54 protein-coding genes, 1 tRNA gene and 1 pseudogene (2 of these 56 running past the window's edge) are annotated in these 57,671 nt (G+C 34.4%); 18 read left to right on the forward strand and 38 right to left on the reverse strand.

Going from position 1 to position 57,671, the window contains the following annotated elements; all coding sequences use genetic code 11:
• From EL158_RS04725 to EL158_RS04740, 4 genes are all read left to right on the forward strand, one after another.
• On the forward strand, positions 1-494 hold the 3' portion of the coding sequence (locus EL158_RS04725; RefSeq protein WP_027303727.1) for a TetR/AcrR family transcriptional regulator. Its footprint begins 136 nt before the window's first position; only the last 494 of its 630 coding nucleotides appear in the window; its start codon lies beyond the left edge, outside the window; the stop codon is at positions 492-494.
• 95 nt (positions 495-589) lie between these two features.
• Complete coding sequence (locus tag EL158_RS04730; protein WP_027303728.1) at positions 590-1,693, forward strand: efflux RND transporter periplasmic adaptor subunit; 1,104 nt, start codon at positions 590-592, stop codon at positions 1,691-1,693.
• Positions 1,693-4,818, forward strand: a complete 3,126-nt coding sequence (locus EL158_RS04735; protein WP_027303729.1) for an efflux RND transporter permease subunit — start codon at positions 1,693-1,695, stop codon at positions 4,816-4,818. The genes EL158_RS04730 and EL158_RS04735 overlap by 1 nt, the downstream gene beginning before the upstream one ends.
• Positions 4,811-6,247, forward strand: a complete 1,437-nt coding sequence (locus EL158_RS04740) for an efflux transporter outer membrane subunit (RefSeq protein WP_027303730.1) — start codon at positions 4,811-4,813, stop codon at positions 6,245-6,247. Before EL158_RS04735 ends, EL158_RS04740 begins: the two co-directional genes overlap by 8 nt.
• A 12-nt stretch (positions 6,248-6,259) precedes the next feature.
• Here EL158_RS04740 and cmeU read toward each other — a convergent pair whose 3' ends face one another.
• Positions 6,260-6,508, reverse strand: coding sequence for a CmeU family protein (gene cmeU, locus EL158_RS04745; protein WP_004277393.1), 249 nt, complete (start codon positions 6,506-6,508; stop codon positions 6,260-6,262).
• 130 nt (positions 6,509-6,638) lie between these two features.
• On the opposite strand from cmeU, the gene EL158_RS04750 reads away from it, so the two are divergent.
• A complete protein-coding gene (locus EL158_RS04750) occupies positions 6,639-7,973 on the forward strand; it encodes a coproporphyrinogen III oxidase family protein (protein WP_027303731.1) in 1,335 nt (444 codons plus the stop codon).
• Between the two features lie 6 nt (positions 7,974-7,979).
• Here the strand turns inward: EL158_RS04750 and hemJ are convergent, their stop codons facing one another.
• From hemJ to EL158_RS04775, 5 genes are all read right to left on the reverse strand, one after another.
• Complete coding sequence (gene hemJ, locus EL158_RS04755) at positions 7,980-8,432, reverse strand: protoporphyrinogen oxidase HemJ (RefSeq protein ID WP_027303732.1); 453 nt, start codon at positions 8,430-8,432, stop codon at positions 7,980-7,982.
• A complete protein-coding gene (gene lspA, locus EL158_RS04760) occupies positions 8,416-8,877 on the reverse strand; it encodes a signal peptidase II (RefSeq protein WP_027303733.1) in 462 nt (153 codons plus the stop codon). Before lspA ends, hemJ begins: the two co-directional genes overlap by 17 nt.
• Complete coding sequence (glmM, locus tag EL158_RS04765; protein ID WP_027303734.1) at positions 8,870-10,207, reverse strand: phosphoglucosamine mutase; 1,338 nt, start codon at positions 10,205-10,207, stop codon at positions 8,870-8,872. Before glmM ends, lspA begins: the two co-directional genes overlap by 8 nt.
• Before the next feature lie 248 nt (positions 10,208-10,455).
• Positions 10,456-11,757 (reverse strand): PTS sugar transporter subunit IIC, encoded by a 1,302-nt coding sequence (locus EL158_RS04770; RefSeq protein WP_027303735.1) that lies wholly within the window; start codon positions 11,755-11,757, stop codon positions 10,456-10,458.
• Positions 11,744-14,062, reverse strand: coding sequence for a glycosyl hydrolase family 95 catalytic domain-containing protein (locus EL158_RS04775; protein ID WP_027303736.1), 2,319 nt, complete (start codon positions 14,060-14,062; stop codon positions 11,744-11,746). The genes EL158_RS04770 and EL158_RS04775 overlap by 14 nt, the downstream gene beginning before the upstream one ends.
• A gap of 783 nt (positions 14,063-14,845) precedes the next feature.
• Between EL158_RS04775 and plsY the strand changes: the two genes are divergently transcribed.
• The 3 genes from plsY to EL158_RS04790 are packed head-to-tail and all read left to right on the forward strand — an operon-like array spanning position 14,846 to position 15,979.
• Positions 14,846-15,457: a glycerol-3-phosphate 1-O-acyltransferase PlsY gene (plsY, locus tag EL158_RS04780; RefSeq protein ID WP_027303737.1), complete on the forward strand. Its 612-nt coding sequence runs from the start codon at positions 14,846-14,848 to the stop codon at positions 15,455-15,457.
• Positions 15,442-15,783, forward strand: coding sequence for a dihydroneopterin aldolase (locus EL158_RS04785; RefSeq protein ID WP_027303738.1), 342 nt, complete (start codon positions 15,442-15,444; stop codon positions 15,781-15,783). Before plsY ends, EL158_RS04785 begins: the two co-directional genes overlap by 16 nt.
• On the forward strand, positions 15,776-15,979 hold the full coding sequence (locus tag EL158_RS04790; RefSeq protein ID WP_027303739.1) for a hypothetical protein: 204 nt from the start codon (positions 15,776-15,778) through the stop codon (positions 15,977-15,979). The genes EL158_RS04785 and EL158_RS04790 overlap by 8 nt, the downstream gene beginning before the upstream one ends.
• On the opposite strand, the gene EL158_RS04795 is transcribed toward EL158_RS04790, so the two are convergent.
• Together EL158_RS04795 and dccR are read right to left on the reverse strand one after the other, a co-directional pair.
• Entirely contained in the window at positions 15,968-17,170 is a 1,203-nt protein-coding gene (locus EL158_RS04795) for a sensor histidine kinase (RefSeq protein WP_027303740.1), read from the reverse strand. The genes EL158_RS04790 and EL158_RS04795 overlap by 12 nt on opposite strands.
• Positions 17,163-17,828 (reverse strand): two-component system response regulator DccR, encoded by a 666-nt coding sequence (gene dccR, locus EL158_RS04800; protein WP_027303741.1) that lies wholly within the window; start codon positions 17,826-17,828, stop codon positions 17,163-17,165. Before dccR ends, EL158_RS04795 begins: the two co-directional genes overlap by 8 nt.
• Before the next feature lie 107 nt (positions 17,829-17,935).
• Between dccR and EL158_RS04805 the strand changes: the two genes are divergently transcribed.
• The 3 genes and pseudogenes from EL158_RS04805 (at position 17,936) to EL158_RS04815 (ending at position 23,893) form a co-directional block, all read left to right on the forward strand.
• Complete coding sequence (locus EL158_RS04805; RefSeq protein ID WP_004275521.1) at positions 17,936-18,535, forward strand: bacteriohemerythrin; 600 nt, start codon at positions 17,936-17,938, stop codon at positions 18,533-18,535.
• Between the two features lie 12 nt (positions 18,536-18,547).
• Positions 18,548-18,793 (forward strand): annotated as a pseudogene (locus EL158_RS04810) (ribbon-helix-helix protein, CopG family); the annotation flags it as partial.
• A gap of 177 nt (positions 18,794-18,970) precedes the next feature.
• Positions 18,971-23,893 (forward strand): restriction endonuclease subunit S, encoded by a 4,923-nt coding sequence (locus EL158_RS04815; protein ID WP_051529114.1) that lies wholly within the window; start codon positions 18,971-18,973, stop codon positions 23,891-23,893.
• Between the two features lie 39 nt (positions 23,894-23,932).
• On the opposite strand, the gene glpQ is transcribed toward EL158_RS04815, so the two are convergent.
• Together glpQ and EL158_RS04825 are read right to left on the reverse strand one after the other, a co-directional pair.
• Complete coding sequence (glpQ, locus tag EL158_RS04820; RefSeq protein WP_027303742.1) at positions 23,933-24,976, reverse strand: glycerophosphodiester phosphodiesterase; 1,044 nt, start codon at positions 24,974-24,976, stop codon at positions 23,933-23,935.
• Positions 24,977-25,019: 43 nt separating this feature from the next.
• Positions 25,020-26,342 (reverse strand): esterase-like activity of phytase family protein, encoded by a 1,323-nt coding sequence (locus tag EL158_RS04825; RefSeq protein WP_027303743.1) that lies wholly within the window; start codon positions 26,340-26,342, stop codon positions 25,020-25,022.
• 268 nt (positions 26,343-26,610) lie between these two features.
• Between EL158_RS04825 and EL158_RS04830 the strand changes: the two genes are divergently transcribed.
• Positions 26,611-26,685: transfer RNA gene (locus EL158_RS04830), tRNA-Asn, on the forward strand.
• Between the two features lie 85 nt (positions 26,686-26,770).
• On the opposite strand, the gene EL158_RS04835 is transcribed toward EL158_RS04830, so the two are convergent.
• The 17 genes from EL158_RS04835 to EL158_RS04915 form a co-directional block, all read right to left on the reverse strand.
• Positions 26,771-27,103 carry an arsenate reductase family protein gene (locus EL158_RS04835; protein WP_027303744.1) on the reverse strand — a complete coding sequence of 111 codons (333 nt, stop codon included), beginning with the start codon at positions 27,101-27,103 and terminating at the stop codon, positions 26,771-26,773.
• Positions 27,100-28,443, reverse strand: a complete 1,344-nt coding sequence (locus EL158_RS04840; protein ID WP_027303745.1) for a class II 3-deoxy-7-phosphoheptulonate synthase — start codon at positions 28,441-28,443, stop codon at positions 27,100-27,102. The genes EL158_RS04835 and EL158_RS04840 overlap by 4 nt, the downstream gene beginning before the upstream one ends.
• A 53-nt stretch (positions 28,444-28,496) precedes the next feature.
• Positions 28,497-28,853 carry a 50S ribosomal protein L19 gene (rplS, locus tag EL158_RS04845; RefSeq protein WP_004277412.1) on the reverse strand — a complete coding sequence of 119 codons (357 nt, stop codon included), beginning with the start codon at positions 28,851-28,853 and terminating at the stop codon, positions 28,497-28,499.
• 9 nt (positions 28,854-28,862) lie between these two features.
• The gene (gene trmD, locus EL158_RS04850) at positions 28,863-29,567 is read right to left on the reverse strand and encodes a tRNA (guanosine(37)-N1)-methyltransferase TrmD (protein WP_004277413.1); all 705 of its coding nucleotides are present in this window, start codon (positions 29,565-29,567) and stop codon (positions 28,863-28,865) included.
• On the reverse strand, positions 29,564-30,094 hold the full coding sequence (rimM, locus tag EL158_RS04855; protein WP_027303746.1) for a ribosome maturation factor RimM: 531 nt from the start codon (positions 30,092-30,094) through the stop codon (positions 29,564-29,566). The genes trmD and rimM overlap by 4 nt, the downstream gene beginning before the upstream one ends.
• Positions 30,087-30,329: a KH domain-containing protein gene (locus EL158_RS04860; RefSeq protein ID WP_027303747.1), complete on the reverse strand. Its 243-nt coding sequence runs from the start codon at positions 30,327-30,329 to the stop codon at positions 30,087-30,089. The genes rimM and EL158_RS04860 overlap by 8 nt, the downstream gene beginning before the upstream one ends.
• A 2-nt stretch (positions 30,330-30,331) precedes the next feature.
• Positions 30,332-30,559: a 30S ribosomal protein S16 gene (rpsP, locus tag EL158_RS04865; protein ID WP_004277416.1), complete on the reverse strand. Its 228-nt coding sequence runs from the start codon at positions 30,557-30,559 to the stop codon at positions 30,332-30,334.
• Positions 30,560-30,621: 62 nt separating this feature from the next.
• A complete protein-coding gene (ffh, locus tag EL158_RS04870) occupies positions 30,622-31,959 on the reverse strand; it encodes a signal recognition particle protein (protein ID WP_027303748.1) in 1,338 nt (445 codons plus the stop codon).
• A 62-nt stretch (positions 31,960-32,021) separates the two neighbouring features.
• Positions 32,022-32,774, reverse strand: coding sequence for a pseudouridine synthase family protein (locus EL158_RS04875; RefSeq protein WP_027303749.1), 753 nt, complete (start codon positions 32,772-32,774; stop codon positions 32,022-32,024).
• Positions 32,755-33,900 (reverse strand): lipid IV(A) 3-deoxy-D-manno-octulosonic acid transferase, encoded by a 1,146-nt coding sequence (waaA, locus tag EL158_RS04880; protein WP_027303750.1) that lies wholly within the window; start codon positions 33,898-33,900, stop codon positions 32,755-32,757. The genes EL158_RS04875 and waaA overlap by 20 nt, the downstream gene beginning before the upstream one ends.
• The gene (locus EL158_RS04885; protein WP_027303751.1) at positions 33,897-34,619 is read right to left on the reverse strand and encodes a zinc ribbon domain-containing protein; all 723 of its coding nucleotides are present in this window, start codon (positions 34,617-34,619) and stop codon (positions 33,897-33,899) included. The genes waaA and EL158_RS04885 overlap by 4 nt, the downstream gene beginning before the upstream one ends.
• A 10-nt stretch (positions 34,620-34,629) precedes the next feature.
• Complete coding sequence (locus tag EL158_RS04890; protein WP_027303752.1) at positions 34,630-35,355, reverse strand: Nif3-like dinuclear metal center hexameric protein; 726 nt, start codon at positions 35,353-35,355, stop codon at positions 34,630-34,632.
• Positions 35,342-36,205 carry a glycine--tRNA ligase subunit alpha gene (gene glyQ, locus EL158_RS04895; protein WP_004275484.1) on the reverse strand — a complete coding sequence of 288 codons (864 nt, stop codon included), beginning with the start codon at positions 36,203-36,205 and terminating at the stop codon, positions 35,342-35,344. The genes EL158_RS04890 and glyQ overlap by 14 nt, the downstream gene beginning before the upstream one ends.
• Positions 36,202-36,699: a DUF3972 domain-containing protein gene (locus tag EL158_RS04900; RefSeq protein WP_027303753.1), complete on the reverse strand. Its 498-nt coding sequence runs from the start codon at positions 36,697-36,699 to the stop codon at positions 36,202-36,204. Before EL158_RS04900 ends, glyQ begins: the two co-directional genes overlap by 4 nt.
• Positions 36,700-37,194, reverse strand: a complete 495-nt coding sequence (gene purE, locus EL158_RS04905) for a 5-(carboxyamino)imidazole ribonucleotide mutase (protein ID WP_027303754.1) — start codon at positions 37,192-37,194, stop codon at positions 36,700-36,702.
• The gene (locus tag EL158_RS04910; protein ID WP_027303755.1) at positions 37,191-38,447 is read right to left on the reverse strand and encodes a peptidase U32 family protein; all 1,257 of its coding nucleotides are present in this window, start codon (positions 38,445-38,447) and stop codon (positions 37,191-37,193) included. Before EL158_RS04910 ends, purE begins: the two co-directional genes overlap by 4 nt.
• Entirely contained in the window at positions 38,444-39,145 is a 702-nt protein-coding gene (locus EL158_RS04915; protein WP_027303756.1) for a hypothetical protein, read from the reverse strand. The genes EL158_RS04910 and EL158_RS04915 overlap by 4 nt, the downstream gene beginning before the upstream one ends.
• A gap of 185 nt (positions 39,146-39,330) precedes the next feature.
• On the opposite strand from EL158_RS04915, the gene glnA reads away from it, so the two are divergent.
• The gene (gene glnA / locus EL158_RS04920) at positions 39,331-40,761 is read left to right on the forward strand and encodes a type I glutamate--ammonia ligase (protein ID WP_004277425.1); all 1,431 of its coding nucleotides are present in this window, start codon (positions 39,331-39,333) and stop codon (positions 40,759-40,761) included.
• Positions 40,762-40,826: 65 nt separating this feature from the next.
• Here glnA and EL158_RS04925 read toward each other — a convergent pair whose 3' ends face one another.
• The 4 genes from EL158_RS04925 to groES form a co-directional block, all read right to left on the reverse strand.
• Positions 40,827-41,432: a thiamine phosphate synthase gene (locus tag EL158_RS04925; RefSeq protein WP_004277426.1), complete on the reverse strand. Its 606-nt coding sequence runs from the start codon at positions 41,430-41,432 to the stop codon at positions 40,827-40,829.
• Positions 41,422-42,558: a 2-iminoacetate synthase ThiH gene (thiH, locus tag EL158_RS04930; protein ID WP_034955719.1), complete on the reverse strand. Its 1,137-nt coding sequence runs from the start codon at positions 42,556-42,558 to the stop codon at positions 41,422-41,424. Before thiH ends, EL158_RS04925 begins: the two co-directional genes overlap by 11 nt.
• A 97-nt stretch (positions 42,559-42,655) precedes the next feature.
• Positions 42,656-44,293 carry a chaperonin GroEL gene (gene groL, locus EL158_RS04935; RefSeq protein ID WP_027303758.1) on the reverse strand — a complete coding sequence of 546 codons (1,638 nt, stop codon included), beginning with the start codon at positions 44,291-44,293 and terminating at the stop codon, positions 42,656-42,658.
• Between the two features lie 10 nt (positions 44,294-44,303).
• The gene (gene groES / locus EL158_RS04940; protein WP_027303759.1) at positions 44,304-44,564 is read right to left on the reverse strand and encodes a co-chaperone GroES; all 261 of its coding nucleotides are present in this window, start codon (positions 44,562-44,564) and stop codon (positions 44,304-44,306) included.
• Between the two features lie 161 nt (positions 44,565-44,725).
• Here groES and EL158_RS04945 point away from each other — a divergent pair, with 161 nt between their 5' ends.
• From EL158_RS04945 to EL158_RS04960, 4 genes are read left to right on the forward strand one after another with little or no spacing between them, the layout of a single operon-like run.
• On the forward strand, positions 44,726-47,266 hold the full coding sequence (locus EL158_RS04945; protein ID WP_027303760.1) for a hypothetical protein: 2,541 nt from the start codon (positions 44,726-44,728) through the stop codon (positions 47,264-47,266).
• Complete coding sequence (gene ribE, locus EL158_RS04950) at positions 47,266-47,874, forward strand: riboflavin synthase (RefSeq protein ID WP_004277431.1); 609 nt, start codon at positions 47,266-47,268, stop codon at positions 47,872-47,874. The genes EL158_RS04945 and ribE overlap by 1 nt, the downstream gene beginning before the upstream one ends.
• A complete protein-coding gene (locus EL158_RS04955; protein ID WP_027303761.1) occupies positions 47,838-48,518 on the forward strand; it encodes a purine nucleoside phosphorylase YfiH/LACC1 family protein in 681 nt (226 codons plus the stop codon). Before ribE ends, EL158_RS04955 begins: the two co-directional genes overlap by 37 nt.
• A gap of 2 nt (positions 48,519-48,520) precedes the next feature.
• On the forward strand, positions 48,521-49,687 hold the full coding sequence (locus EL158_RS04960; RefSeq protein ID WP_027303762.1) for a glutathionylspermidine synthase family protein: 1,167 nt from the start codon (positions 48,521-48,523) through the stop codon (positions 49,685-49,687).
• Positions 49,688-49,703: 16 nt separating this feature from the next.
• Here the strand turns inward: EL158_RS04960 and EL158_RS04965 are convergent, their stop codons facing one another.
• Genes EL158_RS04965 through acpP form a run of 3 tightly spaced genes read right to left on the reverse strand, consistent with a single transcriptional unit; the run spans position 49,704 to position 52,118 of the window.
• A complete protein-coding gene (locus EL158_RS04965) occupies positions 49,704-50,645 on the reverse strand; it encodes an acetyl-CoA carboxylase carboxyltransferase subunit alpha (protein WP_027303763.1) in 942 nt (313 codons plus the stop codon).
• Between the two features lies 1 nt (position 50,646).
• On the reverse strand, positions 50,647-51,861 hold the full coding sequence (locus tag EL158_RS04970) for a beta-ketoacyl-ACP synthase II (RefSeq protein WP_027303764.1): 1,215 nt from the start codon (positions 51,859-51,861) through the stop codon (positions 50,647-50,649).
• 23 nt (positions 51,862-51,884) lie between these two features.
• Positions 51,885-52,118 carry an acyl carrier protein gene (gene acpP, locus EL158_RS04975; protein ID WP_004275459.1) on the reverse strand — a complete coding sequence of 78 codons (234 nt, stop codon included), beginning with the start codon at positions 52,116-52,118 and terminating at the stop codon, positions 51,885-51,887.
• 110 nt (positions 52,119-52,228) lie between these two features.
• On the opposite strand from acpP, the gene tenA reads away from it, so the two are divergent.
• Complete coding sequence (gene tenA, locus EL158_RS04980; RefSeq protein WP_027303765.1) at positions 52,229-52,894, forward strand: thiaminase II; 666 nt, start codon at positions 52,229-52,231, stop codon at positions 52,892-52,894.
• Between the two features lie 19 nt (positions 52,895-52,913).
• Here the strand turns inward: tenA and EL158_RS04985 are convergent, their stop codons facing one another.
• From EL158_RS04985 to hypF, 4 genes are all read right to left on the reverse strand, one after another.
• Positions 52,914-53,348: an META domain-containing protein gene (locus EL158_RS04985; protein WP_027303766.1), complete on the reverse strand. Its 435-nt coding sequence runs from the start codon at positions 53,346-53,348 to the stop codon at positions 52,914-52,916.
• 10 nt (positions 53,349-53,358) lie between these two features.
• Complete coding sequence (locus EL158_RS04990; RefSeq protein ID WP_027303767.1) at positions 53,359-54,951, reverse strand: methyl-accepting chemotaxis protein; 1,593 nt, start codon at positions 54,949-54,951, stop codon at positions 53,359-53,361.
• Between the two features lie 84 nt (positions 54,952-55,035).
• A complete protein-coding gene (purH, locus tag EL158_RS04995; RefSeq protein ID WP_027303768.1) occupies positions 55,036-56,568 on the reverse strand; it encodes a bifunctional phosphoribosylaminoimidazolecarboxamide formyltransferase/IMP cyclohydrolase in 1,533 nt (510 codons plus the stop codon).
• 44 nt (positions 56,569-56,612) lie between these two features.
• Positions 56,613-57,671: the 3' portion of a carbamoyltransferase HypF gene (hypF, locus tag EL158_RS05000; protein ID WP_027303769.1), read on the reverse strand. 1,125 nt of this gene lie beyond the right edge of the window; only the last 1,059 of its 2,184 coding nucleotides appear in the window; the start codon falls outside the window, past its right edge; its stop codon occupies positions 56,613-56,615.

A 57,671-nucleotide genomic window follows, 5' to 3' on the forward strand; every position in this document is an offset into this window, starting at 1 on the left:
GCGGGTCATATTCTAATATTTACACCGCTTATAAAAATAAAGAAGGCTTATTTTTTGAAATCTTAAATGATGTTTGCAAAAGACATTTTGAGCTTTTAAATTCTAAAATTAAAGAAAGTGAAAGCGAAAGACTTGAAGATATTCTTTATCATTTTGGCTTAACTTATGTGGAAATTTTTAATCAAAAACAAACCACAACTTTTGGCAAAATTATCTATTCCCAAGTTTATAATGAAGATAAAAATTTGGAAGAGTGGATTAAAAATAATGAGAGAAATTTCGCTCACAATATCCTTGTTTCTTGTTTTCAAAATCAAAAAGAAGACTATTTTAAAGCAAATGCGGAAAAGCTTGCAACTTTATTTTGCACAATGTTAAGAGAGCCATACCACACTCTAAACATACTCATTGACACTAAGGTTATGAGTAAAAAAGAACAAAAAGAACATGTGAATTTTGTAGTTGAGCTTTTTTTAAATGGGGTTAAAAGATAATTTTTCTCTTTTATTAACCAATTTTATATAAAATGGGGCTTTTGTAAAAAAGAGTAATATAAATTACTAAAAATAAATAATTTAAGGCGAATAAAATGAATCAATTTGGCAAAAAAACTCTCATATTTTTAAGCGTTGCTGTGCTTTTTAATGCTTGCTCTAAAGAGGAGGAGCAAAAAAGACAAATGCCCCCTCAACCCGTTAGCACCATAATAGCACAAAGTGAAAATATCCCTTTACATTTTAGTTACCCAGCACAACTTGTAAGCGATTATGATGCCTTTATCAAACCACAAGTTAGTGGGGTGATAATAGAAAAATTTTTCGAAGCTGGTCAAAAAGTAAAAAAGGGCGATAAGCTTTTTTTAATCGAGCCTGATAAATTTGAGGCAAATGTAAATATGGCTTATGGTAAAGCCTTAAATGCAAGAGCTAATTATGAAAATGCGAGCAAGGAATTTAAAAGAAATAAAATCTTAATCGAAAAAAAAGCCATTTCACAAAAAGAGTATGATACAAGTCTTGCAAATTATAATAGCTCTAAAGCAAATCTTACAAGTGCAAGAGCCGAGCTTCAAAACGCAAGGATAGATTTAGCCCATACCGAAGTTAAAGCTCCTTTTGATGGTATGGTAGGCGATGCTTTGATTAATATAGGCACTTATGTAAATGCTAGCTCCACAGAGCTTGTAAGGATCACAAATTTAAATCCTATCTATGCGGATTTTTACATTTCGGATACTGACAAATTAAAACTAAAACGCAATGTTGATAGCGGTAAATGGGAACTTGATAATCTAAAAGCTAGCTTCAAACTTAATGAAATTGATGTTGAGGGGAATTTAACCTTTATAGATTCTGTAATTGATGCAAAAAGCGGAAGTGTTAAGGCTAAAGCAGTATTTGATAATCAAAATGGCACTTTGCTTCCGGGAATTTTTACAACTATCACTTCAGAAGGTTTTATGCAAAAAGATGGTTTTAAAGTGCCTCAAATAGCCATTTTAAGGAATCAAGAAGAAGTTTATGTCTATACGCTTGTTAATGGCGAAGTTGTCAAAACACCTATTAAGGTCATTTATCAAACAAATGATTACGCTGTAGTTAGCAGTGGCTTAAAAAATGGCGACAAGATTATTATGAATAATTTTAAGAAGATAAGACCGGGTTCTAAAGTCAGCGAAATGGGGAGCAAATAATGTTTTCTAAATTTTTTATAGAAAGACCAGTTTTTGCTTCTGTTGTGGCAATTATCATCTCCTTAGCAGGAACGATAGCACTTTATTCTTTACCTGTGGAGCAGTATCCAAACCTTACACCACCGACAGTTAGCGTTAGTGCGACTTACACAGGAGCAGACGCACAAACCATCTCAGAAAGTGTGGCTATACCCATAGAAGATGCCATTAATGGCGTTGAAAATATGATTTATTTAGAATCCACTTCTTCAGCTTCTGGACAAATGAGACTTACCGCCTATTTTGACATAGGCACAGATCCTAATCAAGCCACAGTTGATGTGAATAATAGAATTTCTTCCGCCACCGCAAAATTACCAGAAGCCGTTAAAAAACTAGGCGTTACGGTAAGAAAATCAAATTCAAGCATACTTGAAGCTGTGGCTATGTATTCTACCGATGGTTCTATGAATGCTGTGGATATTTATAATTATATCACCTTAAATATTATCGATGACATTAAGAGAGTTCCAGGCGTAGGTGATGCCTTTGCCATAGGAAATAGAAACTATTCTATGCGTGTGTGGCTTGACCCAACTTTGCTTAATAAATATCAAATCACCGCGAAAGAAGTTTTAAACGCCATAGAGGAACAAAACGCACAATATGCCACAGGTAAAATAGGCGAAGAACCCGTAACGCAAAAATCGCCCTATGTCTATTCTATCACTATGCAAGGAAGACTAAAAAGCTCACAAGAATTTGGCGAAGTGATTTTAAGAGTTAATGAAGACGGCTCTTTTTTAAGACTTAAAGAAGTCGCAGACATAGAGCTAGGCTCACAACAATATGTCGCGCAGGGGCGTTATAGTGGCAATGACGCCGTGCCAATTATCATCAATCTTCAATCAGGAGCTAATAGCGTCAATACTGCAAAATTAGTCGGCGAAAAATTAGAGGAGCTTTCTAAAAACTTCCCCGCAGGCTTAGCCTACAATGTTCCTTATGATACAACGACCTTTGTGAAAGCTTCTATTTATGAGGTTTTAAAAACCTTTGCTGAGGCTTTGATTTTGGTTATTATCGTAATGTATCTTTTCTTAAAAAATTTCCGCTCCACTCTTATACCGATGATAGCAGTGCCTGTTTCGCTTTTAGGCACCTTTGCGGGACTTTATTTACTAGGCTTTAGTGTCAATTTGCTCACCCTTTTTGCCCTCGTTTTAGCCATAGGGATAGTCGTTGATGATGCCATTATCGTGGTGGAAAATGTCGATAGAATTTTACACGAAGATCCAAATATTTCAGTAAAAGACGCTACCATTAAGGCTATGGAGGAAGTAGCCTCGCCTGTTGTTTCTATTGTTTTGGTGCTTTGTGCTGTTTTTATCCCAGTGTCCTTCATCTCTGGCTTTGTGGGAGAAATTCAAAAGCAATTTGCCCTTACTCTAGCTATTTCTGTGGCTATTTCAGGCTTTGTTGCTCTTACCCTCACTCCTTCTTTATGTGCTTTATTTTTGAAAAGAAATAATGGAGAGCCTTTCGTCTTTGTGAAAAAATTTAACGACTTTTTCGACTGGTCGACTAAAATTTTCAGTGCTGGTGTAGCTTATATCTTAAAAAGAGTGATGCGTTTTGTGATGATTTTTGGCATTATGCTCGGGGGAACTTATTATCTTTATCAAAGTGTGCCAAGCTCACTTGTGCCAACAGAAGATCAAGGCGTTATTATGTCTATCATCAATCTTCCAGCCGCCTCATCTTTACATAGAACTATAGATTTTATAGATAAAACTGCTAAAAATGATATTTTAGGACAAAACGGCATTAATTCAAGTATGGCTCTAATCGGCTTTGACCTTTTTACAAATTCCCCTAAAGAAAACGCTGGGGCTATGTTTATCCAGCTTGATGACTGGGCAGATAGAAATGTAAGCTCTTTTGAAATCGTTCAAAATCTTAATATCAAACACGCCTTTAACCCAGAAGCACAAACCTTTTTCCTAGACCCTCCGCCTATACCGGGACTTAGTATTACAGGTGGTTTTGAGATGTATGCACAAAATAGAAGCGGTAAAAGCTATGATGAAATTCAAGCTGATGTTGATAAATTAGTCGCTGCAGCAAATCAAAGGGCAGAATTAACAGGAGTTAGAACAACACTTGATACAAGATATCCGCAATTTAAACTTGAAATTGATAGAGATAAATTAAAATATTACAAACTTAATATGCAAGATGTTTTTGCTACGGTTAGTTCGACCATAGGGACTTATTATGTTAATGACTTTTCCTTGCTTGGTAAAAATTTCCAAGTTAATGTTCGTGCAAAGGGCGATTTTAGAAACACTCAAGAAGCTTTAAAAAACATCTATGTCAAATCAAGCGATGGGCAAATGATCGCTCTTGATTCTATACTTACGCTTAAAAGTAGTGCGGGTCCTGATGATGTTAAGCGTTTTAATCTCTTCCCAGCCGCACAAATTCAAGGCTCTCCAGCCCCAGGATATAGCTCAGGACAAGCTATGGCTGTGATGGAGGAGCTTACTAAAGAATTTTTAGGAGAGGAATATACTCTTGCTTGGTCGGGCACTTCTTACCAAGAAGCTACGAATTCTAACACAGGCTCAATAGCCTTTGTTTTGGGTATGATTTTCGTCTTTTTAATTCTAGCCGCACAATATGAAAGATGGCTTATGCCTTTAGCGGTTATCACCGCTGTGCCTTTTGCTCTTTTTGGCTCTTTGCTTTTTATATGGTTAAGGGATTTTTATAACGATGTATATTTTCAAACGGGTCTTTTACTACTTATAGGACTTTCTGCTAAAAATGCTATCTTGATCGTAGAATTTGCAATGGAAGAGCATCTTAAAAAGGGAAAAAGTATATTTGACGCTTCTGTGGAGGCAGCAAAATTAAGATTTCGTCCTATTGTGATGACTTCTTTGGCTTTCACTTTGGGAATTTTGCCTTTAGTGATCTCAAGTGGTGCAGGAAGTGCCGCAAGACACGCTCTTGGCACCGGACTTATCGGTGGTATGATAGCTGCTTCTACCTTAGCAATTTTCTTTGTGCCTTTATTTTTCTATCTTTTAGAAAGCTTTAACGCTTGGCTTGATAAGAAAAGGAGGAAGGTAAATGCGTAGTTTAATATTTATTTTAACTGCATTTTTGCTAGGGGCTTGTTCTTTAAAACCTAGTCTTAAAGTCGGCGAGGCAAATTTCACAAGTATGGATAATAATGTAAGCATTGAAAAAAACTGGTGGAAAGATTTTAATGATAGCAATTTAAATTTTTTAGTCGAAAAAGCCTTAAAAAATAATGCTGATTTGAAAATCGCCTATGTTAATCTCGAACAAGCTGCTGCTCAGCTTGGCATAGATAGAAGCGACCTACTTCCAAAACTTGATGCTAGTGCAAATGCAAACAGAGCCAAAAGCTCCATTAACGCACCTAACAATAAAACAGGAGCTTTTAGCTATAACAATAGTTTTGATATGGGGCTTAATCTAAGCTATGAGGTGGATTTATGGGGAAAATACCGCGATAATTATAATGCTTCTTATGAGAATTTAAAGGCAAGTGAATTTGACTATGTGGCGGCTAGACTTTCCATTGTCTCAAATGTGGTGCAGATGTATTTTAATAGTGCAAATGCTTATGAAGCTATGCAAATTTACAAAGAAACTATGGAGGCTTACACTCAAACTTATGAACTTAAGCGTTCTTTGTATGAAATAGGTGCCATAGGAGAATACGAACTAGCCCAGTCAAAAGCCGAGCTAGAAAGCGTTAAAGCCCAATACATTAACGCCATTGACACTAAAGAAAATTATTTAAAAGCCTTAAAAATTTTAACAGCAAGTGATTTAGACGATGTGCTTTATAAGGAGGAAAACTACCAAAAATTTACACATTTTGCCAAATCTTTACCTGAAGGAATTTCAAGCACTATTTTACTACAACGCCCAGATATTAACGCTGCTTTAAGTCGCCTTACTCAGCAAAATTATCTAGTCGGTGTAGCAAGAAGTGCTTTTTTACCAAGTCTTTCTTTAACAGGACTTTTGGGCTTTGAGAGTGGAGATTTAGACACTCTTGTAAAAGACGGCAGCAAGGCTTGGAGTGTGGGTGGGAAATTTTTAATGCCTATTTTTCACTGGGGCGAAATTTATCAAAGCGTTAATTTAGCTAAACTTAGCAAGGATAAAGCTTTTATAACTTATGAAAATACTCTTAAAACAGCCTTTGCGGAAGTGCGTTATGCCCTTTCTCAAAGAAAAACAAGTCTGCAAAATTATGAAAATTATAAAGCCTTACTTGAAGCACAGGAAAAAATTTACACCCTCGCTAGTATTCGCTATGAAAATGGAAGCATACCATTAATAGAATATTTAGATGCTAGAAGAAATTTACTAAGTGCTAAAATTTCTTACGCTAATGCAACTTATCTTATGGCAAATTCCATAGTTAATGTAATTAAAGCTTTTGGCGGTGGATTTGAAGCAAATGCAAATTTAAGTCAAGAAATAAAAGAAAACGCAAAAGAACTTGATATGTCTTTTAGGGAGTAAAACTCCCTAAAATCAATCCTTTAAATCCTTAGCAGGGTGAATTTCATAAGCCTTAAAAAGTGGTGGCAAAAGCTTTCTCATCGCATAATCAAAATGATAAAAACGCTTATAAATCTCCTCAGCATTTAACTCATTTTTCTTAGAAAAATCAAAGGCGTCTATATTTTCTTTTTTGCTAAGATTAGCGTCAAAATATTGAAAAAACTCCTCTCTTTTGGCGAAAAAATCCTTAAGATTTGCAACGATTTGTTCTTTTTCCATTGTGTCTCCTTAGTATTTAATGATGAAAAAATTTATAGCATTTTTACACTCAAAAAACAAGAAAATTTAACTTTTATTTAGTAAAAAATTGTTAAAGTTACGATTTTTATATCCAAATGTAGGTAAAATAATGAATTTCTTTCAAAATTTAGCACTTAAATACTCACATATTATGATGCAAAAAGCTCTTAAAAAGAATCTTAAGGTCGAACTTTTAAAAGAACCTCAAGCAAAAATCGCCAAAGAAAAATCCTATATGCTTTACGCTCACATACCATTTTGCCATACTTTTTGCCCCTATTGTAGCTTTCATAAATATTATTATGATGAAAATTTAGCTAAAAATTATTTTCAAAGCTTAAGAGAAGAACTTCAAATCATCAAAGATAAAGGTTTTAATTTTAATGCTATGTATGTGGGAGGCGGCACAACGCTTATTAACGAAGAGGAGCTTTTAAGGACATTAGAGCTTTGCAAAAAGCTTTTTGATATTAAAGAAATTTCTTGTGAGAGCGACCCAAATCACATAGATCCCAAAAAACTAACAATGTTTAAAGGTTTAATTGATAGGCTAAGCTGTGGGATACAAAGCTTTGATAATGAGACCTTAAAAAAGGTCGCGAGGTATCATAAATTTGGCTCTAGCGAAGTTTTACAAGAAAAAATTGCAAAGGCTTTAGGGATCTTGCCTATTTTTAGCATAGATTTAATTTTCAATCTTCCCACACAAAGCAAAGAGCAACTTTTAAATGACCTTAATATCGCTAAAAAATTATCCCCTCAACAAATCACAACTTATCCTTTAATGAAGTCAAATTTGACAAAAGATAATATAGCAAAATCCTTAGGCGTGAGTTTTAAAGATAATGAATTTGAATTTTATCAAATCATTTGCGAATTTTTTAAGGATTATACGCAAAATAATGCTTGGAGTTTCTCCTTAGAAAAAAATAAACTCAATGATGAATATGTTAGCTCACATCACGAGTATTTAGGCGTTGGCAGTGGGGCTTTTAGCTTTTTAGATGGTGAGCTTTTAATTAATGCTTTTAATCTTAACACCTACACCACTCTCATCAAAGAAAAGCAAAATGCCAATATAGCCAAAGCACATTTTAACCCAAAAGAAAGACTTAAATATGTCTTTTTAACCGAAATTTTTTCAGGCAGTCTTGAACTTACTCACTTTAATCGCACCTTAAAATGCGACTTAGAAAAAGAGCTTTTCATCGAGCTTAAGGCGCTTAAAATGTGTGGAGCAATTAAAAAAGAGGGCGATATTTTAAAATCTTGTGAATTTGGAAAATATCTTTTTATGGTTTTAATGAAAGATTTTTACGCGGGTATGGATTTAGTTAGGGCTGTCTTTAGAGATGATGCTAGGCTTAAAAATAAAAATTTCATTGATATTATGCGTGAAAATGTCGATCCTCTCAACGCACAAAATATGGAATTTAAAGCCTAAAAGGCTTTAAAAAGGACGCACGACCATCATTAAAGCGATGATGATAAATAAAAGTGTTGGAATTTCATTATAAATTCTAAAATATCTTCCGCTCTTTGTCGAAGTGCCATTTGCCAAGGCTTTAAGGCAGAAAAAATTATGGATATGGTAAAAAATAAGCAAGGTCGCACAAGTTAATTTCGCGTGCATAAAACCAGAGCCTATCATCAAAACTTCCTTATGTGCGTGAAGCATTAAACTTCCACTAATAATAGCCACTATCATCGCCGGAGTGCTAATCGTCCAAAAAAGCTTTCTTTCTTGCACTTTCACTACACTTACAAAACCTTCATTGTTTCTATTTTCTGCGTGATACACAAAAAGTCGCGGCAAATAAAAAAGCCCCGCCATCCACGAAACAAAACTTAAATAATGCACAAATTTAATCCACGCATAATATTCATTAATCCACTCTGTCATTTTTACCTCTCTTTAAAAAAATTTCCTTAATTAAAATCAAAGCAACGCTAAGATTTATCATTACATCAGCTACATTAAATATAGCAAATTCAAAACCCTTATGCCAAAAAAACATATCCACAACGCCTCCGTGGATAAAGCGATCAAGTAAATTTGAACACCCCGCACCAAGCATTAAGCCAAAAGCTATGATATGCTCTTTTAAAAATTCTTTTTGCCAAAAAAGATAGGCAAAAAGAATTAGCAAAATCGCCAAGTGTAAATATTTTAAATAATGCTCAAAAAAACTTAGCATAGAAAAGGCAACGCCTGTATTTAAAGCAAAAGTAAGGTCTAAATACTCACTTTGATAGCGCATACCTCTTAGGGTTAAAATTTTTACAATTTGGTCAAGAACAAAAACTAAAGCAAAAAAGCTCCAAAAAATTTTATAATCTTTAATCATTTAAAGCTTTCCTAAAAAAAGCCTCCACGCCTCTCATCTCTTTTTCCAAAAGCTTACTATCCTTTGCCTCTAAAAGTAAGCGAATTAAATTTTCCGTGCCAGAATAGCGAAAAAGGCTATTAATGCCCTTTTTATCAAGCTCTGCTTTAAGCTCTTTTAAGCCCTTAAGTTTAGCTAAATCTTTCTTTTGAGAAATTTTAAGATTGTGTAAAAGTTGCGGATAAGGCTTGATTTGCCCTAAAACTGCACTTGCGCTTTTTTTCTTTGAAAGCATTAGAGCAGAAAACTGAAGTGCGGCGATAAGCCCATCGCCTGTCTTAGCATAATCACTAAAGATAATATGCCCACTTTGCTCCCCACCAAAATTCCCCCCACAAGCCTTAAGCTTTTCAAGCACAAATTTATCGCCAACATTGCAAGTTTCAAGCTCAATTTTATTTTTATTTAAAAATTCCCTCAAAGCCCCATTACTCATAATGGTCGCTACAACTTTAGATTTTAATTTACCCTGCTCTTTGAGATGTAGAGCTAAAACACCTAGCAAACTATCTCCATTTGCCACAACGCCCTTTTCATCGACTACGACAAGCCTATCCGCATCTCCATCAAACGCAAAGCCCACATCAGCACGAAGTTTTTTAACCTCCTCTGCCAAATTCGTAGGGTGGAGCGCACCACAATTATCATTGATATTAAGCCCATTAGGACTATCACTCATCACAATCACTTCAGCACCAAGCTCCTTAAAAATGGTCGGTGCAACCTTATAAGCCGCTCCGTGTGCGACATCAAGCACGACTCTTAAAGATTTTAAGGTCAAATCTTTAGGAAAGGAATTTTTAATGCTCACAATATAACGCCCTATCACATCATCAATTCTCTTTGCTCTGCCGATTTGCTCCATCGTAACCTTAGAGCTTTCAAGCAATTTATCATCAAAATAAATTTGCTCGATTTTTTCCTCTATCTCTTCGCTGAGTTTATTGCCGTGCGAGTCAAAAAATTTAATACCATTATCAAAATAAGGATTATGTGAAGCCGAAATCATAATCCCTGCATCACAACGCATATCTTCGGTCAAAAAAGCGATAGCAGGAGTTGGCATAGGTCCTATTTGTATGACATTGTAACCTATGGAAGTAAGCCCTGAAACTATGGCATTTTCTATCATATAGCCACTTTTTCTTGTGTCTTTACCGACTAAAATATTATTTGTAATCGCCTTATCTTTAAAATAAATTCCAGCCGCCATAGCTAAACGCATTGCTAAAAAGCTGTCTAAAAATTCTCCCGCCTTACCGCGAACTCCGTCTGTTCCAAAAAGTTTCATTTTTAGCCCTTGTTAAAATTTAAAAGAATTGTAGCCTAAGATAGCAAATCGATTTTACAAGAATACTCTATAAAACGCTAATTTAGAAATTACTCCATCCTCCTTTAAATCTCTACTATACTCACCCTTTAACGCTATAAACTCCTTCGCATCAATTCCTTATCCTTGAACTCCTAAACAACATATTCTCATTAGACTAAGAATATGTTGTTTACGCCCTCTTTTTTAGTTTTACAAAATGATATTCTTCATTGCGTAATTTCTTTTCCATTCGCCTCTTTTTCTTGACAAATTTTATCATAAAGCCTAAAGAAAGGATAATAAATTAAGGCATCAAGAATAATCAATAGCACAGAAAGCACTGCTGCACTAACGCTCCCTCCTGACGCTATGTAAGCACCTATGGGAGCGGGGGTAGTCCAAGGCACTAAAATAACCATCGCAGGAACTAGCTCAAGAGAATGCGCAAAATAAGCTAAGGCACCATTGACAAGGGGAGCTAAAAGCAAAGGAACTAAAAAGATGGGATTGAGTAAAATAGGCAAGCCATAGATAATAGGCTCTGCTATGGAAAAACATACTGGCACAATGCCTACTCTACCGATATTCTTACAAAGTTTAGATTTTGAAAACAACACAAGTAAAATACACAAGGAAATAAGCCCTCCACTTCCTCCGTGCGTTACATAAAAGTCCCAAAAACCATTGGTAATTACAAAAGGTAAAGGCTCTCCTGCTTGAAATGCCTTTAAGTTTTCTCCTAAATTGACAAGCAAAAAGGGGGTCCAAAGCTGTATAAAAATTAACGCTCCATTGATTCCAAAAAACCATAAAAGGTGAATAAGAGCAGTTAATATTAAAAGCGTGTATAAGGAATCACTAGCTTGAACCACAGGGGCTAAAAATTGTTCAAAAACAACTGGAACAGAGGCTTGAAAATAATGTTCTATCAGCAACGCAAAAGGATAGATAGTTAGCAAAACGGCTAATATAGGAATAAGAGTGTTGAAACTCTGGGCAACTGCTACTGGAATTTCTTTTGGCATTTTAATGCTTAAGTTGCACCTCAAAATAAAACGCTTAAGCTCCGTAACATAAAAGGCAATGAAAATAGCGACAAACAAGCCCTTACCCCCAAAATAAGTGATATCAGCACTTGAATTTTGATAAGGCATACAAAGAAGCAGAAAAGCCATCATAGAAAGCACTGCGGTATGTAAAGGCGTTATTTTATATTCTTTAGCAAGATAAAAACTAATACTCGCACAAGCAAAAAGAGAAATTGCATTAAAACTCATTTGAAAAACGCGCCATAAAGGCTCAGACAACTCTTTTGCTAAAGCCAACCAAGCTTGTCCAAAACCACTTGTAGTATCTTCAGGATAAGGTGGAATCAACAATATCATCATAAAAGAACCTATAATCAAAAAAGGTAAAAGCACAATAAAGCCATTTTTAATGGCAACAATATGCGGTTGATTTTCAAAACGAAATGCCAAAGGCTTAACCTTTTCCAACATAAAAGTGTTGAGTGTGTCAAAAATTTTCATCAAAATCCTTTTGTGTAAGTTTCAATACTTTTGGAGTGAGAGTGAAAGCTTTAAAAATTCCACGATAACAAAAAACCCTCTCCTGCGTAAAATCCGCTTTAAGCTCTAACTCAAAACCTCTTAACCCAAAGCTTAAGGCAAAGCTAATGCCTCCCCTTAAACGCAAATGTGCCAATTTTCCGCTACCAAGTTCTTCAAAATAGCAAGGTAAAATTTCAATATAATCCAAGTGGCTCTGTATAAAAAGCTCCATTAAAGCAGCACTAATCCCTAATGAAGCATCAATTTGAAAAGGAGGATGTGCAAGAAGAAAATTCTTATATAAACCACCCCCTTTGACAAAATCAATCTCTTTGTTGTGCTTAAGATGATGGAAGGGACTTGGAGTATTTTTAGCATTTTTACAAAGTTTTTTTAACAAGATTTTAACTTTTTTAACATCTTTAAGTCTTGCATAAATAGCGATTTTCCAAACTAAAGACCAACCAGTGCCTTCTATACCTCTATTTTGCAAACTTTTTATTGCAGCCTTTAAAAGTCGTTCATCTTTATAAAATAAATTTCCAGGATACAAATCATAAAGCTGAGATAAATGTCGATGCTTAGGTTCAAAATCCAACAAATCTGCTGCATACCATTCTGCAATTTCACCTTTTTTATTGATTTGATGGGAGGCTAAATTTTCAAAAATCTCTTGGATTTCTTTATAATTAGAATGCTGTTTAGACAATCCATTAAGTGTGCGACTAAAAAGCTCTTTAAGTAAAGAAATGTCTAAAGCAGAACTTTTGCTTAAAGCGGCTCTTTGCCCTGTTTTTAAATCTTTAAAGGAGTTTTCGGGTGAGCTTGAAGGCAGAGTATGGTATTTGCCATCAATCTTCGTTACAATATCCACATAAAAAAGAGAACAAGGAAGCAAAAGAGCTTGTATCCTTTCTTTAAGATTAGAAAGAGGATTAAAATCTAAATAATGCTGAAGCGTTAAAACCAACCAAGCTGAACCTAAGCACCAAAGTGTATGTTGTGCCCCATTTCCCGTAGGATAAGCGTGGCGGTATAAATCACTATTGTGATGTAAGCACCAACCTCTAGCCCCATAAAGCTCTTTTGCAACTAAAGCACCTGTAACACTAAGTTCTTCACACAAACATAGCAAAGGCTCTATGCTATCATCTCGCCCTAAAAAAGGGGCTATCCAATAATTCATTTGCAAGTTAATATTTGTCGTGTAATTACTCGACCAAGCACTCATTATGCTATCGCACCAAATTCCTTGTAAATTTGAAGGTTGGAATTTGTTTGAACTAGCACAATGTAAATAGATTCCATAGTGGAATAATAAGGCAATTTTATCTTGTAAATTCAATTCTTTTTGTGAAGAGAAACGATTTTTGCCTTGATTAAATTTCAAAAAAAGAGGAAGAGATTTTACCCTTTCACTCTCTTTGCTAAAACTTTTTTTAAAAAGGCTAAATAAGCTTCGTCCATCACTAATTGGCTTAGAATCAAAGCCTAAAAAACCTGAAACAATATTTAAGGATAGCTTAAGTATAGTGGTATTCTTAAAATTTAAAGCCACGCTTTTAGCTTCAAGCTCCCCATCTACTTGCTGAATTTTAACTCCCCCTAAAAATCCTATCCCCTCCCCTTCTTCAAAAATAATTGCCTCCTCTTCTCTATAAGGAGAAGCATAGGAAGGACATTTACCATAAGCTACAAAATAGCCTTCTTTATAAAAACTCGTCATAAGCAACTCCCCTTCAAAAGAAAGGCTAAAATCTATACCCTTTGAAGCACTAAGCTCCAACTCTAAGCCATTTTCCCTCATAATACTTACAAGAGAAACTGCATTTTTACCTAACATAAAGTGTTCTTGATGGGTAGATTTTAACAAATCAAGCTCCCTATAATAAGTTCCCAAATCCCCAACAAAATCAAAACGCAACACGCCAAAAGGCATAAAACTACCAGAAAATCCCCCTTGCAACCACTCGTCAGCAAAAGCGTTTGCCAAGGAATATTTCTCTTGTAAAATCAGTTTTTTAACCTCTGCAAGCTTTTCTTTAAAAAGCTTACCATATCTACTTTCCTTACCCCTATACGCATAAAGACCATCTTTAATAAACCCCATAGGTGCTAACATTTCATCGCTAGGATTTTCATCAATCAATGGCTTGCCAGAATAAAGCGTAGATTCATTAAGCCCATAAACTCCTAATCCATAAGCCATAACGCCCAAGCGTCCATTGCCTAAAGGCAAAGCCTCATTAAAATTTTTTGCAGGTTTTGTAAAATAAATATGCATTAACTTGCCTTAAAAATAATTTTATTTTAAAAGGTATCATAAAAATTACATATTTTTGAAATGAATCATCAATTTTATCTTCAATAAATAAAATAAATGTTACAATAATACACAAAACTATTTATGTGTTACAATAATATACAATTTATACCTAAGATTTTTAATTATTCCAAACTGGAATTTTAATCCACAAAAATATCATTTCTTAGATACTCAAAACTGCAAAAAACCTATAATAACTAATCTTTAGAGGCTTATTTATATTATGGTAAGTTTACTAAAATAAACAATGTTTTAGGCTATAAAATTATTATTTCTCATTAATAGAAATCAATTTTTATTATTTAAAGACTTTGTTTTCATTAAATTGTTGTATATAAAAACATTTCTTCTTCAATGGGTCCGTATTAACTTCAATCATTCATATTTTAGATTTTACTCCTAAGTTTAGCCTTTAAATCCACATGTTAAAGATTATATTCTTTCCATAAATTCTCCACATTCATCTTTCTTGCTATCTTCACATATTTTTAATAGTTTCATTACAAAGCCACTAATAAGGCTGATAAATTTCGCCCTTTTCTTTTTTATTGTCTAACAATTTGTTAGCAACTTCCCAAAATTTAGAATGAATATCGCACTTATGTTTTACATACAGGCATTCTCATCTCAATTTTTAATTAACAAAAAAGCTTATTTTTTAATTTTCGGTCAAAAAATTTAAATTTTGTTTATTTTATTTCGTAAAAATTACAAATATTTTGAAAGCAAATAAAGGACAAAATGGAAAATTTAACTATTTATGCCTTAGCTTATCTTTTGGGCTCTGTGCCTTTTGGATTAATTTTAGCTAGGGTTTTTGCTAAGGTCGATATTAAAAATCAAGGCTCAAAGAGCATAGGTGCAACCAATGTTTTAAGAGTTGTCAAAGAAGCAAATCCAAATTTAGCCAAAAAGCTCGCCATAGCAACGATAATACTCGATTTTGCTAAGGCTTTTATCCCTCTTATGGTGCTGAAATTTTTAAATTATGATTTAAATTTGCTTTGGAGTGTAGCGGTTTTGACGATATTTGGGCACTGCTTTTCACTTTATCTTTTTTTTGAAGGCGGAAAGGGTATAGCCACTGGGGCTGGAGCTATGGCTGTGCTTTTACCCTTAGAAGTTTTGAGTGCTTTTATAGCGTGGTTCATCATAGGAAAAGTTTTTAAAATCTCTTCTTTAGCCTCGCTTATGGGACTTTTAGCCTTTATCACCACTTCTTTTGTGTTTAATTATAATATGCCCGTTATCGATACTCACGCACCTGTGTTTATCATCGCCTTTATCATACTTTACAAACACTTGCCTAATATCAAAAGATTGCTTTTTAAAGAAGAATGCAAAGTCATATAAAAATCAAGCTTAAATTTAAGTGTATCATAGGAATTTTACCCAAAGAGCGTGTCGAAAAACAAAAAATCATCGTTAAAATTAAGGCTAAAAGCGATGATTTTTTAGACTATGCTAAAGTCGCAAAATGTGTTAAAGCAAACTACAAAAAGCAAAAATTTCAAACCATAGAAGATTCTTTAAATTTTATGGGTGCTAATTTAAAAGAACTTTTTCCTCAAATTTTTTATTTAAAAATCACAACTTTTAAACCAAAAATTCTCAAAAATGCTAAAGTTGGTGCTAGTAGGCAGTTTATTTTGACAAATTTAGGGGGTAAAAATGTATGAAAAAAAAGATTTAAAAGCCTTGAAAATCGCTCAAAAGGCGAGAGAATTTAATGATGGCGAGTTACTTAACGAAGCCTTTGTTTCGCAGCTTATAAACACTCCACTTCTCTCACTTAGCCTAAAAGAAAAAGAGGATTTAATGCAAATTTTAAACGCCCTCATTTCAAGCAAGGAAGCTGCTCTTTTAAGCAAGTAGCTCCCACTCAAGCCTAAAAGCACTTCCTTCACCCTCTTTTGACTCGCAACTTATCAAAATGTCATTTTCCTCACAAATTTTCTTTACCAAAGAAAGCCCTATACCAAAGCCTCCTTGATCCTCATTAAACCTCGCATAACGCTCAAAAATATGTGCCAAATTTTCTTTAGAAATTCCACAGCCACTATCTTTAATGACAAGGGAATTTTCTTTAAGGATAATAGCGATTTCTCCGCCTTTTTTATTATATTTTATCGCATTGCTTAAAAGATTATCGATGAGTTTAGAAATTTGATTTTTATTTGCAAAAAAAAGAGAGTGTGTATTTAAATCAAGCTTCAAACAAAGCTTTTTTTGCTCGAAAAATAATCTAAAATACTCCACTCTCTCCTTTATCAAAATGCTCAAATCAAAGCTTTCTTTTTCATTTGAAAGCGTATGGGAAAAATTATAAAAAACCAAATCAGAATAAATTTGATGCAAAGTTTTAGCCGCTAATTTAATGCGTAAAAATTTGGCACTTTGTTCCAAATTCTGTCTTTCAAGCTGCTCTATACTCATTAAAATCACACTTAAAGGCGTATTGATTTCGTGCGTAGAATCTTTAATGAAGCGATTAAGCGTTTCTATTTTTTCCTCCATAGGCTTAAGAGAAATTTTAACTAAAATATAAGCGATCAAAGCTAAAATTCCAAAAGCAAGTAATGCAAAACTCAAAACTTTCAATTTAATCAAAAGCAAATCCCTACTCACATCTTCGCCTTGTATAAGAATTTTAAGCCCCTCATCATTTTCCACATGCCCCTTAGTTTGTCCTAAATAATACTCACTTAAGCTCATCGGTGCCATAAAAAATACCCTACCCTCACTCACTCCCCTACCCTTAAGTCTAATCTTTGCTTGAGTATAATTAAGGTCTAAATTATTAAAAAAAGCCCTTTCTTTATCAAAAATGGCAAATTGAACTCTCGCACTTTTAGCGATATTTGCAGCATTTTCTTCTAAAGGGACGAAGCGATTATTTGCGATATTAACAACTATGGTGCGGCGTATTTCTCTTAAATTCTCACCTTTTATAAGGATTAAATCCTCATAAAGTTTTTCATACCAAATGCTAAAAAAAATGCTTAAAAAAACGCCAGTGGTTGTAAGATAGATGAGTAAAATTTGCCATATTACTTTTTTAGCCATAGCGGTAGCCTCTGCCTCGCTGATTAATAATTTTATCCTTACCTAAAATTTTACGCAAATTTTTCACATAAGCTCTAAGACTAAGCTCACTAGGCTCTTCATCATATTCCCAAAGCTTATCAAAAATTTCTTCCACACTTAAAAAATGATTTTTATTTTGCAAAAGTAAGGTCAAAAGTTTAATTTCCTTACTTGGCAGGGCTAAGACTTTGTCATCTTTATATAAAATTTGATTTTTAAGACTAAATTTAAGTCCCTCTCCTAAATCCTCGTAATTTTCATTTTTATGAAAAAAGGAGCGTTTAAGTAAAGCTTCTACGCGCAAAGAAAGTTCAGCCAACTCAAAAGGCTTTTTAATATAATCATCACAACCCACGCTAAAGCCCTGTTTTAAATCATCTGTGGTATTTAAAGAGGTCATAAAAATGCAAGGAGTTTGCTTATTTGCCCCTCTTAATTCTTTAAGTAAAGAAAAGCCATCGCCCAAAGGCACTTTGACATCTAAAATCCAAAGGTCATAATTTCTCTCATAAGCTAAATCAAGCGCCTCTTTAGCATTATCACAAAGCGTGATTTTATAACCCTCATCACTCAAATGCTCTTCTATAATCTCACCCAAACTCAAATCATCTTCTAAAATCAAAATCCTAGCCGCCACAATTTTCCTTTCAAAAAAGCTTATTTTAGCAAAAAATAGAAAGCATTTTAAATTCATTTTTATTTAAATAAATTTATAATCTAACAAATTTATTTAAAGGAGTCGTTATGCTTCCAAAATGGGACGATAGCTTTAGCGTTCATAATGCCAAAATAGACAAACAGCACAAAAAACTTTTTGAATTAGCTGCTAAAGTCGAAATGGTATCGGATAAAGCCGTAAGTAAAAACGATGTTAAAGATTTACTTGCGGAATTTTTCAATTATATGAAGGATCATTTTAACGATGAGGAAAAATATATGCACCTTATCAACTACCCAGAACTTGAGGCACATCGCAAAATTCATAAAGAAATTATCCAAACAATGATTAATCTCATTAAGGACATTAAATCCACAAACGATCTTAAAGAAAAGCTTTATATAGTCGCTAAAAAATGGCTTTTAGAGCATATCTTGTATGAAGATATGAAAGTGCAAAAATGGCGAAGTGCAGGTATAAGTGATGATGGTGGCGGTGAAGTAAGCTTTGAGTTAAGCGAAGATGAAGATGCAGACAAGGAGCAAATTTATCTTTATATCTGCGACTGCGAGGGTAAAATTCACGATGTGCCTTATGCGATTCATCAAAAAATGGAACTTCAAGGCAAAAAATTCATTTGTAAAAACTGCAAACAAGCAATTCGTTTCCATAAAATACAATCTTAAGAAAGGATAAAAATGAAAACTAAAATGACAAATTACTCTCTTAAACTCTCTCCTACACTTAAAGAAAGGCTAGACGCTTTAAGTAAAAATCTCTCCAAACCAAAGTCAGCTATAGTGCGTGAGGCTATCGAGGCTTATTTAAATGAAATCGAAGACTTTTCTAGTGCCGTCAATGCTTTGGAGGAATTAAAGGACGGAGATTACAAAAAAGCAAGCAAAAAAATCGATAAGCTAGTAAAAAATCTCAAAGAAACAGAAAAAGAAGAGGAAATGGTCGATTTTGACTTTGCTGTAAAAGCCTTAGAGGAATTAAAAGACGGAGATTACAAAAAAGCAAGCAAAGAAATCGATAAAATCGTCAAAAACCTTAAAAATACAAAATAAGCTACCTGAAGGTAGCTTCATCATCTTCATTTAATAAACATAAGGCTAAAAATGATTACACAGCAAAATTTAAAAGAAATGCTAGAGATTTTGGGATTTGAAGCTCTCTCTGCGGGGGGGGGCAAAAAGCTAGAATCTAAAAATGCAAATATCTACACAAAGACCATAAACTCCTACATAATGCAAGTAGATTTTACAAAGCAACAGCTTATCTACCCACAAGGCATAAAGATACACGACACCACGACTTCCAACTTCTCTCACCCTGAAAATTTTGTCGTCTTTGAATGTGTGCATAGATTATTAGAAAAGGGCTATAAAGCAGAGTCTTTAGAGCTAGAGCCAAGATGGCAGCTAGGCAGAGAAGCAAAAAGTGGGAAAGCTGATATTTTAGTGCGTGATAATAAAAACGCCCCCTATCTCATCATAGAGTGCAAAACCGCAGGGGAAAATAGCAAAAGCGAATTTAGCAAAGAATGGGAGAGAATGCAAAATAATGGCGGACAGCTTTTTAGCTATTTTCAGCAAGAAAAAGCTACAAAATTTTTGTGCCTTTACACCAGCGATTTAGAAACAAAATCTAAAAATATCAAATATCAAAATTACATTATCAATATGCAAGATAATGAAGCCACTTTAGCACAAAGCAAAAAGAAAGGCTATAAAGACGCAAATTCAAATAAAGAAGTCTTTCAAATATGGAGTGATACTTATGCTAAAGAGTATGAAAAAAGTGGAATTTTTGAAGATGAAATTGCCATTTATAATATCACTAAGCTTAAACCAAAGCTAGATAATCTAAAGCCTATGAGTCAAAGCGAAATCCAAAAAAAGCGACACGAATGGGCGACCATTTTAAGGGCAAATGCAGTGGGCGATAGGTCATTAGCATTAAATGGGCTAATGAATCTTTTTTTATGTAAAATCACTGATGAGTTAGAAAATGCAAATGACTTGCACTTTAATTGGCGTGGTTATAGCCGTGATTCTGCCTTTGATTTAGTAGATAGACTGCAAAAGCTCTATAAAACGGGAATGGAAAAATATCTTAATCAAACAATCACCTATCATTCTAAAGACAGCATTGAAGAGGCTTTTACAAGTGCGTTTGAAGGCATTGTTGTGAAAGAGAAAATCCAAAATATATTTAATGACTTGAAATATTTTTCCAATGGCGATTTTAATTTTATAGAAGTTTATAACGAAAATCTTTTTTATAAAAACTTTAAAATTCTTTTACCCATAGTCCTAAAGCTAGAGGACACAGCCTTTACAAAAAATGCAGATTCTAATATTTTAGGCGATTATTTTGAAAGCTATATCCACGATATGCCACAACAAGAGGGGCAGTATTTCACCCCTGTGCCTTTGGTAAATTTTATTATCCATTCTTTGCCTGTGTTTAAAAATGCTAGTGTGCTAGACTTTTCTTGTGGAGCAGGACATTTTCTAACCCAATACGCAGAAATCAATAAGCCCTACAAAAAAGCCAAATTTTTAGGACAAGACAAAGACCCACGCCTAGCTAAAATCGCTAAAATTGCTTCCTTTATGCACAGCACAGATATGGATATTCTAGCTAACGACTCGTTTGAATGTGGTATAGATGATTCTAAATTTAATGTGCTTATTTCAAATCCACCCTATTCAGTAGATGGCTTTTTAAATGTTTTAAGCGATGATATAAGAAAAAGCTATGAGCTTTTTAACGATAAGCTTAATATAGAATCAAACAACGCCATAGAATGCTTTTTTATAGAAAAATCAAGTAAAGCTCTGCAAAGCAATGGACTCCTATCCCTTGTCCTACCAAATTCTTTAATCAACAAAGACAGCATCTACAAAGCCACTAGAGAACTAATGCTGCGTGACTTTTATATCATCGCCCTTGTAAGCTTAGGCAATCAAACCTTTTTTAAAACAGGCACAAATCCTATCATTCTTTTTGCTTTGCGTAAAGCAAAAAATACTGATACAAAAACGACTCAAAATGATCTTTACAAAGACTTCTATAAACACATTGTAGAAAATAAGCTATCCACACTTTTAAAAGCTTATAAAAGTGAATTTTTAGCCCTGATTCAAGCATATTGCACTTTTAGAGAATACGACAAAGATGAGTTTTTAGCCCTTTTAGAGCTAAATTTGCAAGAAGATTCCACGCTTTATACAAACGAGCTTTTTAAAGAATATGCAAATGCTTACAAAGCTTTAATCCAAAAAGAAAAAGATGAATATAATAAAAAAAGCGATAAGCATAAAGCACAAAACCCCTTTACTCCAAGTCAAAGCAAACAAGAATTTATAAGAAAACTTGAAGCAGAGAAGTTTCTATACTTTTGCTACTGCTTAGATTCTAATCCACTCATTATAAAAGCTCCAAGCGATAACAAAGAGCAAAAAAGCTTCTTAGGCTATGAGTGGAGTAATAAAAAAGGCAAACAAGGCATACAATACATCACCGCTTCAGGCATAAATGCTATAAGTGAGATTCTAACCCCTCTTTACAATCCTAAAAATCGTTTTGATAGCTCTAAACTTAGCTTTTACATTATGCAAGAATATTTAAGCAAACTTGATTTAAAAGCCCTAGATAATTACTTTCAAAAAGACATAGCAAAAGAGCAAGAAATCCCGCAAGACTTAAGCCCCTATGCTTTTAAAGCAAAACTCATAGATATGCTAGACTTTAGCAAAGTGGATTTTAATAAGGCTATAAGCTTAAATCCCGTCATTACGAGTGAGCAGGGCGAGCGTGGCAATCCACAGAATCCTTTTGAAAATTGTAAATTTGAGTTGGTGAAAATTAAGGAAATTTGTGAAATTGGCAGGGGTAGAGTTATTAGCCATAAATTTATTGAAGCAAACAAAGGGGAATATCCTGTCTATTCATCACAAACAAAAGATGAAGGTATTATGGGATATATCAATACTTTTGATTTTGAAGGCGATTATGTAACTTGGACAACTGATGGAATTTATGCTGGAACTTGCTTTTATAGAAAAGGTAAATTTAACTGCACAAATGTTTGCGGAACTCTAAAGATAAAAGATTCTAATGTAATCCTTTATTATTATTTATCTTTGGTTTTAAATCTAGCAACGCCAAATTATGTTGTAAAAGTAGCAAACCCAAAGCTAATGAATAATGTAATGGCAGAGATAAAAATCCCCTTGCCACCTTTAGAAATCCAAAAGCAAATCGTAGCAGAGTGTGAAAAGGTAGAAGAGCAGTATAACATCATAAGAATGAGCATAGAAAAATACCAAGAGTTGATTAAAGCGATTTTAGTGAAATGTGGCATTGTAAATTCTAATGAGGGGGGCAGTAGAGACTTCATCGCTTCCTTGCTAGATTCTATACAAGAGCTAGAATCTAAGCTAGATTTTTTTGCAAATTCTGCGGTGGCAAAGCACGACTTTGCCACAATAAAAATCAATGAAAGTGCGAAGCACAACCTTGAAAGCGTTGTCGGGGTGGGGGATATACAAGGGGGAGGGAGCGACTTCGCAATTCAAGCCCCTCCCCCTTGTGAAAAAGAAAAAATAGAATCCAGCAGAGATGCTTCGCACTCAAAGCCCTTCAGTATGACAAACACAAATGACTTAAAAGCCCTTTTAGATTCTATCCCCACCCCACCAGCACAGGGCTGGAATACAATCAAGCTTAATAATAAGAAATACCTTACCCTTAATCCAAGCAAAAGAGAGATTGCAAATATTGATGAAAATACCATCATTTCTTTTGTGGAAATGGCAAGTGTGGCAGATAAAGGCTATATCCAAAACAAAGTTGATAAGCCGCTAAAAGAGCTTAAAAAGGGGAGCTATACCTATTTTGCGGAAAATGATATTTTGATAGCTAAAATCACGCCGTGTATGGAAAACGGAAAATGTGCCATTGCAAAAAATCTTACAAATGGTTTAGGTATGGGAAGTAGTGAATTTCATATTTTTAGAACACATAAGGGGCTAAACAATAAATTTTTATTTGCTTGTCTTAATCAAGATTCTATAAGACAAGAAGCGGCGAAAAATATGACAGGCTCAAGCGGACACAGAAGAGTGCCAATAAGCTTTTATGAATCCTTGCAAATCCCACTCCCACCCCTTGAGGCACAAGAAAAAATCGTAAGTGCTATTGATAGCGTAGAATCTCAAATCAAAAGAATAGATTCTAAGCTTGAAATTTTAGAAACAAGAAAGGCAGAGATTTTAGCTAATGCCTTGAATGCTGGTAACGAGAGAGAGAGAGAACAGGCGGAGCTTAGAGAAATCTTAAGCGAGATAGAATCTCTGCTTTCACAAAGAAAAATCTTACAACGCTTCATTACAAAAATCTTACAAAAAGCAGGACTTACTCAAAGCTTACATTCCTTGCTAGATTCTCTCCCCACTCCACCAAAACACGGCTGGGAAAGGGTCAAACTAGGGCAAGTCGTAAGCGTTCAAAGTGGTGGCACACCTAGCCGAGAAGTTGCAGAATATTGGAATGGTGATATAAATTGGATTAAATCAGAAGTGTGTCAAAATTGCTATGTATATGAAAATCAAGTTAAAGAGAAAATTACAGAATTAGGACTTAAAAAATCATCGGCAAAAATACTTAAAAAAGATTCTGTCTTAATCGCATTAGTGGGTGCTACTATCGGTAAAGTTGGCTATTTAACTTTTGATTCCACGACAAACCAAAATATAGCGGGACTTTATCCATTGAATAGTGAAAATCTTAATACGAAATTTTTGTATTTTGCGTGTTTGGGGCTTTATCATCTCTTTACAGAAAAGGGCGGTTTCACTATGGCAAATTTAACATTTATAAAAAATCTCAAAATCCCCCTACCACCCCTTGAAGCACAAGAAAAAATCATAAGTGCTATTGAAAGAATAGAACTTACAATAAATGTCGCAAAAGAACGAAAAGAAACATTTCAAAGCAAAATTTCAAGCTATATTCAGAATGCTTTGTGTTAATTTATCGTCCCTGCTAGAAAGTAAGAAGATAAATTTACTTCATCTTACTTTCCTCAAAAATTCCAAGCCCAAATCAGGAAAATCCGTAAAAACTCCATCAGCTCCAGCCTTAAATAAAATAGCATCAAAAAGCTCATCAGCAGACTTAGCCCAGCTTGGAAGTGCGTCCGCTCTAATGGTGTAAGGATGCACCTTTATATTATACTTATGAGCGTTTTTAACAAAGTCATTTGGCACAATTTTATGATTTTTAAGCTCCCTTTCATCAAAGAGTAAAACATAGGTTGGTCCTAAGCCATCGACAATTTTTGAAATTTCAGCATAATTTTTAATATTTAGAAGATAAGAAAAATCATAATTTTGCCATTTGCCATTTTTAAATTCAAAGGTTTCCTCCCACTCATTTAAACCTATAAGCCCAACAAGTTTAATATCCATACCCATTTGTGGCAATAACTCCTTTTTCACACGCACTAAATCCGGATAATCAAAGCTTTGAAAATAGACTTTAGAATCTTTATCTGTGTAGCCATATTTTTTAAGCACTTCTAAGGTAAGTTTTGAAATGTCCTTACCTTCCTGCTTGTGAAACCAAGGGCGTTTTGTTTCTACATAAATACCTACATTTTTATTAAGTGTTTTGTTAAGTCCTTGAATAAGCTCTATTTCTTCCTCAAGAGTGTTAATTGTAAAATCTGCCTTTTTAGTTGGGAAGCGTTTAGGATAAGCATTAACACTATCATTTTCCCCTTTAAAACCCTCACTCATTTTTAAGCTTTTAAGCTCATCTAAAGTAAAATCAATCACATAATAATGTCCATCTTTACGCTTTCTCTCTGGGAATTTTTGTGCCACATCGCTTGTTTTATCCAAATATAAATCGTGAATCACAACTAGGCGATCATCTTTACTTAAAACCACATCTTGCTCAATATAAGGCACACCTTGTGCAAAGGCTAAAACTTTACTCTCAAGTGTATGTTCTGGCAAATACGCGCTAGCACCTCTGTGTGCGATGATAAGCTTATCGCTTGCGAATAGATTAAGTCCTAAAAATATTAGGACAAAAGTAAATTTTTTCATTTTTTCTCCTTTAATAATCTCTAAAAATCGTTAAATTACTCAATTATTTAGCCTTTAAAAATTCCTCAACTTCTAGCAAAATTACCTCATTATCATCAGGCACAAAAGGCTCTCTACTTGCTGAAAAAGGGAAATTATTATCATTTGCCACAACAATATGTTTCTCATCTACAATATCCACATTTTCGATAGTAAAGAAAGGAAAGACAAATTTATTATTAACTAAAGGTTTTTTGGCAATTTTATTTGTATCATTAATATTCATAAGATCAATATAGGCAATTTTTTGCACTATGCCTTTTTCATCGTCAAGCTTAATTTTGTAAATCCTTTTAAATTTGGCAGGATTTTTAAAGCAAGATTTTGTTTCTTGATTTTTACAAGCCTTATCCATAGTGCCTTCGGTGTCATCGCGTTCTATGATTAAGCCATATTTTTCATCGATCATATTAAAATCACCAATAGAGTGTGCATTACTTTCTAGCGTGTATGTGTAGCTTTTATCCGTAAATTTTCTAGCCTTAATGTCAAATTCTAAAATTCTTAAGAAATTTTTACCACCCTTATTTTCATATTTGCCATTTTTAAACACCGCATATTCTAACATAGGATAAAGCTTGGTTTTATCCTTAGAGCTAGCCATAGCTTCAAAGCCTTTAGAACGCTTGATGTTAGCTTTGTTTTCTTGGATATCTGGATTTGAAAGTTGTAAATTTGGATGATCGGGTGATAAAAGCGATTCTTTATTAAGATTTACATCAAACACTTCTTTTAAAGTGCCTTTTTCATCAAATTCTAATAAAAAAGGACCAAATTCATCACCTACCCAAAAACTCTTATCTATAATTTGAAAACTTTCAGGGTCTATATCAGCCCCTGTTAAATACCTACTTTTAGTGCTTTCAAGATTTATAAGATAAGGAAATTTTTTATTTTTATCATTAAAGAAAATAGTTTTAAGATGCTTATAAGAGCCTTTTTTGAAATCAAATTCATAATTGTGAATAAAGGTCATAGAATCTGGTGAATTTTTCTTAGTCCCTAAGCCATTATCGCTTAAAAGCCAAAAGTTCTTATCATTTATAAATTTAATCCCACTATGTCCTTGCAAAGCCTGTTTTTTAAATGGAATTCTAAAGGCATTAGGCATTTCTTCTTCTGTGTAATTTGCATTAAATGTGCCCAAGTTTTCATTTCTTGTTGTGCGTAAAAACTTCCCCGTGCTTTGCAGAAACTCTGGTGCATCTTTAGGGGCATTGATGAAATTTTCCGCTGGGATAACGATGTGTCCTGCTAAATTTGCCTCATACTCATTTGCAGCAAATAAAACGCTACATAAACATAAAGAACCTACAATTTTTTTCATTTTTATCCTTTTTATTTATTTAACTTTTTGTCAAAATGCTTGAAATTTAAAAATTTTCCAACATTTTGCAATTAGCTTTTGAGGATTATAAATTATTCTTGTGTGTAAAACATATGAAGCGCGTAAAATCTCTGTAAAATTTCCAAATTTTAAACCAATTAAGCAAGAAAGTCCATTTAAAATAAAATATAATGCGATATTTTTTATATTTTATAAAATTTTCTTGACTTTTTTCGTATTTTTCACTAGAATTACATTTTTGATTTGTTCCGGATTAGCTCAGCGGTAGAGTAGTCGGCTGTTAACCGATTGGTCGTAGGTTCGAATCCTACATCCGGAGCCACTTTTAAGATCCCCACTCCCACCAAACACAGAGCATATTTTCAAAGCCTTATCTAAGATTAAGCAATATTAACTTCAAAAATTACTTAAGAAATTAAATTTTCATACTCTTTGGCGATGTAAATTTGCCCCTTATATTCTATCACGGGGCGTTTTATAAGACTTGGAGTCTCTAAAATCATCTTCTTTAATTCTTCTTTGGCTAAAGCGTTCATTTTTTCTTTATTAAGATTTAATTTTCTAGCACTTGTGCCCGAGAGATTTGGAAGATCTTTAATTTCTCTTTTTTCAAGCCAAGAATTTAAAATGTCTTCATCGATTTTTTTAATATCCAAAAACTCAAATTCCACACCCTTAACTTTTAAAAATTCCATAGCCTTTTTAACGCTACCACAATTTTTAATGCCATAAAGTTTCAATTTCTTGCCCTTTTAAGCAAATCTGCTATCAAAAAAGCAAGCTCTAAGGCTTGATCGGCGTTAAGTCTTGGGTCGCACTGAGTTTCGTAGCGATTTTGTAAATTTTGTGCCGTTACATTACTAGCACCTCCCGTGCATTCAGTAACATCTTGCCCAGTCATCTCCAAATGCACTCCACCCGGATACACTCCCTCACTTATAGCCACTTCAAAGAAATAACGCACTTCTTGCATAATTTTATCAAATTCACGCGTTTTAAAATCCCCTACTTTCACCGTATTTCCGTGCATAGGATCAATGCTATAAATTAAATTTAACCCCTCTTTTTTTAATTCCTTAAAGATACTTGGTAAATTTGAGGCAATTTTATCCGCACCCATACGAACAATAATATTAAGCCTTCCCTCTTCATTATTAGGATTAAGTTTATTTGAAAGATTTATAATATCCTGTGCTTTAGCATTTGGACCGATTTTAACGCCTAAAGGATTTTTCACACCACTTAAAAAATGTACATGTGCCCCATCAATTTCGCGTGTTCTTTCGCCTATCCAAAGCATATGCGCTGAACAATCATAAAAATCTCCGCTTAAACTATCCACACGCGTCAAAGCCTCTTCGTAAGGTAAAAGCAAAGCCTCGTGAGAAGTATAAAGCGAAACTTCTCTTAAATTTGGAGTATTATTTGCATTAATACCGCAAGCCTCCATAAAGGCTAAAGCGCTAGAAATTTTTTCACTTAAATCCTCATATTGCTTATGCAACTCACTCTTTTTCACAAAACCTAAATTCCAACGCTGAACCTCACGCAAATCAGCCAAACCACCTTTAGCAAAACCTCTTAATAAATTAAGTGTCGTCGCACTTTGATAATAGGCTTCTAGCATACGCTTAGGATCGGCAATTCTTGCTTTTTCACTAAACTCAAAGCCGTTAATAATATCTCCACGGTAACTTGGCAAACTCACGCCATTAAGCTCTTCATAATCTGCGCTTCTAGGTTTAGCAAACTGCCCAGCTATACGCCCTATTTTCACCACAGGACAACCACCAGCAAAGGTCAAAACAATCGCCATTTGAAGAAGAATTTTAAACATATCGCGTATATTATTTGCACCGAAATTTTCAAAACTCTCCGCACAATCGCCACCTTGAAGCAAAAAAGCTTCTTTCTTGGCAACCTTAGCCAAGGATTTTTTAAGCTGTCTAACCTCTCCTGCAAAAACAAGGGGTGGTAATTTTTCAAGTCTTTCAAGATTTTCTTTTAAGGTATTTTCACAAGGATAAACCGGATGTTGTTTAATGGGATAGGCTCTCCAAGAATCTCTCCTCCATTGCATTGCAAACTCACTTTAGATAAATAAAAGAGCCATAGAATAGCTCTTTGTAGAAATTATTTTTTAAGCTCTTTAATGCGAGCAGCCTTACCGCGTCTATCTCTAAGATAAAAGAGTCTTGCACGACGAACGCGACCGCGTCTTAAAACGCTAATGCTTTCTAAACTTTCACTATAAATAGGAAAAATTCTTTCAACGCCCACATTATTTGCACCGATTTTACGCACCATAAAAGTTTCACTCACTCCACTTCCTCTTCTAGCAATGCAAACTCCTTCAAAATTTTGAATTCTAGTTTTATCGCCCTCTTTAATGCGGATAGCAAGTTTTAAAGTGTCCCCAGCACGAAAATCTGGCACATTTTTACCCTCAATTTGTTTAGCCTCAAACTGCTCTATATATTTGTTTTTCATCGTATTTCCTTAAATTCTGCGTTCATGCTCCAAAAATAAATCGGGACGAAAAAATTTTGTCTTGCAAGACGCTAAAGTGTTTTTTAAAGCCGCAATTTTAGCGTGATTACCCTTTAAAAACACTGAATTAGCATAAAATTTTTTCAAATTTTTCTCAAAAATTAAAGGTTTAGCAAAAGAAGGAGCTTCTAAAAGATGATTTTCAAAACTTTCTTCTTCTAAACTTTGTGAATTTCCAAGCACTCCATTAACATTGCGTAAAATCGCATCGCAAAGACAAAGAGCAGGAAGCTCTCCTCCCGTCAAGATAAAATCTCCCACACTAAAAAGCTCATTTGCAAATTCCTCTACCACACGCTCATCTATACCCTCATAACGACCGCAAACAAAAACCAAATTTGACTTTTGACTAAGGCGTTTAGCATCTTTTTGATTAAAATTTTTTGCACTTGGGCTAAGAAATATAAAATGAGAATTGCTCTCTTTTTGACGAATTTGCTCCAAGCACTCAAAAAGTGGGGCTACTTGCATTAAAAGTCCTGCTCCACCACCGATTTTATAATCATCAACTTTTTTATACTTATTTTTGCTAAAGGCTCTAGGATTTTGAAAATCAAGGCTAAAAATGTCCTTATTTAATGCTCTAGCAAGGATGGAATCTTTAAAATAAAATTCTAGCAAATGAGGAAATAAAGAAACAAAAGTGATTTTCATGAATTTTCTAAAATATAAAAAGCTTCATTAGAGCATAAAATTTGCTTTTTTTCTATATCAATTTGCAAAATATATTTATCAATATAAGGAATAAAAAAAATCTTAGAAAAACCTTGGGCCGTCAATCTCTCATCGCTTTTAATCTCAAACAAATATCCCCCTCCACTTTCCAAAATATCTTGAACTTGACCTAAAATAATTTGCTCATCTCTTACTTCACAGCCTATAATATCAAAATAAAAAAACTCATCTTTTTTTAATTTGCAAAGCTCTCTTGTTTTTTCTATACTTTGATAAAGCTCCAGATTAACAAGCTCCTTAGCTTTCTCAAGACTTTCGTAGGTGTAAAATAAAACACTTTGACGATTTTTATCATAATCTTTAATAACAAGTTCTCTTTTATTTTTGGTAAAAAAAGTGAGATTTTTTTGAAACTGAGAAGGAAAGTCGCTAAGATTATGCAATTTTAAATAGCCCCTTAGTCCTACACTTCGACCTATCTTAGCGACTAAAACAAATTTACTCAAGGGCTTTTACCGTAACACGATAAGAAATATTCTCCTTACTTTTGTAAGCTGAAATGACCGTTTTAATCGCATTAATCATTTTACCATTTTTACCTATAAGCTTACCCGTATCGTTTTTATCTGTAAAAAGAAAAATTTCGACAAAATTTTCTTCTATTTCCACCCTTTGCGTATCAATTCTTTCAGGATAATCAGCAATAAGTTTGGCATATTCTTTTAAAAAATCTTCAACCATAATTATTTACTTGTAATAGAAGCGACCTTATCGCTAAGTTTAGCACCCACACTCTTCCAATAAGCTAAACGCTCCGCATCAAATTTAATGACTTCAGGTTCAACCATAGGATTATAATAACCTATACTCTCTATCCAACCACCATCACGGCGTTTTCTACTATCAGTTACCACTATACGATAAAAAGGTCTTTTCGTTCTTCCCATTCTTGTAAGTCTAATCACTGTCATTGTGTCTCCTTAAAAATTAAAAATCAATTATAGATACTAAAATTAGTATTTATAAGTGAAATTTAAAACTGCCTGCGTGCTTGATTCATCATAGTCATCAAACTATCCATTCCTTTTTTGCCTGAAAATTTCTTTGCTAATTTAGCCGCATTGCTAAATTGCTTTAAAAATCGATTAACCTCCACTTGTGAAAGTCCAGCACCACTTGCTATACGGCGTTTTCTAGCATTATTTAAAAGACTAGGATTTTCCCTTTCTTTTGGAGTCATAGAGGAAATCATCGCTTTGATATGTAAAATTTCCTTAGAATTATCTAAGTCTAAATCTTTCACACTAGAAGCCACATTAGAAAGTCCCGGTATCATACCAATGAGTGATTTCATACTGCCTAATTTTTTAACACTTTCCATTTGAGTAAGAAAATCATTAAAATTAAAATCGCCTTTCTTAATTTTTTGATTTAATTTTTTTGCTTCCTTTTCGTCAATAATCGCCGCAGTTTTTTCTGCCAAAGTTGCCAAATCGCCCTCACCCATAATGCGACCAACGATCCTATCTGGGATAAAAATCTCCAAATCTGCGACTTTTTCACCCACACCTATAAATCTTAATGGAATATTTACCTGCCTTGCTATGCCAAGTGCCACACCACCTTTAGTATCTGCGTCAAATTTAGATAAAATCACTCCGCTAAGCCCTAAAGCCTCATTAAAACTTGATGCAGTCTTCACTCCATCTTGACCGCTCATCGCATCAGCGACATAAAAAATTTCATCAGGATTTAAGCTAGTTTTAACTTCTTTTAATTCGCTCATCAAAGCTTCATCAATAGCCAAACGCCCAGCAGTATCGACAAGTAAAACATCAAACAAACCACTCTTAGCCTTTTGCAAAGCTTCTCTTGCAACTTTGATAGGGTTCGTTTCGTTTTCTATGTAAAAAAGTTCAATTTCACTAGCCTCACAAAGCTGCCTTAATTGCTCAACAGCCGCCAAGCGTTGCAAATCGCACGCTGCAACGAGGACCTTTTTATTGCGAAGTTTAAGGTAATTTGCTAATTTTATCGTGCTTGTCGTTTTACCGCCACCTTGCAAACCAACCATTAAAACGATTGTTGGAGGCTTTGAGGAAAATACAAAACCTTGATTTTTACCGCTAATGCTTAAAATTTCTTCTAAATTTTTCTTAATAGCCTCTAAAAACTGCTTTTGTCCTATGCCATTTTTCTTAACATCATCTTCAATTAGGCTTAATAATTCTTTGGTAACTTTATGATGAACATCAGCTTTTAGAAGGGATTTTTTAAGGGTTTCTAAAGCATTTTTTAAGGCTTTTTCATCATCGACAAAACGAAGCTTATTTACAGCACCTTTAAAAGACTCGCTGACAAGTTCAAACACCCCTAAAACCTTTCCTTAATAAAATAAAATCGAAATTATACAAAATTTTTGCTTAAATGGCTTTAAAACTCCAAATTTTTTAGCTCAAAACCAAATTTTGCGAAACTTTCATCTAAATTAGCCTTAAACTCATAGTGTAAAATTTTAAGCTCGTAGCTATGCAAATACATTCTATCTGCTGCTATTTTCCCATACTTTTCATCACCTATAATGGGATGTTTAACAAAAGCAGTATGCACTCTTATTTGATGTGTTCTGCCCGTTTGAATACAAATTTTTGCTAGAGTTCTTTTACCCTGTATCATTAAAGGATTTATAATGCTTAAAGCACTTTGCCCCTCTTTTGCAATTTTGCTAAAGGCGCCATTTTTACCCTTGAGTGTGCGTATAGGCTCATCGACTACAAGCTCCTCAGCCAAAACGCCATCAAGCACAGCTATATAGCTTTTATAAACCCTTTGCTTCCTAAATTCCTCTATACAAAGCTTTTTAAAATCTTCATTTTTACAAAGCAAAATAAGCCCACTTGTTTCTTTATCCAATCTATTCAAAAGTTTAGCCTTAAATTCACTCTCTAGCTCCTCGCTAATGTAAGAATAAGGCTTATTTATTGCTAAAATTTTCTCATCTTCAAACAAAATTTGAGGCTTTTTCATCTTAAGCAAATTAAATTTCGTTCCCTCTTTCATCAAAGCCCTAGCAAGGACAATTTTTTTTCCGCGAGAAAAAACCAAGCCCCTATCTATCAAATCCTTAGCTTCTCTATTTGAAATATTTTCTTGCAAAGCAAGTAATTTATAAGCTTTTTCTTGCATTAAGCCCTTCCTTTATCGCATTTTCTATTATGCTTAAGTCTTTATTTTGCGAGATTCTAGCTTTTTTATTTAAATGATGTATCATAGAATTAAGACTTGTCAAATCCTCACAAAAATTGACATTTTCAACTTCTGCAAATAAATTTTCTTGATTATGGATAAAAATACCTGTAATGAGAACATTATTAAAACTTGCCACCTCAATGGGATTATGCCCCCCAATCCCCTCGACAAAAGAACCACCAAGCACGACCACATCACTAATGGCATAAAAATTAATTAATTCTCCCAAAACATCGAGCAATAAAATTTGTCCCTTAAAATCTTCCCATTTTTTTAAATTTGAAAATTTTTCATAAACATAGTGTTGCAATAAATTTTCGACCTCCAAAAAACGCTCTGGGTGTCTTGGAGCGATGATGAGTTTTTCATCTTTTTGCAAACAAATGGCTCTTAATAAAAGCTCTTCTTCGTTTTGATGTGTGCTAGCAAAAATAATAAGTCTTTCTTTTAATTTAGCATAATGCTTACTAGGCTTAATTTCCAAATTTGCTTTAATGTTCTTAAAAATTTTCACATTTTTAGCGCCTAATTGCTCAAGTCTTTGCTTATCTTTCGCGCTTTGAGCAAAAACCTCGTCAATGTAAAAAAAAATCAAGCGGTAAAAAAAAGCGAAACGCAAATAAGCCTTATAAGAATGATTTGAAATTCTAGCGTTAATCAAAAGCACCCTAGCACCTCTTAATTTCGCCATAAAAACAAGCATTAGCCAGTATTCAGCTTCAAAAATAACTAAAACTTCACAACGCTTAAACCAAAAGGGTAGCCAATTTTCAAAAGCTAAAAAATTCACTTTTTTACAAAATTTTTTAGCCTCTTCAAAACCTGTTTGAGTAATGACGCTTATTCTAGAATCAAATTTTTTACTTAAAATCCCCACACTCCTAACCTCTCCCAAAGAACAAGCGTGAAAATGCACTCTAGCTTTTTGGCAAGAATTTTTATAAAGAAAAAACCTCGCCTTTAAGCTTTTTTTATATTTTGTTTTAAAAAATGAAAGAAAAAATAAAGGGATAGCACCTATAAAAAATGCCACCCAAGTGAGAAAATAGTAGGCAATTATCAATTCTTTTTCGCTTCTTCAAGCTCTTTATATAAAATTCTACCACAATGCGGACAAGTTACTATTTCTTCGCCCTTTATCACAGCCAAATAAGTCTTATCATAAATCTTCATAAAGCATCCATAACAAGCTTGCTTTTTAACAGGCACAACAGCAGTATTTTTCGCCCATTTGCGAATTTTTTCATAAAAGCCAAGCACCTTTTGATTCATCTCGCCTACAAGCTTTGTTTTTTTATTATAAATTATCATTCTTTCTTTTTCAAGGCTTGAAATTTGCACATCAATTTCCTTTTTAATTCCCTCCAAATCCGCTTCTTCTTTGGTTCTACTTTCTAACAATTCCTTCTTAAAATGCTCTTTATTTTCTAAAATTTTATCAAGTCGCACAATCTCACCATTAGCCGCATCAAGCTGCTCTTTAGCGATATCTTCCTCTATTTTAAGGGCGTTCGCTTCTTTTTCTGTCTTAACTGCACCACTTTTTTTACCAAGCTCCTTAATCTTGGCTGAAAATTCCGCTATATGAGCATTATTTTGTGCTTTTTGCGCTTCAATATCCTTAATCTCCTCATCAGCAGCTACAAGTTCCTCGTTCATCTTAGCTATCCTAGCTTCAGCATCTTTTAAAGTTTTGCTTACGCTACTAATTTTAGGCTCGAAACTATCAATTTCTTGGTCTATTTGCGATAAATGAACTAATTGTTCTAAATATTTATTCATTAAATTTTCCTTAAAAGTATTGAAATGGATTTTTTGAAACTGACATTATAACCTTTAGCGGCAAATTTTGCAAGTATTTCGCTAGGCTTTCGTTAAAATAACGCTCGCTTTCATAATGTCCAAGCTCAATCAAGCTTAAATGATTACTTAAAGCCTCAAAAGCTTGATGATACTTAAAATCTCCGCTTAAAAAACAATCCGCTTTTACATTAGGGATTAAATCGCCCCCACTACCCGTACAAATGGCAATTTTCTCAAGTTTTTCCTTGCCACTAAAGCTCATTTTAAGATTTGTTAAATTAAGTCTTTTTTTTACTCTTTCACAAAGCTCATAAAAGCTCAAATTGACATCGACATAAATTAAAAAATCTTCTTGTAAAAATTTTTCAAAACCCAAAATTTCCTTAACAAAATACGCATTAAGGTGGCTTAAATCGTAATTTGTGTGCAAAGAAATGAGAGCGATATTTTTCTTAATCATTTCTTTAAGCAAATTTTTAGGATAAGCCATTTCACTTAAATTACGCAAAGGTTTAAAAATTAAAGGATGATGAGTGATAAAAAGCGAATTTTCCTCCGCATTTTTAATCAAATTTTCATCTACATCAAGACTAAGATAAAGCTTGGAAATATCATCATCTAAATTTCCTAGTAAAAGTCCGCTATTATCCCAGCTAGCCTGCTTTTCAAAAGGGCTAAGCTCATTTAAAAAAGCATAAATTTCACTCAGTTTCATTTAAATTTTTCTTATAAATTTCAGCACAGTGCTTAGAAAGTTCGCGAATTTTAAGCATATAATCTTGTCTTTTTGCGACAGAAATAGCTCCTCTTGCGTCAAGAAGATTAAAGGTGTGAGCTGCTAACATACAATAATCATACGCAGGTAGAGCCAAACCCTGCTCTAGCGTGTTTTTACACTCATTATAAGCATTTTGAAATTGCGAATTTAAAAGCTCTATATTGCTTATTTCAAAATTATATTTGCTATACTCATACTCACTTTGCTTATGCACATCGGCGTATTTAATTAACTCTCCACCAAATTCACTCCACACTATGTCATAAACATTATCGACATTTTGCAAATACATTGCAATTCTTTCAAGCCCATAAGTAATCTCTGCACTCACCAAATCCACAGCAATGCCACCTACTTGCTGAAAATAGGTAAATTGCGTTACCTCCATACCATCAAGCCAAACTTCCCAACCAAGTCCCCACGCTCCAAGGCTTGGGCTTTCCCAGTTGTCCTCCACAAAGCGAATATCGTGGCTTTTTAAGTCAAAGCCTAAATTTTCAAGGCTTTTTAAGTAAAGCTCTTGGATATTATCCGGACTTGGCTTAATTAAAACTTGAAATTGATAATAAGCACCTAAGCGGTTAGGATTTTCTCCATAACGCCCATCTGTTGGTCTTCTACTTGGTGCGACATAAGCACAAGCCCAAGGCTTTTTACCTAAGCTTCTTAAAAAAGTCGCAGGGTGAAAAGTCCCAGCTCCCGCTGGCATATCATAAGGCTGCATAATCGCACAGCCATTTTCCTGCCAAAAATTTTGTAAATTTAGTATCATTTGCGAAAAAGTCATTGTGTATTTTCCTCCTCTTTCGCCTTATCGCTATAAGTTTCTATGGTTTTATTCCACATTAATTTATATTTTCTTTTCATAAATTCCGCTTCTTCTCTAGCGTGTTTTAACTCTTCATTTAAAGTTTCTATAGTCTTTCTATCCGCATCGTAAAGTTCTTGCATAGAATAGAGTGCATCTTTTAAGAATTTATTTTCATTTTTTAAAGCTTCAAGAGTTTCATCTTTTGCGTCTAAAACTTTCTCGTGTAAATTTAAAATCGTTCCTATGGTCTTCTCCACAAAGCTTTCCCCAGCTAAGGTCATAGAATTAACCATAGAATTTTGATTTGCTCCACTAGGCACGACACTGAAAGTGCCTTGATTTGCCTCAATATAAATCACTCCATCTTCTTCTTTAAAATTTAAAGAGCCATTTGCCATCATACCCTTAACGACATCTTCGTTTAAATGCACCAACTTGCAAAATTCATCTAATTCTAAATAAGTTTGCATTTATAAAATCACCTCTACGCTTTTAGAATCCTTGACAAGCTTATCTTCTTTTGTCTTACGCTCCTCTTTTAAAGCTTTTGCCAAATTTTCATCATTAAGAGCTAAAATTTGCACCGCCAAATAAGCCGCATTCATAGCTCCAGCCTTACCTATGGCTAAAGTTCCTACAGGAATTCCACTTGGCATTTGCACGGTGGAAAATAAAGAGTCCATACTTCCCAAATTAGTCCCGCTCATAGGCACTCCTAAAACAGGCTTAGTTGTGTAGGCTGCCACTGCTCCTGCTAAGTGTGCAGCCATACCCGCCGCTGCGATAAAGACCTTAGCACCCTTTTGTTCGGCTTCTTTAATGTAATCTTTTGTTCTTTTTGGGCTTCTATGTGCTGAAGTGATGATAAGCTCATATTTAACTCCAAATTCTTCAAGCACCCTAGCCGCCTCACTCATCACTTCATAATCACTCTTACTTCCCATAAGTATCGCTACAAATTTCATACAATTTCCTTTCTTAAAAAGCTAAATTCTGGCACTAAATTTGGCATTTTAATGGCATTTTCATTACCGCTATGAATTTCTGCATATTCTTTATGATTTTGAGTAAGCATTTTTTTAAATTTCACAAAATACTTTCCCTCTTTTTCATAAATTTGACCTAGTTCGTTATCACAAGGTGTGATTTTAGAAGCTAAAGGGCTTAAAATTTCATAAGCTTCATTTAAAACAACCTTACCTTTACATTTAAAAAACTCTCCATTTTCCGAAAATCCTTGCACTTGATGCGTTCCCTCTTCAATACTTGTGAGATGATTTTGCGTGTCTGTTTTTTCTAAAGGGCGTGAGATAAGATACCCGTCTGTAAAACCTCTATTTTTAAGCGTATGAATTTCTTTTTCGTATTTTAAGGCATTAAATTCACCCCTTAAAGTATCTTCAATCGCCATTTTATAAGTGCGTGTAGTAAGTGCGACATAATATTCACTTTTTGTACGACCCTCTATCTTAAAAGCACTAATGCAATTTTCCTTCATAATTTTTTCTATATAAGAACATAAATTTAAGTCCTTAGAATTAAAGATATGCGTTCCATTTTCATCTTCTTCTAAGCGAAATAAAACGCCGTTTTCTTTATTTTTAGCAAAAAGCTCGTAAGAAAAACGACAATCATTCGCACAAGAGCCACGATTACTCATTCTACCGCTTTGCACAGAGCTAATTAAACATCGTCCAGAATATGCAAAACACATTGAGCCATGCACAAAGGCTTCTAATTCTATATCGCAATTTTGCTTTAAAAGTTTCGCATCATTTAAACCAAGCTCTCTAGCGATAACTACGCGTTTTCCACCCATTTGCTTATAAACTTTAGCGTCTAAATAATTTAAAACATTAGCCTGTGTGGAGATATGCAGAGGAATTTCTGGGGCTAATTCTCTTACCAAAGCCATAGCTCCCACACTTGCCACAATAAAAGCATCAGGACGCATAGCTTTAAGCTTTAAAATATGCCTTTTAAGCCCCTCAATTTGTCCGCTTAAATGGAAGCCATTAAGCGTTACATAAATTTTCTTACCTTTTGCGTGCGTGTAATTAATCGCTTCTTCAAAACTTTCATAATCAAATTCGCGTGCCGTTCTCGAACGCAAGGAAAAATTATTTACTCCCGCATAAACGGCGTCCGCTCCATAAGCAAGGGCGATTTTAAGCTTGGTAAAATTCCCCGCCGGAGCGACAATCTCAGGTATGATCATTTCTGTCCTAAAGATGCAATCAGCGCTTCTATATCATCATTACTCACAACATCAGCTGTGGTATCGCCCTCAATGTGTATAGCGGAACTTACGCGTTTTTTATCGTCAATCTTACCCTCAAATAAAGAACTCATATAGCGACTTAACGCACGCATGACATTAATTACTCTTTCGATTTTTTGCCTATGGATATCTTGATATTGCATAGCATCCATAGCCATCATCACTTCATCTTGCCCACTTTGTAAATTTTCACCTATTTCTTTTGTCTTTTCCTTGATGTCTTGATTAAGCTTTAGAGCTTCACCAAAACTTTCAACATTAGGGAAACGCTCACTTAATTTGCCGAAAATGTCAATATTTTTATCAAAAACATGATTTAATTCATTAAGCAAAGTTTCAGAATCTGCAAAAAAATTACTAATGCTTTCAAGTTTGTCCATCATTTCAGTAGCTTTTTCTTCGCTATCTTTCGTAACATCATCAAGCTGATGAACGACTTTATGTTCGTCATTTGGTGGCGGAGGTGGCCAAAGTATGTTAGGATTTGGCTGATACTCGGTAGATTTCATATTTTCAACTATAGCTCCATTTTCACTAATTTCGCTCTCTTCAGTCACACTAGGCTCTTCGCTCGAATTTGGCGAATCAATATCAACATCGCCGTTCATTAAGGCATCAAGTTCTTCTTGAGTCATTTTTTTCCTTAATATTAAAATTATTTTGAAATTATAATGCAAATAAATTAAAACTAAAAGACAAAAAATAAAATTTTTATGCAAAAATAAAATTTTCAAATTTATAAAAAAAATTATCTTAATTAAAACTGAATTAAAAATTTTATGATACAATTTTATAATTTAATTTTAATTAAGGAGAAAATATGGGCAAATTTGTCAATAATATCGAGGAATTTTTTACTTACTGCAAAGAAAATGAAGTCGCTTTTGTGGATTTTCGTTTCACAGATATTATAGGAGCTTGGCATCATATCACTTACAATTTTCACTCCATTAACGAAGAGACTTTTGAGCTAGGAATTCCCTTTGACGGCAGTTCTTTGGAGGGTTGGCAACCTGTTAATAAATCTGATATGATCTTAAAACCTGACGCTCCAAGCGCCTTTTTAGACCCATTTACAGCAGATCAGACCATTATCGTTTTTTGCGATGTTTATGACATTTACAAAGGACAAATGTATGAAAAATGCCCTCGCTCTATGGCAAAAAAGGCTCTTCAATTTTTACAAGAAAGTGGTGTAGCTGATATGGCTTATTTTGGACCTGAAAATGAATTTTTTATCTTTGATAGTGTCAAAATCGTAGATAATGCAAACTGCTCCAAATATGAAGTTGATACTGAGGAGGGTGAGTGGAACGACAATAAAGAATTTGTCGATAGCTACAATACAGGACATCGTCCAAGAAATAAGGGCGGATATTTTCCAGTCGCACCTATTGACTCTTTAGTTGATATTAGAGCGGAAATGGTGCAAACTCTAGAAAAAGTAGGCATTAAAACCTTTGTGCATCATCACGAAGTCGCACAGGGACAAGCTGAAATAGGCGTTCATTTTGGCACTTTAGTCGAAGCAGCTGACAATGTGCAAATTTACAAATATATCGTTAAAATGGTCGCCCATCTTAATGGTAAAACCGCCACTTTTATGCCAAAACCCCTTTATGGCGATAATGGCAGTGGTATGCATGTGCATATGAGCCTATGGAAAAATGGCGTGAATTTGTTTTATGATAAAGAAGGATACGGCGGACTTAGCCAAGATGCTATCCATTACATAGGAGGAATTCTCAAAAATGCAAGAAGTGTTGCCGCTTTTACAAATCCTAGCTCAAATTCCTACAAAAGGATAGTTCCGGGCTTTGAAGCGCCTTGCATTTTAACCTATTCTTGTCAAAACAGAAGTGCAAGTTGTCGTATCCCCTATGGTATGGGAAAAAATTCTGCACGCGTTGAAATTCGCTTCCCAGATAGCACGGCAAATCCTTATCTAGCTTTCGTTTCGCTTTTGATGGCGGGACTTGATGGTATTAAAAATAAGCATATCCCAGTGGGTCCTATGGAGGAGAATTTGTTCGATTTAACTCTAGATGAAGTGCGTGAAAAAGGTATAGAACAACTTCCTCACACTTTAAGAGGAAGTCTAGAAGCACTTATCCGCTACAATAGCTTTTTAAAACCTGTGATGAGTGATCTTTTTATTGATGATTATCAACATCTCAAATTTGCCACTCAAGTATGGCCTGTGGAAGCACGCCCTACGGCTTATGAATTTAAAACCTGCTATTCTTGTTAAAATTCAATCCCACAAAAGTGGGATTATAAAATCCTTAAAACAAATATCATAGAAAAACTTGAAATTTATAGAAATTCCTTTTTGCAGAGTGCGAGGTATTTTTTAGGATTACTCTCACGCATTAATGCCTCTCTCATACAGACTCCAGCGATATTAATATTTTTAAAAAACTTGATATTTTCAGCATTAATCCCACCTATAGCATAAAGTGGTATAGAGCTAAAGCTCAACAAATCTTTCAAAAGCTCTATTCCATAAGGCTTTAAATTTGGCTTACAAGAACTTTTGAAAATATGTCCCACAAAGGCGTGATTTACCTTATAATTAATCGCTTCCAAAAGCTCCTCTTTACTATGAACGGAAGTGCCTAAAATGTGAAAATATTTTGCTATATTGGACTCTTTTCTAAGTAAGGCTAAGGGGGCTTGGAAATACTTATGCTCTAGCTTTAAGGTGGGTGTTAAATAGCCGTGTAAAAAACAAGTGATTTTATACTTAGTGCAAATTTTTAAAACTTCTTTAGCCAAATCATAGTATTCATACTCACTTAAATCTTTCTCCCTTAGCACAAAAGCGTCTATCTTAGCCTTTGCAAGTTTTTCAACCTGTCTTAGAAAATCATCTTGCACCAAAACTCTATCGCTGATAGCGATGATTTTTCTAACCCACATAAATACTATCACTCATCACGGGCTGAAGGTCAAGTTCTTTAAGCTTTATTCTAATCGCCTCAACGCTTCTATCATCGCTGATTTCAAATTGCTCATCGCCCTTTTTTGTGCCAGAATGCTCCCCTATCCCCACGCTAACTCCCGCACTCATCTTACTCACACCAAGTTTAACAGCCTCATCTCTAAAGCCCATTCTTTCACGACTTGAAAGGCTAATGTGTGCAAAGGGCAAAAAAAGTCTATAAGCACACAAAACCTGTAAAAGTCTTTTTTCGCTTACATCTTTGGGTGAAATTTTAGCATTATTAATAATAGGTCTTAAGCGTGGGATAGAAAGCGAAAATTCAGCGTAGGGGTATTTTTGCTGCAAAAAGTGTGCGTGAAGTGCACAAGCTAATGCGTCTTTTCTAAAATCATCAATCCCAAGCAAAGCCCCAAAAGCCACGCCCCTCATACCAGCCATTAGCGCTCTTTCTTGTCCAAAAAAGCGGTATTTAAATACACTTTTTTCTCCAGCTAAATGAATTTTAGAATATTTAGTTTCATTATAAGTTTCTTGAAAAATCGTTACATAATCGCACCCACTTTTATGCAAAAGGGCATATTCATCAACATTCATAGGGTAAATTTCCACGCCTACGACCTTAAAATATTTTCTTGCTAATTCACACGCTCTAGCGATGTATTCTACACTTGCAAATTCTCTACCCTCACCCGTTAGCATTAAAATTTCTTGCAAGCCGCTTTTAGCTATGGCTTGCATTTCCTCTTCAATTTCTTTTTCGCTTAATTTTGCTCTTGTAATTTTATTGCCCTTTTGAAAGCCACAATACACACATTTAGAATTACAAAAATTTGACAAGTAAAGTGGGGTAAATAAAGAAATATTATTACCAAAATATTTAAGTTTAAGTTTTGAAGCTTTGAAAGCCAAATCCTCTATAAATTCCTCAGCAGCCGTGCTTAAAAGGGCTTTTAAATGCTCTATATTAAGATAAGAAGAATTTAAAGCATTGATGACATCGTTGGTTTGATATTTTGCTTCATCATAGCTTTGCATTTCTTTTATAACTTTATCTAAAATATCGCTTTGAATCACTTGCATATGAGGAAGATAATCCATCATTTTCCTTTTGATTTTTAAGGATTGTAACAAAGAAGGGTTAGTGAAATTTAAATGAGAGAATTTGCCCTCAAAAGAGGGCAGGAGCTTAATGGAGGCATTACATCATACCGCCCATTCCTCCCATACCGCCCATAGCACTCATATCAGGCATAGCAGGTTTATCTTCTTTAATCTCGCTAATTGTCGCTTCAGTCGTTAATAGCATAGAAGCCACAGAAACAGCGTTTAATAGAGCCACTCTTTCCACTTTCACAGGGTCGATAATCCCGGCTTTAAACATATCCACATACTCGCCCTTAGCAGCGTCAAAGCCCGCATTTTCATCGCTTGAATTTTCCACACTATTGACAACTACACCAGCGTCAAAGCCCGCATTTTCTGCGATTTGTCTTAAAGGCGCTCTTAAGGCTCTTTCCACGATAGCCGCACCAATAGCCTCATCACCCTCTAATTTCAACTTAATCTTAGATTTAGCCTTGATAAGTGCCGCACCACCACCGATGACAATACCTTCTTCAACCGCCGCTTTTGTCGCACTTAAAGCATCATCTACGCGGTCTTTTTTCTCTTTCATTTCTGTTTCAGTTGCCGCACCGACTTTAATAAGCGCCACGCCTCCGCTTAATTTCGCAAGTCTTTCTTGTAATTTTTCTCTATCATAATCACTCGTTGTTTCGGCAATTTGTGCCTTGATTTGATTGACTCTTGCATCGATATTTGCTTTATCTCCAGCACCATTAACTATGGTTGTATTATCCTTATCAATAATCACGCTAGAAGCCTGTCCTAAATCCTCTAAAGTCGCACTCTCAAGCGTTCTACCAAGCTCTTCAGCTATCACTTCACCACCTGTTAAAATAGCAATATCTTCAAGCATAGCCTTTCTTCTATCACCAAAGCCCGGCGCCTTAACAGCAGAGATATTTAAAACTCCCCTTAATTTATTCACAACCAAAGTTGCTAAAGCCTCACCCTCAATATCTTCAGCAATGATTAAAAGCGGTTTTCCTGTCTTTTGAATTTGCTCTAAAATAGGCAATAAATCTTTTAAACTTGTGATTTTTTTATCAAAAAGCAAAATGTAAGGATTTGAAAGCTCGACTATCATTTTATCCGCATTAGTGATAAAATAAGGGCTTAGATAGCCTCTGTCAAATTGCATACCCTCAACCACGCTTAATTCATCATTAATAGACTTTGCCTCTTCCACCGTGATAACGCCGTCTTTTCCAACTCTCTCCATAGCATCAGCTATTAAAGCACCGATTTTTTCATCAGAATTTGCTGAAATTGTCGCCACTTGAGCGATTTCTTTTTTATCTTTAACTTCCCTTGAAAGCTTTTTAAGCTCATCAACAATAGCCTCACAAGCTTTATCCATACCTCTTTTAACCTCGATAGGATTCGCTCCTGCTGTGATATTTCTTAAGCCTTCTTTAAAAATAGCGTGTGCCAAAACGGTCGCTGTTGTCGTGCCATCACCTGCTTGGTCGGCTGTTTTACTTGCCACTTCACGCACTAAAGAAGCACCCATATTTTCAAGATTTTCTTTAAGCTCAACTTCCTTAGCCACACTCACGCCGTCTTTTGTAATGCTTGGTGCGCCAAAGCTTTTTTGAATTAAAACATTTCTACCTCTTGGTCCCATTGTAACCTTTACGGCGTCATTGAGCTTTTTAACGCCTTCATAAAGCTTATTTCTCGCTTCATCTGAAAAAATAATTTCTTTTGCCATTTTTTACTCCTTATTTTAAAATTCCTAAAACATCATCTAAATTCAAAACTAAATATTCACCATCATTAAGTTTAACCTCTGTGCCACCATACTTGGCAAATACGATTTTATCGCCACTTGTTATATCGCTTACTTCTTTACTTACTGCGACAACTTCTCCTATCAAAGGTTTTTCTTTAGCATTATCTGGTATAATAATGCCTGAAGCGGTAGTTTTAGTTTCTTCAACTCGTTTAACTAAAACGCGTTTTCCTAAAGGTTGAAAGTTCATTTTGTCCATCCTTAAAATATTGATTTTTAGCACTCTTTAATTTTGAGTGATGAAATCATACTAAAAAAAATGAATTTTGTCAATACTTTGAATAAAAATATTTATAAAACTTTAGTTTAATTGACTAAAGATAATTTATAAAATAAACTAAAGGATAAGAAATGAAAAAGGTTCTTTACGCACTTTTAGCTCTTTTTTTGGTGCTTTTTGTCGCTATTTATGGTTTAACTTTTAGTTCTTTTGGTAATCGTTTGGTTGCTAATTTTGCTCAAACTAAAGCTAAAGAACTTTCTGGGCTCGATTTAAACATCTCTCATTTTAGCTTAAGTCCCTCTTATTTGGAGTTAGAAGCAAATTTAAATCAAATCGCTCAACTTAAAATCGAAGGGAATTTAAGCCTCTTAAGTCTTGGTTTTGAGCTTGATTATGCTCTGTCTTTAAATAAAAATCTCGCCAAAACACTCAATCTAAATTTAAAAGAAAATTTAGAGCTAAATGGCGATATAATAGGCTCTATCAAAGATTTTAATGCAAAAGGAAAAGGAGAGGTATTTGGCTCAAAATTAAATTTTGACACAAGGATTTATCATTTTTCTCCTATCGCTCTTAATTTAGACGCTAAAAATTTAAAAATTGAAGAGCTTTTAAGCTTCTTAAATCAAGCTCCTTACGCGAGTGGGGAATTAAACGCCCTAGCTCAAATTACTGCTAAGGATTTAAAACCTGATGGTAATGCTATCATACAACTTGATATGAATTCAGTCAATTATAAACAAATTGCAAAAGATTTTGGACTTAATTTACCTTCAAATTCTAATTTAAAAAGTGAAATTTTGGCAAGCATAAAAGAAAATCAAATTTATGCTACAAGTCAAACGCAAAATGACTATTTAAGCCTTACAAGTCAAAAAACGCTTTATAATTTAGCAAACAACACCCTTAATACGGATTTTAAACTGCAAATCCCTGATTTAGCTAAACTTGAAAGTCTCACAAAAACTAAACTTCAAGGCTCTTTAAATCTAAATGGAAATCTTAGCTTTATTAATAATACCCTAAATAACTTCGAAGCTAAACTTGACGGACTTGGCGGCGAATTTAATGCTAACCTTAAAAATAATCATTTGACCGTGCTTTTAAACGCCGTAAGGCTTGAAAAAATTCTTGCTCTTGCAGGTTATGGTGCTTTAGCAAATGGTAGTTTAAATGCAAATTTAAACAGCAATGGTTTAGACTTTAAAAATTTCGATTTAAAGGCTAGTATTGATAATGGCAAAATAGAGCCAAAAGAGCTTAAAAAACTTACAAATTTGGAATTCCCTCAAACTAATTTTAAGCTCAACGCCACAGCAAACGCTCAAAATGGTAAGATTGATTATAATGCACTTTTAGCCTCGAGCTTACTTAACATTAAAAAATTAAATGGAAGCTATGATTTAAATAATGCAGAACTCGCACTTAATACCGAAGCCTTTATTGAAGATTTGTCAAAATTTAACAATATGGCTGGGCAAAAATTGCAAGGTGAGCTTACACTCAATGCCAAAACGCAAATCAAAGGCTCAAATATCCAAAATTTAGACGCTAATGTAAATTTAGCAGGAGGCACCATAAAAGCAAATTCTAATGGGCAAAATCTCAATTTGGATATTAATAAACTTGACTTAGCCAAACTTTTCATCATAGTAGGACAGCCAAATTATGCAAGTGGGACATTAAACGCTAAGGGCGTTTTAACAAGCCTTGATTTAAAAAAGCTAAATGGCAATGTCAATTTAAACGCCAAAGGAGTGCTTAATCACACAACTCTTTCTAAGCTTTTAGAAGTCAAATTTCCAAATAATGCAAATTATGATTTAAACGCTAAAGCAAATATTAATAATTCTCTTGTCAATTTTGACACGAATTTAAATTCAAATCTTGCTAATGTCCCAAGCCTAAAGGGAAGTTTTGATTTAAATAATATGGCTTTAAATTCTACCTTTAAATTAAATTTAAGCGATTTCTCCAAACTTGGCTTTTTGGTGGATAGAAAATTAAGTGGAAAAGCAGATTTTGATGGACATTTTAATTTTGATAAAAAAGGAATTGACGCTTTGATTACGAGTGCAAATTTATTTGAAGCTAAGTTAAACGCCGCTCTTAAAAATAATCAATTTCAAGCTACGCTTAATCAACTTAATCTTTCTTCTTTAGCTAAAGGTATAGACATAATAGATCTTTATCAAGGAAGAGCAAATGCTAATGTTAATTACAATCTTTTAAATCAAAAAGGCGACATTAAACTTGACATCAATGAAGGTCATTTAAAAGAAAATGCCATTACAAAAGCTTTGAAAATTCTCACCCTAAAAGATGTAACAAAAGAAGTGTTTAACACCGCTCATGCCAACGCACATATTGATAAAGAACATATTGATTTTAATCTCAATATGCAAGCACCAAATTCACATATCATCATAGAAAAAGGCAATTTAAATTCTAAAAGCGGGGCGTTAAATATCCCTTTTGACGCAAAAATTGATAGAGCGAATTTCAAAGGTTTTATGACAGGAACAAGCCAAAAGCCTAAAATTAAACTTGATGCAAGAAGCGTCATTAAGTCTTTAGGTAAGGTTTTAGGACACGAGGCTACAAAACCCGCCCAAAAAGCTACTGAAGGGCTCGATAAGCTTTTCAATAAACTTTTAAAGGATCAATAGTGTTTAATGGCTTAATTAGAGAAATTGCTAAGGTAAAATTTTATCAAAACAATATCTTAAGCCTAAATGCCAAATATCGTCCTAAAATAGGCGATAGCATAGCAGTTAATGGAGCATGTTTGAGCGTGATTAGCGTGCAAAAAGATGGCTTTGAACTGGAACTTTCTAAGGAAAGCAGAATGCATTTAGCCTTAGAAAATTTAAAAGATAGAGTGCATATAGAGCCTGCTTTGCGGTATAAAGATCGCATTGATGGGCATTTAATGCAAGGACATATTGACGGACTTGGAGTGCTTGAAAAAATCGTGCCTAATGAAAATGGGCTTGATTTTTACCTCTCTTTGCCCTCTCATCTTATGCCACTTATGGCAAATAAAGGCAGTATAGGCGTTGATGGAGTGAGCCTTACCATTAATGAAGTTTTTACTTCACAAATTCGCCTCACTCTTATACCATTAAGCCTTAAAGATACACTTTTTAAGGAATATAAAATAGGCAGACGCATTCATATAGAAAGCGACTTGCTTGCGCGCTATATAAGGTCGCAACTTCAAGCTAAAAGGGGGCTTTCGTGGGAAGAGATCGAGCGAATTTCATATCTGTATTAGATAATGAAAAAGTAAGCATTTTTTGTGCTTACGATAAAGATTATAGCGAATTTAGAGCAAAAATTTGGCAGGAAAATTTATTTAAGCACTTAGGCTTTGAAAAAATTAAAAAATGCGTTTTTATGAATCAAATTCATTCTAATAGAGTTGAAATTTACGATGCAAATTTTCGCAATTTTTCTTGCGATGGCTTAATCACAAAAGAAAAAAATACCGCTCTTTGTGTTTTAAGTGCGGATTGTTTGCCCCTCATTTTACATCATAAAAAAGGTTTTATCGCAGCTTTACACTCTGGGCGTGAAGGCACTTTTAATAATATCCTAAAAGAAGCCTTAGATCTTTTTAAAAATCTTGACTTTTCGCTTAAAAATGAAGATTTTACCCTCTTTGTCTTACCCTCTATTTGCCAAAAAAATTATAAACTTAGTGGGACAATTTTAGATTATACGCAAAAGCATTTTGCCCCCTTTTTAAAAGATGATAAACTTGATCTAAAAGCCCTTGTGAAAGAGCAAGCGAGGAATTTGGGGCTAAAAAATATTAATGATTTGGAAATTTGCAGCTTTGAAGAAAAAAATTTATTTTCTTATCGCCGCAATCAAACGAAAAAACGCTTTGTAAGCGTTATTTTTTTAAAGGAGTAAAAATGGAATTTTTAACGCTAGAAAAATTAGAAAAAAACTATCTTGAAAGCATAGGATTTTTTTGGCATACAGATGAGGATGGGAGCGATTATTTAGATAATAAATTAATTTGCGTTAGTAAAAATGAGGCAAATGCCTACTATGAAGCAGCTAATAAGCTTTATGATATGTTTGTTGCAGCGGCACAAAATGTCATCGATAATGATAGATTTGACGAGCTTGGCATACCTTTTAATCTTATTGATGCTATTAAAATGAGCTGGGAAAATGAAGTGCATTGGCATTTATATGGGCGTTTTGACTTTGCTGGTGGGCTTGATGGTAAACCGATAAAACTCATCGAATTTAATGCCGACACTCCAACTTCACTTTTTGAAAGTGCCATTTTACAATGGGCTATGCTTAAGCAAAATAATTTAGATGAGCATTTGCAATTTAACAGCATTTATGAAAGTTTGATGGATAATTTTAAACGCCTTATTACACTTGATGGAAGCGTGGAAGAATTTGAGGAGCATTATAGGGGCTGGAAAATTCTTTTTTCAAGTGTAGCAGGAAACAAAGAAGAAGAGCTTACAACTAAGCTTTTAGCACATATAGCAAAGGATGCGGGCTTTGAGTGTGATTTTGCCTATGTTGATGAAGTGGAATTTGGAGAAGAAGGCATTTTTAAAAATGGAGTCAATTATGAATACTGGTTTAAGCTCATACCTTGGGAGGAAATTGCCATTGAGGAGGGGGAGCTTGCTATGCTTTTAACGCAAATTATGCGTAATCAAAAAGCGATTATTTTAAATCCCGCCTATACGCTATTATTTCAGTCTAAAGGGATTTTGAAAATTTTATGGGAACTTTACCCAAATCACCCTTTACTTTTAGAAAGCTCCTATGAGCCTTTGCAAGGGAAAGATTTTGTAAAAAAACCTATGTTTGGACGCGAAGGAGCGAATATTAGCATTGTAAAAGATGATGTAAAATTGCAAGAAAATATTGGTCCTTATGGAAATAATAAAATGATTTATCAGCAATATTATGAGTTAAATTCTAATGAAAATGAATATTATCAAGCTGGGGTATTTTTTGCCTATGAGGGTTGTGGTTTAGGTTTTAGAAAGGGAGGGCTGATTATAGATAATGCCTCTAAATTTGTAGGACATATTATCAAATAAATATAAAGAAAATTCTTTAAGAATTTTCTTTAAAAGCTCCAAGTTTAAGAATTTTTTGCATTCTATTTGCCACAAGTTCTCTTGTGTCGATATTTTCCAATTCATCTAAAGCTTTTTTAACATAGTCAGCAATAGCCACAGCGGTATTTTCTTTATCTCTATGCGCTCCCATTATAGGCTCTTCAATCACATCATCAATTAAACCTTGAGTCTTCAAATCATCGGCACTTACTTTCATAGCCTTAGTTGCTGCTTCGCTCTTAGCGGGATCATTCCAAAGTATCGCCGCACAACCCTCAGGAGAAATCACAGAAAAAACAGAATTTTTCATCATCGCAAGCTTATCTGCTACGCCAATAGCTAAAGCTCCACCACTCCCTCCTTCACCTATAACTATGGCTATAGTTGGGGTTTTTAAATCGCTTAACTCATACAAGTTCGTTGCAATGGCTTCACTTTGCCCCCTTTCTTCAGCGCCTATACCAGGATAAGCCCCCGGAGTATCAATAAGAAATAAAATGGGAATTTGAAATTTCTCCGCCATTTTGGCAACCCTTAAGGCTTTTCTATATCCTTCAGGATGTGGCATTCCAAAATTCCTTGCTATCTTATCCTTAGTGCCGCGTCCTTTTTGCTCTCCTATAACAATAAGCTTTTTATCGCCCAAGTACCCCATAAAGCAGACAATAGCAGGATCATTTCTAAAGGCTCTATCTCCGTGAATTTCATATTTATTATTTAATATTAAGTCAATATAATCAAGTGCATAAGGTCTATCAGGGTGTCTTGCTAGTTGTAAGCGTTGAAAGTCGCTTAAATTTTTATAGGTCTTAGAAATCTCTTTTTCAAGATTTTTTTTCAAAATGGCTACAGCTTCAAAATCGCTTTTAATCTGTGCATTTATAATATCTTCATCAATTTGCTGGATATTTTTCTCAAAATCTAAATAAAAAGCCATATTAATTCACTCTTTTGAAAATTACACAGCCATTTGTTCCGCCAAAGCCAAAAGAATTACTCATCACAACATCAAGCTTTGCTTCTTTAGCAACATTTGGCACATAATCAAGATCGCATTCTTCATCTTTTTCAATTTGATTGATCGTAGGAGGGACAAGTCCTTTTTCCATAGCCATTAAAGAAATCACTGCCTCAATAGCCCCTGCTGCACCTAAACAATGTCCAATTTGTCCTTTTGTAGAGCTTACAAAAGGTAAATTTTCACCAAAAACTGCTCTTATAGCGGCAGTTTCATTTTTATCATTAACAGGGGTTGAAGTGCCGTGAGCATTGATATAATCAACCTTAACTCCAGACGCCATTTTTAAAGCCTTTCGCATAGCTCTTAAGGGACCATCTAAAGTTGGGGCGGTGATATGATGTGCATCTGCACTCTCTCCAAAGCCTACAAGCTCGGCATAAATTTTTGCTCCGCGTTTTTTTGCCGCCTCGTATTCTTCAAAGACTAAAGCGCCAGCACCTTCACCCATTACAAAACCATCTCTTTCTTTATCAAATGGGCGTGAAGCTCTTTTGGGGTCATCATTTCTAGTCGATAAAGCCCTCATAGAAGCAAAGCCTCCTATGCCTACCGGACAAATGGCTGCTTCAGCTCCCACTACTAGCATTTTATCTGCTGTACCCAAAACTATACTTTTATAAGCTTCGCCTATAGCATGCGTTCCAGCTGCACATGCTGTTACGCAAGAAATATTAGGACCTTTAAGGGTGTGTTCTATAGATACTAAGCCTCCTAGCATATTAACAAGAGCTGAAGGGATAAAAAATGGAGAAATTTTACGCGGTCCCTTTTCCTCGCAAATGATAGAATTTTTTTCTATATTCGGTAAGCCGCCTATACCAGCAGCAGAGACGACACCAAATTCCTCTTTATCTAAAGTTTCATCAAAATTTGCATCTTCCATTGCCTCTCTCGCGGCTTTAAGTCCAAGCTGTATAAAGCGGTCGATTTTCTTAACTTCCTTACCATCTACCACATCTAAAGGGTCAAAATTCTTAACCTCCGCAGCAATTTGGACGGGAAATTCACTTGCATCAAAAAGCGTGATTTTATCCACTCCACTTTTGCCCTCACAAATCGCCTTAAAAGAACTCTTCTTATCTAAGCCTAAAGCGTTTATCATACCAATGCCAGTAACCACAACCCTTTTCAAGACAAGCTCCTTATGCGTATCTTTTATTTTTTAAGATTTTCAAGATAATTAACAACATCCTCAATTTTAATCAATTTCTCCGCATCACTATCCGAAATTTGCACACCAAATTTTTCTTCCAAAGCCATCACAAGCTCAACAACATCTAAAGAATCAGCACCCAAGTCCTCAACAATTTTAGATTCCATTTTCACAGCATCTGCTTCTATGCTTAACTGCTCCATTACCACTGCTTTTACATCATCAAATGTTGCCATTTGTTTCTCCTTAAGTTAAAAAATAAAGCGACATTTTACTATAAAAAACTTAAATTTATTTATAGTTTTTTAATACACTTACACAAATATCAAATTTTAAAGGATAAAAAATGCTTTTTCAAAAACTCTTAAAGGAAAATTCTCAAATTTGGGATTCATATTTACACCACGATTTCGTAAAACAATTAGAAAATGGCACTTTAAAAAGTGAAAATTTTTTATTTTATCTTAAGCAGGATTATATTTATCTTATTCATTATGCCAAATGCTATGCCCTACTTGCTCTTAATGCAAATAATGCCAAAGAACTTCGTTTTGCTATGAAATTTCAAAATTATATTGTTGAAGGAGAGCTTGAATTGCATAAAAGCATTTTAAAGCTTGGTATCGATGCTGATAAATTAAGCGTTAAAGATGAAAGTTTGGCAAATATCGCCTATACGCGTTATATGTTAAGCGTGGGACAAAGTGGAGACTACTTAGATCTTTTGGTCGCTCTTAGTGCTTGTGCGATAGGCTATGGTTATATAGGTAAAGAGATTTATGAAAACTTAGGAGTTAAAAAATTAGAAAATCACCCCTATAAAGAGTGGATTTTAACTTATAGCGGAGAGGCTTTTCAAAGTGAAATTAAAGAATTTGAAGAATTTTTAAACACATACGAAGAAAGCGTTTCTCAAGAAAAATTTGCAAAACTAAGTGAAATTTTTCACTCTGTCGTTCGTTTGGAAGTGAATTTTTGGCAACACGCTCTTAATTTAAAATTAGAGCTTTAAAGTGCCTTTAAAAAGGCACTTATTTAAGATAAATTTTTGCCAAATCGCCCTCTAAAATAATCTTACTCCCCTCATTAACAATTTTAAAATCTCCCTTAAAATTCATTAAAAAAGCACTTTCAAATTCCATTACACTTTGAGGATGGCAAAGCATTTGCGTTGAGGCAGCACCATCAATTTGCATATTCATATCTTTCTTTTTATAATTTCCAAAAAAGCGATTGCATCCTGCAAAGCCATAAAATTTATCTTTATCAAAACTTATATTAGGATTTTCTTCCATATTTTCAGGATTGAAGCTTTTTCCACCGATTACAATTTTTTCTATTTTTAAATTTTGACCTTCCAAAGAAAGAGTTTTCATAGCTTCTCCTTCTGCTTGATTTGTCGCATTATGACTTGCACAGCCTATAAAAAACGCTAAACTCGCCAAGGCAACACAAAATTTTTTCATATACTCTCCTTTAAACTTGAAATTGATTGACTTGAACTTCTAAATTATTACACACTATTTTTAACTCATTAGAAATTTGCAAAAGAATTTTGGCAATCTCCTCATTTTTTTCACTTACTTCCACGGTTTCTTGCATAGAAAAAAGAAGTTTTTGAATATTTTCTTGAGAAATTTTAATTTTTTGTGTGCATTGAATAACTAAATTTTTAGCTTCTTGATTACAAATTTTAACTTCATTTGCGGAATTTACAAGCAAATTTGCATTTTCATTTAAAGATTGAACGCTGTGAGCATTTTCTCTAAGCTCATTACTTACATCTTGTATGCTTTCTAAAAGCTCCTTGGTGATTTGCGCAACGCTTCCTAAAAATTCCTCGCTGCTTTGTGCTAAATTTCTAATATCCTCCGCGATGACGGAAAATCCACGCCCAAAGGTTCCAGCTCTAGCCGCTTCGATCCCAGCATTTAAAGAAAGCAAATTTGTCTTATCGGCGATTTCATCCATCATAGTTGTTGCTTTTTGTATGTTGTGTGCTTGCTTAACCATATTTTCAACTTTTTTAGCAAGCTCACCTTCATTTGTCGCTACGCTATTAACTTTTTGTGCTACATTGAAGAGAGAATTTAGCATTTCTTCAAGCAAGGTATAAGACTTATCATTCGCCACATTTGCCTCGCTAGAAAGTGATGCAAGTTCGGTCAATTCTGACCCTATGCTATTGCTTAAGTCAAAACTTTCATTAGTTTTATGGTGGCTTTTCATAGTGATTTCATTTAAACTAGTCGCATTTGAGCTTAAAACACCTGTTTGATCTTCGACCTTTTTGACGCTTACTCCTGTGGAGATTACGGCATTTTGCGTTTTTTCTATGAATTGATTGATATAGTTACAAGCTTGTGAAATTTCATCTTGACCTTTAACTCTAATTCTTGCACGCAAATCGCCAGTGCCTTGAGCTAATTCTTTGGCGTGTTTTAAAAGCTCTAAAACGGGATTCCCCACAACCCTTTTTAACACCAAAAGAACAACAACAAGCGTAAAAAGCAAAGCGAAGCTAAAAATTAAAATATATGACCTGCTTGTCCTTGCTATATCATCTTGCACACTTTGCAAGGAATGATACACATCCATAACCCCCAAAACGCTACCATTTTTAGCATTTGCGTGGCAAGCCACACAAGAATCATCGGCAATCAAAGGGCGTATGAGTCTTAAAGATGGGGTTTCATTATACATTTGCTCTAAGGTTTTAATTTCGGGCTTATCAAACTGCTCTAAGATAAGACTATCTTTTGTAATTTGTGGATTTTTCATTTCAAAAAGCTCAATGGTGTCTTTTGAAGGATAAATGTAAATGTCGCTAATGCCCTTAATGCTCCTCGCATCTTCGATAGCTTCTTTAATTTTTTCAGGATCGCCCAAATTCATAGCCATACGCATAGTTTGAAAAACCGAAGTGCTTATGGTGTCCAAATTCTCTCGCCCCATTTTGTCCGCAGTATTTTTAAAATCTAAATTTAAGACAAACCATACAACCACAAAGCTAATAAGCAAAATTGAAAAAATCGTCGCAGAAACCTTAAAACCTATGCTTTTAAACATATAAACTCCTAAGACTAAGTTTATTATTTTACTTTATTATTTATTTAAAATGAGTTAAATTATAAATGATTTACTCAAAATTTATTAATGTAAAAAATGCCTTATTTTCGTTAAATACAAGGCTATGCCATATTCATCAGCTGCTTTAATGACTTCATCGTCTCTTATGCTACCTCCAGGCTGCACTATGGCTTTCACGCCCACTTTTGCCGCCTCATCAATGCTATCTCTAAATGGAAAAAACGCCTCACTCGCTAAAACACACCCTCTTAAATCAAGCCCCATCTCACAAGCCTTACGAATCGCAGCCTTAGCCGCATCAATACGACTTGTCATACCCATACCTATGGCAACAAGTGCGCCGTTTTTCACATAGGCGACATTGTTAGATTTTGTTAAGGCAGCGACCCTAAGTGCGATTTCTAAATCTTTTAACTCGTCCTTACTCGCACACTTTTCACTTACGCATTTAGCCTTTAAAAGCTCGTCTTCACGGATTTCATCGCTATTTTGATATACAAAACCTCCATCAATATGCTTAAAGTCAAATTTATCATAATTTCTTAGCAAATAGGGGCTTTCCTGCGTAAAAATCTTAATCCTCTTCTTCGTCTCAAAGACAGCCAAAGCCTCCTCATCGACATTAGCCGCGATGATAAGCTCAACATAAATTTCATTAATTTTTTCCGCTAAAGTCTTATCAAGCTTTCCATTTATCGCTACAACGCCCCCATAAGCACTTACACTATCACATTTTAAAGCTTCAACATAACTTTCAAGCAAACTATCTTTTAAGGCAAAGCCACAAGGATTCCCGTGCTTAATAATCGCCACAGCAGGAGCTTTTCCAAAACTTGCAGCAAGACTAACAGCAGCATTGATATCTGTTAAATTATTAAAACTTGCCTCGCCTTTTAAAGCCTTAAAATGAGTGCTAAAAAAGGCATCAAATTCATATAAGGCACCTTTTTGATGTGGATTTTCCCCATATTTTGTATCAAAAACCTTTTGCCCCACGATAAATTTATGCTCTCCAAAGCCCCCATTAAAACGCTCGTTCATATAATTTGCTATGTAAGAATCGTAATTTGCTGTATGCTCATAAGCTTTTATCATCAAGTTTAAGCGAAAATTCTCATCATTTTTTCCATTTTTTAAAGCCTCAATCACACTTTGATAAGCCGCCACATCGCAAACGACTAAAACATCTTTATAATTTTTCGCTGCACTTCTTATCATCGCAGGTCCGCCTATGTCGATATTTTCAATAATCTCATCAAAATCATCACTCATAATGGTCGTTTTTTTGAAAGGATACAAATTCACACAAACTAAATCAATGCCTAAAATTCCATTATCTTTAGCTTGTTTTATGTGATTTTCGTCTCTTCTTTTATGTAAAATTCCGCCGTGAATTTTAGGATGCAAGGTTTTTACCCTACCCTCAAAAAGCTCGGGGCTATTTGTAAATTCACTCACTTCCACCACACTTAAATTATTTTCTTTTAAAAGTCTATAAGTTCCGCCCGTAGAAAGTAATTCAAAGCCCAAATTCTCAAGCTCTTTAGCAAATTCGACTATGCCCTCTTTATCACTAACGCTTAATAATGCTCTCATTTTCTCTCCTCGATAAATCTAAGTGAAATTAAACAATAATTTATTTAATCCTTAGCACATTTTAAAAAATGCACCATTTGTCCAAGTGCTATGGAGCTGTCATTACAAGGAAATTCCAAAGGGACAAAAAAATCAAGTCCTTTTTTGTGCAAAATTTTAAGCAAAGTTTTATTTTGAAAAACACCCCCACTCAAAAGCACTCTTTCGCCCTCGCTAAACTCAAGCATAAAATTCGCCAAGCCATTAAAAAAACCCGTTACCGCTCTACTTGCTTCATCTTTTAAAGCACCCAAAAACACTTCCCTAAAATCAATTTGTCCGTTTTTAAATCGAAGTTTGTAGGAAAAATTTAATTTATCATCATACATTTTCTCGCACATTAGCCCAATTTGTGCCTCGTAAGAAGAGTGTGTAAGGTCAAAAACAATGCTCCCAAACGCATCAATAATACGCCCTAAAGAACTTGTATAAAGCGTGGAATTTTCATAAATTTTTTCCAAATTTCTAAGCTTAATGCTTGGTATTTTACTTAAAAATTCAGTCGCTTCTTTTTTTAAATCATAATGCAAAAGCACACTTAAGGCTAAATTACGGATATTTTTCACATCGCTATTGATAAGCTTAAAGCTTTCAAAATGCCCTATTCTTTCATATTTTTCCAAATCACCTCTTAAAATTTCTCCCCCCCAAATTTTCCCATCATCACCATAACCCGTGCCATCAAAAATAAAGCCCAAAACTTCGCCCTCAAATTTCGCTTCAAAATAAGCCGCACAAAAATGGGCGTAATGATGTGAAATTGGGTGTTTTATTAAACCTTTAAAATCCTTAACATAATCAAAATGCGGATGTTTATCACACAAAAGCTCCTCAAATTCCAAGCCATAAAGCTCCTTAAAAAAGCTCAAAAGCTTCTCAAAACGCTCTCTTACATCAAGACTTTTTAAATCGCCTATGTAAGGGCTTATCAAAAGCTTATTTTCATAAAAAATCACAAATTCATTTTTAAGCTCGGCTCCAAGTGCAAGTAAGGGCTTTTTTCTCTTGCTAAAATTGAGATTTAAATATTTTGGATTTAAAGCCCTTGAAGCGCGAAGATACAT

This window comes from Campylobacter upsaliensis, from assembly GCF_900637395.1.
GTDB lineage: Bacteria > Campylobacterota > Campylobacteria > Campylobacterales > Campylobacteraceae > Campylobacter_D > Campylobacter_D upsaliensis.

What these genes read in the sequence shown, in the direction of transcription:
- EL158_RS04730 (WP_027303728.1), top strand. Translation starts at nt 590, where the DNA reads ATGAATCAATTTGGCAAAAAAACTCTCATATTTTTAAGCGTTGCTGTG.
- EL158_RS04735 (WP_027303729.1), top strand. Translation starts at nt 1,693, where the DNA reads ATGTTTTCTAAATTTTTTATAGAAAGACCAGTTTTTGCTTCTGTTGTG.
- EL158_RS04740 (WP_027303730.1), top strand. Translation starts at nt 4,811, where the DNA reads ATGCGTAGTTTAATATTTATTTTAACTGCATTTTTGCTAGGGGCTTGT.
- cmeU (WP_004277393.1), bottom strand. Translation starts at nt 6,508, where the DNA reads ATGGAAAAAGAACAAATCGTTGCAAATCTTAAGGATTTTTTCGCCAAA.
- EL158_RS04750 (WP_027303731.1), top strand. Translation starts at nt 6,639, where the DNA reads ATGAATTTCTTTCAAAATTTAGCACTTAAATACTCACATATTATGATG.
- hemJ (WP_027303732.1), bottom strand. Translation starts at nt 8,432, where the DNA reads ATGACAGAGTGGATTAATGAATATTATGCGTGGATTAAATTTGTGCAT.
- lspA (WP_027303733.1), bottom strand. Translation starts at nt 8,877, where the DNA reads ATGATTAAAGATTATAAAATTTTTTGGAGCTTTTTTGCTTTAGTTTTT.
- glmM (WP_027303734.1), bottom strand. Translation starts at nt 10,207, where the DNA reads ATGAAACTTTTTGGAACAGACGGAGTTCGCGGTAAGGCGGGAGAATTT.
- EL158_RS04770 (WP_027303735.1), bottom strand. Translation starts at nt 11,757, where the DNA reads ATGAAAATTTTTGACACACTCAACACTTTTATGTTGGAAAAGGTTAAG.
- EL158_RS04775 (WP_027303736.1), bottom strand. Translation starts at nt 14,062, where the DNA reads ATGCATATTTATTTTACAAAACCTGCAAAAAATTTTAATGAGGCTTTG.
- plsY (WP_027303737.1), top strand. Translation starts at nt 14,846, where the DNA reads ATGGAAAATTTAACTATTTATGCCTTAGCTTATCTTTTGGGCTCTGTG.
- EL158_RS04785 (WP_027303738.1), top strand. Translation starts at nt 15,442, where the DNA reads ATGCAAAGTCATATAAAAATCAAGCTTAAATTTAAGTGTATCATAGGA.
- EL158_RS04790 (WP_027303739.1), top strand. Translation starts at nt 15,776, where the DNA reads ATGTATGAAAAAAAAGATTTAAAAGCCTTGAAAATCGCTCAAAAGGCG.
- EL158_RS04795 (WP_027303740.1), bottom strand. Translation starts at nt 17,170, where the DNA reads ATGGCTAAAAAAGTAATATGGCAAATTTTACTCATCTATCTTACAACC.
- EL158_RS04805 (WP_004275521.1), top strand. Translation starts at nt 17,936, where the DNA reads ATGCTTCCAAAATGGGACGATAGCTTTAGCGTTCATAATGCCAAAATA.
- EL158_RS04815 (WP_051529114.1), top strand. Translation starts at nt 18,971, where the DNA reads ATGATTACACAGCAAAATTTAAAAGAAATGCTAGAGATTTTGGGATTT.
- glpQ (WP_027303742.1), bottom strand. Translation starts at nt 24,976, where the DNA reads ATGAAAAAATTTACTTTTGTCCTAATATTTTTAGGACTTAATCTATTC.
- EL158_RS04825 (WP_027303743.1), bottom strand. Translation starts at nt 26,342, where the DNA reads ATGAAAAAAATTGTAGGTTCTTTATGTTTATGTAGCGTTTTATTTGCT.
- EL158_RS04840 (WP_027303745.1), bottom strand. Translation starts at nt 28,443, where the DNA reads ATGCAATGGAGGAGAGATTCTTGGAGAGCCTATCCCATTAAACAACAT.
- rplS (WP_004277412.1), bottom strand. Translation starts at nt 28,853, where the DNA reads ATGAAAAACAAATATATAGAGCAGTTTGAGGCTAAACAAATTGAGGGT.
- trmD (WP_004277413.1), bottom strand. Translation starts at nt 29,567, where the DNA reads ATGAAAATCACTTTTGTTTCTTTATTTCCTCATTTGCTAGAATTTTAT.
- EL158_RS04860 (WP_027303747.1), bottom strand. Translation starts at nt 30,329, where the DNA reads ATGGTTGAAGATTTTTTAAAAGAATATGCCAAACTTATTGCTGATTAT.
- rpsP (WP_004277416.1), bottom strand. Translation starts at nt 30,559, where the DNA reads ATGACAGTGATTAGACTTACAAGAATGGGAAGAACGAAAAGACCTTTT.
- EL158_RS04875 (WP_027303749.1), bottom strand. Translation starts at nt 32,774, where the DNA reads ATGCAAGAAAAAGCTTATAAATTACTTGCTTTGCAAGAAAATATTTCA.
- EL158_RS04885 (WP_027303751.1), bottom strand. Translation starts at nt 34,619, where the DNA reads ATGAATAAATATTTAGAACAATTAGTTCATTTATCGCAAATAGACCAA.
- EL158_RS04890 (WP_027303752.1), bottom strand. Translation starts at nt 35,355, where the DNA reads ATGAAACTGAGTGAAATTTATGCTTTTTTAAATGAGCTTAGCCCTTTT.
- glyQ (WP_004275484.1), bottom strand. Translation starts at nt 36,205, where the DNA reads ATGACTTTTTCGCAAATGATACTAAATTTACAAAATTTTTGGCAGGAA.
- EL158_RS04900 (WP_027303753.1), bottom strand. Translation starts at nt 36,699, where the DNA reads ATGCAAACTTATTTAGAATTAGATGAATTTTGCAAGTTGGTGCATTTA.
- purE (WP_027303754.1), bottom strand. Translation starts at nt 37,194, where the DNA reads ATGAAATTTGTAGCGATACTTATGGGAAGTAAGAGTGATTATGAAGTG.
- EL158_RS04910 (WP_027303755.1), bottom strand. Translation starts at nt 38,447, where the DNA reads ATGATCATACCTGAGATTGTCGCTCCGGCGGGGAATTTTACCAAGCTT.
- EL158_RS04915 (WP_027303756.1), bottom strand. Translation starts at nt 39,145, where the DNA reads ATGACTCAAGAAGAACTTGATGCCTTAATGAACGGCGATGTTGATATT.
- glnA (WP_004277425.1), top strand. Translation starts at nt 39,331, where the DNA reads ATGGGCAAATTTGTCAATAATATCGAGGAATTTTTTACTTACTGCAAA.
- EL158_RS04925 (WP_004277426.1), bottom strand. Translation starts at nt 41,432, where the DNA reads ATGTGGGTTAGAAAAATCATCGCTATCAGCGATAGAGTTTTGGTGCAA.
- thiH (WP_034955719.1), bottom strand. Translation starts at nt 42,558, where the DNA reads ATGATGGATTATCTTCCTCATATGCAAGTGATTCAAAGCGATATTTTA.
- groL (WP_027303758.1), bottom strand. Translation starts at nt 44,293, where the DNA reads ATGGCAAAAGAAATTATTTTTTCAGATGAAGCGAGAAATAAGCTTTAT.
- groES (WP_027303759.1), bottom strand. Translation starts at nt 44,564, where the DNA reads ATGAACTTTCAACCTTTAGGAAAACGCGTTTTAGTTAAACGAGTTGAA.
- EL158_RS04945 (WP_027303760.1), top strand. Translation starts at nt 44,726, where the DNA reads ATGAAAAAGGTTCTTTACGCACTTTTAGCTCTTTTTTTGGTGCTTTTT.
- EL158_RS04960 (WP_027303762.1), top strand. Translation starts at nt 48,521, where the DNA reads ATGGAATTTTTAACGCTAGAAAAATTAGAAAAAAACTATCTTGAAAGC.
- EL158_RS04965 (WP_027303763.1), bottom strand. Translation starts at nt 50,645, where the DNA reads ATGGCTTTTTATTTAGATTTTGAGAAAAATATCCAGCAAATTGATGAA.
- acpP (WP_004275459.1), bottom strand. Translation starts at nt 52,118, where the DNA reads ATGGCAACATTTGATGATGTAAAAGCAGTGGTAATGGAGCAGTTAAGC.
- tenA (WP_027303765.1), top strand. Translation starts at nt 52,229, where the DNA reads ATGCTTTTTCAAAAACTCTTAAAGGAAAATTCTCAAATTTGGGATTCA.
- EL158_RS04985 (WP_027303766.1), bottom strand. Translation starts at nt 53,348, where the DNA reads ATGAAAAAATTTTGTGTTGCCTTGGCGAGTTTAGCGTTTTTTATAGGC.
- EL158_RS04990 (WP_027303767.1), bottom strand. Translation starts at nt 54,951, where the DNA reads ATGTTTAAAAGCATAGGTTTTAAGGTTTCTGCGACGATTTTTTCAATT.
- purH (WP_027303768.1), bottom strand. Translation starts at nt 56,568, where the DNA reads ATGAGAGCATTATTAAGCGTTAGTGATAAAGAGGGCATAGTCGAATTT.